Annotated in this window: 44 protein-coding genes and 2 tRNA genes; 34 read left to right on the forward strand and 12 right to left on the reverse strand. The window is 65.9% G+C overall.

Translation table 11 applies throughout. The annotated features are described in order from the left end of the window. The 7 genes from AB0F81_RS29635 to AB0F81_RS29665 all read left to right on the forward strand — a co-directional run. Window positions 1-374 (forward strand): ROK family protein (locus AB0F81_RS29635; RefSeq protein WP_360202491.1); only part of this gene is annotated, 374 nt, incomplete at its 5' end. After that, window positions 371-1,900 carry a sugar ABC transporter ATP-binding protein gene (locus AB0F81_RS29640; protein ID WP_360202493.1) on the forward strand — a complete coding sequence of 510 codons (1,530 nt, stop codon included), beginning with the start codon at window positions 371-373 and terminating at the stop codon, window positions 1,898-1,900. The genes AB0F81_RS29635 and AB0F81_RS29640, both read left to right, overlap by 4 nt. Window positions 1,901-1,937: 37 nt before the next feature. Beyond that, on the forward strand, window positions 1,938-2,948 hold the full coding sequence (locus AB0F81_RS29645; protein ID WP_360202494.1) for an ABC transporter permease: 1,011 nt from the start codon (window positions 1,938-1,940) through the stop codon (window positions 2,946-2,948). Window positions 2,949-2,964: 16 nt separating this feature from the next. After that, a complete protein-coding gene (locus AB0F81_RS29650; RefSeq protein ID WP_360202495.1) occupies window positions 2,965-4,002 on the forward strand; it encodes a substrate-binding domain-containing protein in 1,038 nt (345 codons plus the stop codon). A 9-nt stretch (window positions 4,003-4,011) separates the two neighbouring features. Continuing rightward, window positions 4,012-5,205, forward strand: coding sequence for a Gfo/Idh/MocA family oxidoreductase (locus AB0F81_RS29655; RefSeq protein ID WP_360202497.1), 1,194 nt, complete (start codon window positions 4,012-4,014; stop codon window positions 5,203-5,205). 525 nt (window positions 5,206-5,730) lie between these two features. Next, window positions 5,731-6,630 carry a hypothetical protein gene (locus AB0F81_RS29660; RefSeq protein ID WP_360202499.1) on the forward strand — a complete coding sequence of 300 codons (900 nt, stop codon included), beginning with the start codon at window positions 5,731-5,733 and terminating at the stop codon, window positions 6,628-6,630. A 185-nt stretch (window positions 6,631-6,815) separates the two neighbouring features. Then, complete coding sequence (locus tag AB0F81_RS29665; RefSeq protein WP_360202501.1) at window positions 6,816-7,823, forward strand: sugar phosphate isomerase/epimerase family protein; 1,008 nt, start codon at window positions 6,816-6,818, stop codon at window positions 7,821-7,823. Window positions 7,824-7,880: 57 nt separating this feature from the next. Here the strand turns inward: AB0F81_RS29665 and AB0F81_RS29670 are convergent, their stop codons facing one another. Further along, window positions 7,881-8,237, reverse strand: a complete 357-nt coding sequence (locus AB0F81_RS29670) for a hypothetical protein (protein ID WP_360202502.1) — start codon at window positions 8,235-8,237, stop codon at window positions 7,881-7,883. 208 nt (window positions 8,238-8,445) lie between these two features. On the opposite strand from AB0F81_RS29670, the gene AB0F81_RS29675 reads away from it, so the two are divergent. The 7 genes from AB0F81_RS29675 (at window position 8,446) to AB0F81_RS29705 (ending at window position 12,739) form a co-directional block, all read left to right on the forward strand. Beyond that, a tRNA-Asn gene (locus tag AB0F81_RS29675) sits at window positions 8,446-8,518 on the forward strand. 207 nt (window positions 8,519-8,725) lie between these two features. Continuing rightward, on the forward strand, window positions 8,726-9,988 hold the full coding sequence (locus AB0F81_RS29680; RefSeq protein ID WP_360202503.1) for an NAD(P)/FAD-dependent oxidoreductase: 1,263 nt from the start codon (window positions 8,726-8,728) through the stop codon (window positions 9,986-9,988). 19 nt (window positions 9,989-10,007) lie between these two features. Continuing rightward, entirely contained in the window at window positions 10,008-10,178 is a 171-nt protein-coding gene (locus AB0F81_RS29685; RefSeq protein ID WP_360202505.1) for a hypothetical protein, read from the forward strand. A gap of 50 nt (window positions 10,179-10,228) precedes the next feature. Next, window positions 10,229-10,305, forward strand: a tRNA-Ile gene (locus tag AB0F81_RS29690). Window positions 10,306-10,457: 152 nt separating this feature from the next. Next, the gene (locus tag AB0F81_RS29695; protein ID WP_360202507.1) at window positions 10,458-11,852 is read left to right on the forward strand and encodes a tyrosine-type recombinase/integrase; all 1,395 of its coding nucleotides are present in this window, start codon (window positions 10,458-10,460) and stop codon (window positions 11,850-11,852) included. Between the two features lie 88 nt (window positions 11,853-11,940). After that, on the forward strand, window positions 11,941-12,159 hold the full coding sequence (locus AB0F81_RS29700) for a winged helix-turn-helix domain-containing protein (RefSeq protein WP_360202509.1): 219 nt from the start codon (window positions 11,941-11,943) through the stop codon (window positions 12,157-12,159). A 10-nt stretch (window positions 12,160-12,169) separates the two neighbouring features. Then, on the forward strand, window positions 12,170-12,739 hold the full coding sequence (locus AB0F81_RS29705) for an NUDIX domain-containing protein (RefSeq protein ID WP_360202510.1): 570 nt from the start codon (window positions 12,170-12,172) through the stop codon (window positions 12,737-12,739). Here AB0F81_RS29705 and AB0F81_RS29710 read toward each other — a convergent pair. After that, window positions 12,723-13,847 carry a helix-turn-helix transcriptional regulator gene (locus AB0F81_RS29710; RefSeq protein ID WP_360202512.1) on the reverse strand — a complete coding sequence of 375 codons (1,125 nt, stop codon included), beginning with the start codon at window positions 13,845-13,847 and terminating at the stop codon, window positions 12,723-12,725. The two genes, AB0F81_RS29705 and AB0F81_RS29710, sit on opposite strands and share 17 nt — an antisense overlap. Before the next feature lie 365 nt (window positions 13,848-14,212). Between AB0F81_RS29710 and AB0F81_RS29715 the strand changes: the two genes are divergently transcribed. From AB0F81_RS29715 to AB0F81_RS29785, 15 genes are all read left to right on the forward strand, one after another. After that, window positions 14,213-14,473, forward strand: a complete 261-nt coding sequence (locus tag AB0F81_RS29715; protein WP_360202514.1) for a helix-turn-helix domain-containing protein — start codon at window positions 14,213-14,215, stop codon at window positions 14,471-14,473. Beyond that, window positions 14,473-14,649 (forward strand): hypothetical protein, encoded by a 177-nt coding sequence (locus tag AB0F81_RS29720; RefSeq protein WP_360202516.1) that lies wholly within the window; start codon window positions 14,473-14,475, stop codon window positions 14,647-14,649. The genes AB0F81_RS29715 and AB0F81_RS29720 overlap by 1 nt, the downstream gene beginning before the upstream one ends. A gap of 8 nt (window positions 14,650-14,657) precedes the next feature. Next, window positions 14,658-14,828 carry a hypothetical protein gene (locus AB0F81_RS29725; protein WP_360202517.1) on the forward strand — a complete coding sequence of 57 codons (171 nt, stop codon included), beginning with the start codon at window positions 14,658-14,660 and terminating at the stop codon, window positions 14,826-14,828. Next, window positions 14,825-15,034: a hypothetical protein gene (locus tag AB0F81_RS29730; RefSeq protein ID WP_360202518.1), complete on the forward strand. Its 210-nt coding sequence runs from the start codon at window positions 14,825-14,827 to the stop codon at window positions 15,032-15,034. The genes AB0F81_RS29725 and AB0F81_RS29730 overlap by 4 nt, the downstream gene beginning before the upstream one ends. A gap of 427 nt (window positions 15,035-15,461) precedes the next feature. Beyond that, window positions 15,462-15,707 (forward strand): hypothetical protein, encoded by a 246-nt coding sequence (locus tag AB0F81_RS29735; RefSeq protein ID WP_360202520.1) that lies wholly within the window; start codon window positions 15,462-15,464, stop codon window positions 15,705-15,707. Between the two features lie 100 nt (window positions 15,708-15,807). Then, window positions 15,808-15,939: a hypothetical protein gene (locus AB0F81_RS29740; protein ID WP_360202522.1), complete on the forward strand. Its 132-nt coding sequence runs from the start codon at window positions 15,808-15,810 to the stop codon at window positions 15,937-15,939. Further along, window positions 15,936-16,085 carry a hypothetical protein gene (locus AB0F81_RS29745; RefSeq protein WP_360202523.1) on the forward strand — a complete coding sequence of 50 codons (150 nt, stop codon included), beginning with the start codon at window positions 15,936-15,938 and terminating at the stop codon, window positions 16,083-16,085. Before AB0F81_RS29740 ends, AB0F81_RS29745 begins: the two co-directional genes overlap by 4 nt. Window positions 16,086-16,172: 87 nt before the next feature. Continuing rightward, the gene (locus tag AB0F81_RS29750; RefSeq protein ID WP_360202525.1) at window positions 16,173-16,313 is read left to right on the forward strand and encodes a hypothetical protein; all 141 of its coding nucleotides are present in this window, start codon (window positions 16,173-16,175) and stop codon (window positions 16,311-16,313) included. A 3-nt stretch (window positions 16,314-16,316) separates the two neighbouring features. Further along, a complete protein-coding gene (locus AB0F81_RS29755; RefSeq protein ID WP_360202527.1) occupies window positions 16,317-16,487 on the forward strand; it encodes a hypothetical protein in 171 nt (56 codons plus the stop codon). After that, window positions 16,484-16,858, forward strand: coding sequence for a hypothetical protein (locus AB0F81_RS29760; protein ID WP_360202528.1), 375 nt, complete (start codon window positions 16,484-16,486; stop codon window positions 16,856-16,858). The genes AB0F81_RS29755 and AB0F81_RS29760 overlap by 4 nt, the downstream gene beginning before the upstream one ends. 85 nt (window positions 16,859-16,943) lie before the next feature. Then, window positions 16,944-17,741, forward strand: coding sequence for a DUF2637 domain-containing protein (locus tag AB0F81_RS29765; protein ID WP_360202530.1), 798 nt, complete (start codon window positions 16,944-16,946; stop codon window positions 17,739-17,741). Beyond that, on the forward strand, window positions 17,738-18,652 hold the full coding sequence (locus AB0F81_RS29770; RefSeq protein ID WP_360202532.1) for a hypothetical protein: 915 nt from the start codon (window positions 17,738-17,740) through the stop codon (window positions 18,650-18,652). The genes AB0F81_RS29765 and AB0F81_RS29770 overlap by 4 nt, the downstream gene beginning before the upstream one ends. 244 nt (window positions 18,653-18,896) lie before the next feature. Next, complete coding sequence (locus tag AB0F81_RS29775; RefSeq protein WP_360202534.1) at window positions 18,897-20,780, forward strand: hypothetical protein; 1,884 nt, start codon at window positions 18,897-18,899, stop codon at window positions 20,778-20,780. A gap of 306 nt (window positions 20,781-21,086) precedes the next feature. Further along, window positions 21,087-21,818: a hypothetical protein gene (locus AB0F81_RS29780; protein ID WP_360202536.1), complete on the forward strand. Its 732-nt coding sequence runs from the start codon at window positions 21,087-21,089 to the stop codon at window positions 21,816-21,818. A gap of 1,159 nt (window positions 21,819-22,977) precedes the next feature. Continuing rightward, window positions 22,978-24,354 carry a hypothetical protein gene (locus AB0F81_RS29785; protein ID WP_360202538.1) on the forward strand — a complete coding sequence of 459 codons (1,377 nt, stop codon included), beginning with the start codon at window positions 22,978-22,980 and terminating at the stop codon, window positions 24,352-24,354. Window positions 24,355-24,501: 147 nt separating this feature from the next. On the opposite strand, the gene AB0F81_RS29790 is transcribed toward AB0F81_RS29785, so the two are convergent. Then, a complete protein-coding gene (locus tag AB0F81_RS29790; RefSeq protein WP_360202539.1) occupies window positions 24,502-24,807 on the reverse strand; it encodes a GNAT family N-acetyltransferase in 306 nt (101 codons plus the stop codon). Between the two features lie 825 nt (window positions 24,808-25,632). Here AB0F81_RS29790 and AB0F81_RS29795 point away from each other — a divergent pair. Continuing rightward, window positions 25,633-26,097 carry a hypothetical protein gene (locus AB0F81_RS29795; protein WP_360202541.1) on the forward strand — a complete coding sequence of 155 codons (465 nt, stop codon included), beginning with the start codon at window positions 25,633-25,635 and terminating at the stop codon, window positions 26,095-26,097. Window positions 26,098-26,593: 496 nt separating this feature from the next. Here AB0F81_RS29795 and AB0F81_RS29800 read toward each other — a convergent pair whose 3' ends face one another. The 6 genes from AB0F81_RS29800 to AB0F81_RS29825 all read right to left on the reverse strand — a co-directional run bounded on the left by AB0F81_RS29800 (window position 26,594) and on the right by AB0F81_RS29825 (window position 33,675). Beyond that, entirely contained in the window at window positions 26,594-28,189 is a 1,596-nt protein-coding gene (locus AB0F81_RS29800; RefSeq protein WP_360202543.1) for a tyrosine-type recombinase/integrase, read from the reverse strand. Window positions 28,190-28,470: 281 nt separating this feature from the next. Next, window positions 28,471-28,674, reverse strand: coding sequence for a helix-turn-helix domain-containing protein (locus AB0F81_RS29805; RefSeq protein WP_360202562.1), 204 nt, complete (start codon window positions 28,672-28,674; stop codon window positions 28,471-28,473). Next, the gene (locus AB0F81_RS29810) at window positions 28,671-30,035 is read right to left on the reverse strand and encodes a replication initiator (protein WP_360202544.1); all 1,365 of its coding nucleotides are present in this window, start codon (window positions 30,033-30,035) and stop codon (window positions 28,671-28,673) included. The genes AB0F81_RS29805 and AB0F81_RS29810 overlap by 4 nt, the downstream gene beginning before the upstream one ends. Before the next feature lie 134 nt (window positions 30,036-30,169). After that, window positions 30,170-31,570 (reverse strand): FtsK/SpoIIIE domain-containing protein, encoded by a 1,401-nt coding sequence (locus AB0F81_RS29815; protein WP_360202546.1) that lies wholly within the window; start codon window positions 31,568-31,570, stop codon window positions 30,170-30,172. Next, the gene (locus AB0F81_RS29820; RefSeq protein ID WP_360202547.1) at window positions 31,570-31,935 is read right to left on the reverse strand and encodes a hypothetical protein; all 366 of its coding nucleotides are present in this window, start codon (window positions 31,933-31,935) and stop codon (window positions 31,570-31,572) included. The genes AB0F81_RS29815 and AB0F81_RS29820 overlap by 1 nt, the downstream gene beginning before the upstream one ends. A gap of 1,239 nt (window positions 31,936-33,174) precedes the next feature. Then, on the reverse strand, window positions 33,175-33,675 hold the full coding sequence (locus AB0F81_RS29825) for a hypothetical protein (protein WP_360202549.1): 501 nt from the start codon (window positions 33,673-33,675) through the stop codon (window positions 33,175-33,177). 1,001 nt (window positions 33,676-34,676) lie between these two features. Between AB0F81_RS29825 and AB0F81_RS29830 the strand changes: the two genes are divergently transcribed. Next, a complete protein-coding gene (locus tag AB0F81_RS29830) occupies window positions 34,677-35,930 on the forward strand; it encodes a helix-turn-helix transcriptional regulator (RefSeq protein WP_360202551.1) in 1,254 nt (417 codons plus the stop codon). After that, window positions 35,930-36,412, forward strand: a complete 483-nt coding sequence (locus AB0F81_RS29835; RefSeq protein ID WP_360202552.1) for a hypothetical protein — start codon at window positions 35,930-35,932, stop codon at window positions 36,410-36,412. The genes AB0F81_RS29830 and AB0F81_RS29835 overlap by 1 nt, the downstream gene beginning before the upstream one ends. A gap of 124 nt (window positions 36,413-36,536) precedes the next feature. On the opposite strand, the gene AB0F81_RS29840 is transcribed toward AB0F81_RS29835, so the two are convergent. The 3 genes from AB0F81_RS29840 to AB0F81_RS29850 form a co-directional block, all read right to left on the reverse strand. Then, window positions 36,537-37,613 carry a hypothetical protein gene (locus AB0F81_RS29840; protein WP_360202553.1) on the reverse strand — a complete coding sequence of 359 codons (1,077 nt, stop codon included), beginning with the start codon at window positions 37,611-37,613 and terminating at the stop codon, window positions 36,537-36,539. Window positions 37,614-38,042: 429 nt separating this feature from the next. After that, window positions 38,043-38,663: a DUF4145 domain-containing protein gene (locus AB0F81_RS29845; RefSeq protein WP_360202555.1), complete on the reverse strand. Its 621-nt coding sequence runs from the start codon at window positions 38,661-38,663 to the stop codon at window positions 38,043-38,045. A gap of 22 nt (window positions 38,664-38,685) precedes the next feature. Continuing rightward, complete coding sequence (locus AB0F81_RS29850; RefSeq protein ID WP_360202557.1) at window positions 38,686-39,069, reverse strand: transposase; 384 nt, start codon at window positions 39,067-39,069, stop codon at window positions 38,686-38,688. Window positions 39,070-39,595: 526 nt separating this feature from the next. Here AB0F81_RS29850 and AB0F81_RS29855 point away from each other — a divergent pair. Further along, window positions 39,596-40,261: a hypothetical protein gene (locus AB0F81_RS29855; RefSeq protein WP_360202559.1), complete on the forward strand. Its 666-nt coding sequence runs from the start codon at window positions 39,596-39,598 to the stop codon at window positions 40,259-40,261. Window positions 40,262-40,313: 52 nt separating this feature from the next. Next, on the forward strand, window positions 40,314-42,449 hold the full coding sequence (locus AB0F81_RS29860) for a DUF262 domain-containing protein (RefSeq protein WP_360202560.1): 2,136 nt from the start codon (window positions 40,314-40,316) through the stop codon (window positions 42,447-42,449). Window positions 42,450-42,686: the final 237 nt, after the last annotated feature.

Below are 42,686 nucleotides of genomic sequence, written 5' to 3' on the forward strand. Positions count from 1 at the left end.
CCCGCTCCGGCGCCGGGCGGGCGGCCCGGGCCGGCAGTGACGGCGAGGCGGTCATCACCGCGCAAGACGTCGCCGACGGCGCCGCCGAGGGTGACATCACCTGCATCCGGTTGATCCGGGACGGCGGCCGGCGGGTCGGCGGTGTGCTCGCGACGCTGGTCTCCTTCGCCAATCCGTCGATGATCGTCATCGGGGGTGGGTTGGCGCAGCTCGGTCACGTCCTGCTGGCCGAGATCCGCAGTGTCGTCTACCGCCGGTCCCTGCCGCTGGCCACCGGGAACCTGCCGGTCGTGCTCTCCGAACTGGGCAGTCGCGCCGGTGTGACCGGGGCGGCCGTGCTGGCCAGTGACGCGGTCTTCGAGCAGGCGTCATGAGCACCGCGGCGGAGGGCGAGGTGGTGCTGCGGCTCACCGACGTGGTCAAGGTCTTCCCGGGTGTCCGCGCCCTCGACGGCGTGCAGCTCGAGGTGCGTGCCGGCGAGGTGCACTGCCTGCTCGGGCAGAACGGGGCCGGCAAGTCGACCCTGATCAAGGTGCTGGCCGGTGTGCACCACGCGGACGCCGGCGAGATCACCTGGCAGGGCGAGCCGTTCGCCCCGGCGACTCCGCAGGCCGCGATGCGGGCCGGGATCGCCACCATCTATCAGGAGCTCGACCTGGTCGATGACCTGTCGGTGGCGGAGAACGCGTTCCTCGGCCACGAGCCGAGCCGGTTCGGTTTCACCCGGCGGCGCGTCACCGCGTACGAGACGAAGTCGATTTTGACCCGCCTCGGCCATGCCGAGATCGCGCCGCGGCGCCTGGTCCGCACGCTGCCGGCCGCGGCCAAGCAGGTGGTGAGCATGGCTCGCGCGCTGTCGCACGAGGCCCGCCTGATCGTGATGGACGAGCCGAGCGCGGTGCTCGCGCACGACGAGGTGGCGAACCTGTTCCGGATCATCCGGGAGCTGACCGCGCAGGGGATCGCGGTCATCTACATCTCGCACCGGCTGGACGAGATCCGCGACATCGGTGACCGGGTGACCGTGCTGAAGGACGGCCGGACCACCGCGGCGAACCTGCCGGCCCGCACCACGCCGACCCGCGAGCTGGTGGGCAAGATGACCGGCCGCTCGATCGAGTACGTGTTCCCGCCGCGGAAGGAGACGACCGAGCAGCCGGAACCCCTGCTGGTCGTCGAGAACCTGACCCGGCACGGGGAGTTCGCCGAGGTGAACCTGACGGTCCGCCCCGGCGAGATCGTGGGGATCGCCGGGCTGGTCGGTTCCGGGCGGTCCGAGCTGCTGGAGACCGTCTTCGGTGCCCGCCGGCCGGACACCGGCACGGTGCGACTGGCCGGCCGGCCGATCCGCAGTGTCGAGGCCGCGGTGCGCAACGGGATGGGGATGGCCCCGGAGGAGCGCAAGAGCCAGGCGCTGCTGCTGGACGAGCCGATCTTCAAGAACATGACGCTGGCGTCGTTCGCCCGGTTCGCCCGCGCCGGTTTCACCGACACGGGCGGCGAGCGGGCGGCAGCGACGCGTACGGCGCAGTCGCTCGACCTGCGCCCTCCCGGGGTGACGCGCCCGGTGCGGACCCTGTCCGGCGGCAACCAGCAGAAGGTGGTGGTCGGCCGCTGGCTGCTCGGCGAGACCCGGCTGCTGCTGCTCGACGAGCCGACCCGGGGTGTGGACGTGGGTGCCCGGGCGGAGCTCTACCAGGTCATCCACGACCTGGCCGAGCGTGGGGTGGGCGTCCTGCTGGTCTCCAGCGAGGTGCCGGAGGTGCTCGGGCTGGCCGACCGGGTGCTGGTGATGCGGGAAGGCCACATGATCCACGAGGCGCCGGCCGCGGAGATCGACGAGGACACCGTTCTGAACCTCGTCATGGCGGGGTCGCTGCTGGAAGGGGAGCCGGCATGACCGGCCGCACCGTCAGGGCATGCCAAGGGAGCACAGAATGACAACTGAGACTCTGCGCGCCGACCAGCGGGAGCCACGGCGCCTCGACGAGGGGACGATCCGCAACCTTGGCCTCGTCGGCGTGCTCGTCGTCCTGGTCATCATCGGGATCATCACCCGGCCGGAGCTGTACAGCGATCCGACCTGGGTGCGCAACAACGTCCTGACGATCCTTCAGCAGGCCTCCGCGATCGGTGTCGTGACCGTCGGCATGACCTTTGTGATCATCGGCGGCGGCATCGACCTGTCGGTCGGCGCGATCATCGCGCTGGCCGGCGTCTGGTGCACCACAGTGGCCACACAGAGTTTCGGCGCGGCCGGCATGATCTTCACGGCGATCATGGTCGGGCTCGGGGTCGGGCTGGTCAACGGCGTGCTGATCGCGTACGGGAAACTCGTACCCTTCATCGCCACCCTCGCCATGCTGGTGGCCGCCCGCGGTCTCGCCGCGCAGATCTCCGACAAGCAGACGCAGATCTCGACGAACGAGACGATCAACGGGATCGCCACCACCCGGATCCTCGGCATCCCCCTGCTGGTGATCATTCTGGCGGCGGTGGCGGCGGCCGGCTGGGTGCTGCTGAACCGGACCACGTTCGGCCGCCGTACGGTCGCGGTCGGCGGCAACGAGGAAGCCGCCCGCCTGGCCGGCATCAACGTGAAGCGCCAGACCCTGCTGCTCTACATGCTGTCCGGTCTGTGCTGCGGCATCGCCGCGATCATGCTGACCTCACAGGCGACCAGCGCCCAGGCGGGCATGGCCAACCTCTACGAGCTGGACGCCATCGCTGCGGCGATCATCGGCGGCACGCTGCTCAGCGGTGGCCGCGGCACGATCGTCGGCGCCATCTTCGGTGTGCTGGTCTTCTCCACCATCACCAACCTGTTCGCGATCAACAACCTCGAGACCGAGGTCCAGAACATGGTCAAGGGCGGCATCATCGTCGCCGCCGTCTTGATCCAGCAGTTCCGCTATCAATCGCTCACGCAGTTGTTCAAGAAGAACTGAAGAGACGGGAGCAATAATGTCCTCATTGTCCCGTAGGCGCGTTCTGTTCGGCGGCGCTGCCGTCGGCGCCGGCGCCCTGCTCACGGCCTGCACCAGCAATGACACCTCCAACAACGCCCAGGTCAACACCAACAGCGGCAACGACAACGCGCAGCCCGGCCAGAAAGTGGTGATCGGGTTCTCCGCACCGGCCGCCGACCACGGCTGGATCGGCGCGATCACCAACAACGCCAAGGCTCAGGCCGGCGAGTACTCCGATGTGGAGCTTAAGCTGACCGAGGCCGGCGCGGACGCGGCCACCCAGCGGGCGGCCATCTCCACGCTGATCGCGGAGAAGCCCAGCATCATCGTGATGCTGCCGTACGACGGCAAGGAACTGAACGCGGCCGGCATCCAGGCGATGCAGGCCGGGATCCCGGTGGTCAACCTGGACCGGGCGTTCCCCTCGCCGAACGCGTACCGGCTGCAGATCAAGGGCGACAACTACGGCATGGGGCTGGCTGCCGGGACGTACATCGGCCAGCAGCTCAAGGCCAAGGGCGTCAGCAGCCCGGTGATCGGCGAGATCGCCGGCATCGACTCGCTCGAGCTGACCCAGGAGCGGTCGCAGGGCTTCAAAACCGCGCTCGCCTCGTTCGGCTTCAAGGTCGCCAACCGCCGGGCCGCCGACTTCACCGTCAACGGCGGGCAGCAGGCCGCGACCGACCTGTTGCAGGCGCTGCCCCAGATGGACGCGCTCTGGAACCACGACGACGACCAGGGCGTCGGCGTGCTGGCCGCGATCGATCAGGCCAACCGCAGCGAGTTCTTCATGGTCGGCGGCGCCGGCTCGAAGGCGGCGATCGACGCCATCGCCAAGGACGACGGCGTGCTCAAGGCCACCGTGACCTACAGCCCGTCGATGGCCTCCTCGGCGATCTCGCTGGCCCGCCTGATCGCCCAGGGCAAGGGAATGAGCGACCTGGTCGAGCTCCAGGTACCGAAGGAGATCATGCTCAGCTCCGAGACGATCACCAAGGAGAACGCCGCTCAGTACAGCAAGCTCGGCTTCTAAGGGGGCAGCATGTCGCAGGACCTGCGAGTCGGCATGGTCGGCTACGCGTTCATGGGGGCCGCGCACTCGCAGGCCTGGCGCACCGTCAATCATGCCTTCGACCTGCCAATGCGGGCACGGATGTCGATGGTGTGCGGGCGTTCCGCCGGCCAGGTGGCGGACGCGGCCACCAAGCTCGGCTGGGAGGGGCACACCACCGACTGGCGGGCGATCGTCGAGAGCGACGCGATCGACCTGGTGGACATCTGCACGCCGGGCGACACCCATGCCGAGATCGCGCTGGCCGCGCTCGCCGCCGGCAAGCACGTGCTCTGCGAGAAACCCCTGGCCAATTCGGTGGCCGAGGCACGCGAGATGGCCGCGGCCGCAGCCCGCGCCAAAACCCATGGGGTACGGGCGATGTGCGCCTACAACTACCGCCGGGTGCCGGCCGTCGCGTTGATGCGCGAGCTCGTGGCGGCCGGGCGGATCGGCACCATCCGGCACGTGCGAGCCGTCTACCTGCAGGACTGGATCGTCGATCCGCAGTTCCCGCTGGTCTGGCGGCTGCGCAAGGAGATCGCCGGATCCGGGGCGCTGGGTGACATCGGCGCGCACATCGTCGATCTCACGCAGTTCGTCACCGGTCAGTCGATCACCTCGGTGTCGGCGCTGACCGAGACGTTCGTACGGACCCGGCCGTTGCCGTCGGCGTCGTCCGGGCTCTCCGCGGCCGGCAACGGCGCCGCCCTGGGTGATGTCACGGTCGACGACGCGGCGCTGTTCCTGGCCCGGCTGGACGGGGGAGCGGTCGCCTCGTACGAGGCCACCCGCTTCGCCACCGGCCGCAAGAACGCCCTGCGGGTCGAGTTGAACGGCTCGCTCGGCACGCTGGCGTTCGACTTCGAGCGGATGAACGAGCTGGAGTTCTACGACGCCGCTCTGCCGGCCGCCGAGCAGGGCTTCAGCCGGATCCTGGTGACCGAGTCGGAGCATCCGTACATGTCCGCGTGGTGGCCGCCGGGCCACCTGATCGGGTACGAGCACTCCTTCACCCACGAGGTCCGCGACCTGATCGACGCGATCGCGACCGGGCAGGACCCGTCGCCGTCGTTCGCCGACGCGCTGCAGGTGCAGCTGGTCCTGGGCGCGGTCGAGCGGTCCGCCGCCTCGGGCAACTGGGCGGAGGTGGAGTCGGCCCTGCAGGCGAGCGCGGCCGGCTGATCCGGCCGATCGAGGAAGTCCGCCGGGATCGGTGAGGGACGGCGTGGTTGCGCCCCGCGCCGGCCGGTCCACGGTGGGTGACGCGGATGCGCGGGCGGGTCTGCCCGCGCATCCGCTTCGGCGTGCTTCAGCACGCGTCAGACGCACGGGCAGTCGATCATTGCGTGTCCATTTACGCACAGTCTGAAGGGCGGAACCAGGCGGAAAGGCCTTTCCCGATGGTTCCAGCGCAAGCTACTCGCTGGTCATCCCATTTCGAGACATTTATCAAAAGCGATATCTCCACGCCGTTCTGATCACATCCTGGCCGCTCACCGGTCGCACGCTAGGTACGCCGGTGATCCGGCTCACGCCGCACGCTCGTATCCGAGGGCAAGGCATTCCACGGATGGAGGCGGCGATGGGACCCCGGGCAGACGGCGTCGGTCGATCAAGGACCGGCGCCGAGATGGTCCATACTGGAGGCGTTAGCACGAGCGAATGCACGTGCACCTGCACGGGTGACCTCGTCCGGGGAGGATATTGATGCGGCTGCGACATCCCTCCGGCCGGATCGTGCACCTCAGTTGTGGCATCAGCCTAGACCAGGCGGAGTCGCTGTCCGCGGCCGTCGAGCGCCTGGACGCCGCCACCTCGGCGCTGCGCACCCGGTTCGGCAGCGGCACGCTCGGGGTCGCGCTCCGGCTGCCGTACCCACTTGCCGCCGCCCTCGCTGACGACGGGCGCGCTCGTACCCGGCTGCGTACCGAACTCGACGCCCGCGGCCTCGAGGTGGTCACGTTGAGCGGCGGGCCCGGCGCCGAGGGCGGCGGCCAGAGCACGGTCGACTGGAGCGAGCCGGCCCGGCTGCGGCAGACCCTCGACCTGGCCCGGATCCTCGTCGACCTACTGCCCGCCGAGGAGGTCCGCGGCGCCCTCGGCAGCTGCGGCCTCGGCCGCCGCGAGCAGTGGGACGGGGCGCGGCAGCAGGCCGGCGCCCGCCACCTGCGCCGCCTCTCCGGGGGCCTCGCCGACCTCGCCTGGCGGGTCGGCCGGGCGGTCCGGTGCGGCTTCCAGCCCGGCCCCGGCTCGGTGCTGGACAGCCCGGAGGAGACCGTCGCCGCGCTCACCCGGGTCGACAAGGACCGGCTCGGCGTCTATCTCGACCTGGCCACCGTGCTGCGCGACTGGCCCGACCCGGAAGCCGGCGTCGACCGGCTCACCGACGCCGGCCTCTCGGTCATCACGGTCCGGATCACCGACCCGGCCGGCGGCTGGCAGCCCGTCCTGCGGCACCTGCTCGCCGCCGACGCCGCCCGCACCGAATATGTCGACGTGGACACCCCCGGCGACTTCTCCCGGGCCGCGGACCACCTCGCACGCGTCCTGGAGGAGCTCACCGGCATCGGCCTGGTGCCGGAGCAGCAGCCCTGCACCGCGCCCTGATCCAGGTCTTTCGCCGCCCGCCCGTGCCGCCGTAGAGTCGCGGTGGGGCCACCGCCGCGACGGGCGGGCCGAGCGGGAGGCGCAAACCCGCACGGCCCAGTCGACACGTGCCGATTTCCGTGGTGACGCCTCGTGGGCCGGTTCCCCTCACCGGCCGGCCGACGCCAGCCACGAGGGAGGAAAGCATGGCACGACCCATCACGCTCTTCACCGGCCAGTGGGCCGACCTGCCGTTCGAAGAAGTTTGCCGGCTAGCGTCCGAATGGGGCTACGACGGACTGGAGATCGCCTGCTGGGGCGACCACTTCGAGGTCGACCGCGCGCTCGCCGAGAGCGACTACATCGAGCGCAAGCAGGAACAGCTCGCCAAGCACAACCTCAAGTGCTTCGCGATCTCCAACCACCTCGTCGGTCAGGCGGTCTGCGACCACCCGATCGACGAGCGCCATCGCGGCATTCTGCCGCCGGCCATCTGGGGCGACGGCGACCCCGAGGGGGTACGGGGGCGCGCGGCCGACCGGATGAAGGACACCGCACGGGCCGCCGCCAAGTTCGGCGTCTCGACGGTGGTGGGCTTCACCGGATCGTCCATCTGGCACACCGTCGCCATGTTCCCGCCGGTCCCGCCCGAGATGATCGACCGGGGATACGCCGACTTCGCCGACCGCTGGAACCCGATCCTGGACGTGTTCGACGAGGTCGGGGTGCGGTTCGCCCACGAGGTGCACCCCAGCGAGATCGCGTACGACTACTGGACCACCCGGCGGACCCTGGAGGCGATCGGCAACCGGGCGGCCTTCGGGCTGAACTGGGACCCGTCGCACTTCGTCTGGCAGGACCTCGACCCGGTCAACTTCATCCTCGAGTTCCGTGACCGGATCTATCACGTGGACTGCAAGGACGCGAAGGTGCGCACCGGCGACGGCCGGCGCGGGCGGCTCAGCTCCCACCTGGCCTGGGCCGACCTGCGCCGCGGCTGGGACTTCGTCTCCACCGGCCACGGCGACGTGCCCTGGGAGGACTGCTTCCGCGCGCTGAACAGCATCGGCTACTCAGGGCCGATTTCCATCGAGTGGGAGGACGCCGGGATGGACCGGCTCGTCGGCGCGCCCGAGGCCCTCCAGTTCGTCCGCCGGCTCGCCTTCGACGCCCCGGCGGCCGCGTTCGACGCCGCCTTCTCGTCCAGTTCCTGACCCACGGACGACGCAGGGCCGCCCCGTGCCGGGGGCGGCCCTGCGTGGTGTCCGGCGTCAGTACGTGGTGCCGGTGGTGGTGCTGCTGCTGCCGGTGCTGGTGCTCTTCGACCCGGCGAGCGTGTCACTGGGCGCCAGCAGTTCGTCCGTGGTGTCCGAGCTCTTGCTGCTGCTGCCGGTCGTGCCGGTGGTCTGCAGCTTCTCACCCAGCTTGGACGTCTGCAGCTTGTCCTTGCCCTCGGTGTACAGCTTGTTGGCCTGCGCCTGGGCGACGCCGGCGGCCTCCTGCACCGTCGGGTGCTGCCAGACCTTCTGAGCGTTGGCCCGGATCTCTTCGTACTTCTCCCGGCCGGCACGGCTGCCCAGGACGAAGCCCGCCGCGAGACCGGTGAGGAACATCAGCTTTCCGCGCATGATGGCGGCTCCTTCCGTTGATGACGCGCGTGCGTCTGCGGGGTGCATACCCATCCTGTCGGGCCCATACTCCCCGGATCTTGGATTCCTCCCCATGTCATCCGCACCGTGACCCGCCGAGGGGTATCCCGTTGGTGGGGCGGTCGGATGGTCATGTAGTCTGTTCTCCGTCGCCAGGGAAGCCCGGCGGCACAGGTAGTACGAGCAGTCCCCGATAGCTCAATTGGCAGAGCAGCCGGCTGTTAACCGGCAGGTTATTGGTTCGAGTCCAATTCGGGGAGCACATCGGATCCCAGGCCACCACGGCCTGGGATTTTCTGTTTTTCCGGCCGGCTCTACGGGAACCCCACGGGCACGTCGATGCGCTCCTCGCGTACCCCGAATGGTGTTGATCTTGCGGCCGACGGCCGCCTGGCCCCTTTCGCCTCCCAGGGTGCACATGCCCGGTTACGCTGAGTCCCGCGTCTATAGCAGTCTGTGAGGTGTTCATGTCGCAGCCGGTTGAGGTGGACGTCGTCATCGTCGGCGGCGGGCTCGCCGGGCTGTCCGCTGCCCGGCGGCTCGACCGCGCGGGTGTCGAATGGCTCCTCGTCGAGGGAGCCGACCGCGTCGGCGGCCGGGTCGCCACCGACGTCGTCGACGGATGGCGGATGGACCGTGGTTTCCAGGTCCTCAACACCGCCTACCCGCGGCTCCCGGCGCTCGTCGACATCGACGCGCTGGACATGCGCTACTTCACCTCCGGGGTGCTGGTGCGCCGCGGCGGCGGCCTGCACCGGCTGGAGAACCCGCTGCGCGACCCGCTCGCCACCCCGCAAACCCTGACCTCCGGCGTCGGCACCTTCGCCGACCGGCTGAAATTCGCGGCGCTCGCCACCCGGTGCGCCACGCTGCCGGTCTCGAAACTGCTCGACATGCCGGAAACCACCACGCAAGAGATGCTGCGCCACGCCGGCCTCTCCCACCGGATCATCGAAGAGGTGCTGCGGCCGTTCTTCTCCGGCGTCTTCGCCGACCGCACCCTCGACACCTCCAGCCACGTCGCCGCGATGGTGCTGCGCTCCTTCACCCGCGGCCGGATCGGCGTGCCGGCGGCCGGCATGGCCGCGCTGCCCGCCGCGATCGCCGGCCCGCTGCCGTTCCCGCAGCTGCTGATCGGCGCCCGCACCCTGTCCATCGGGCCGGGCATCGTCGTCACCGAAGGCGGCGAGATCCACTGCCGGGCCATCATCGTCGCCACCGACCCGCTCACCGCCGCCGCCCTGCTGCCGCGGCTGCCCCGCCCCGAAGTGCACGGCCTGACCACCTTCTACTTCGGCGCCGACCGGGCACCCATCGACGAACCCATCCTGCTGATCGACGGCGACCGGCGGGAGATCATCGCCAACACCGTCGTGATGAGCAACGCCGCCCCCGAGTACGCCCCCAGCGGCAAAAGCCTCATCGCGGCCAGCATCGTCGGGGTCTCGGCCCCGTCCAGCGCCTCCGAAGCGGTGATCCGGGTCGAACTGTCCCGCATCTACGGCGCGCCCACCGACGACTGGGACCTGCTCAACGTGGTCACCATCCCGCAGGCGCTGCCCGCGGCCCGCGCGCCCCAGGCCCGGCTGCGCAAGCCGGTCAACCTGGGCGACGGCCTCTTCGTAGCCGGCGACCACCGCGACAGCCCCTCCATCCAGGGCGCGCTCGCCGGCGGCTGGCGCGCAGCCGGAGCAGTCCTGGCGTCACTGGGCGCCCGGGCCGAGGTCTAATCAGATTCCAGGGGGCGACATGAGCGATCTCAACCCGGAGAATTACGCCGAATTCACCACACAAGACGGGCCGGAAGAGCCTTCGGTGGGAGACGAAGGCCTGCCGAGAGTGGAGGACCTGCAACCTCCCGACTTCGTCTCCGACCCCCGGCGACAGATCATCCTTCTACCGAAATCCCTGGTGCGCTGATAGATCGCTAGCTGCGGGAGCGGGGCACGGGATAGGATCGCCGCCGGTACGGGGCGGTAGCTCAGTGGGTTAGAGCAGGGGACTCATAATCCCTCGGTCGCGGGTTCGAGTCCCGCCCGCCCCACCAGCAGAACTGTCGCTTTAGCCCGCGTCCGAGCGTAGCTCGTGACGCGGGACGTGACGCAAGTCGGTGTTAGCGTTCCGAACATGACGCGACGGGCGATTCCCCGGCAGCGACAGCGGGGGACTATCGACACGCTCCCGAGCGGAGCCCTGCGGGTGCGCGTGTACGCGGGCGTCGACCCGCTGACGAAGCGCCGGCACGACCTGACCGAGGTCATTCCTCCCGGCCCACATGCCGCGCGTGAGGCGGAGAAGGCCAGAACCCGGCTGCTGAATCAAGTCGACGAGCGCCGCAACCCGAGGACCAGGGCGACGGTGAACCAGCTTCTGGACCGTTGGCTTGAGGTACTCAACGTGGAGCCATCGACCCGCCGGGGCTACGTCCTCAAGCTGGACAAGCACATCCGGCCCATGCTGGGCAGCGTGCAGGTCGCTCGGGTGGATGCCGAGCTGTTGGAGACGTTCTACGCGCGACTGCGGAAGTGCCGCGATCATTGCGACGGACGGCGATTTGTGCAGCACCGGACGCAGCGCCCGCACGAGTGTGATCACCGGTGTGGAAAACATGTGTGCAAGGGCTTAGCGGCTTCCACGATCCGCCAGATTCACTGGATCCTGAGTGGTGCGCTCGATCGGGCGGTGCGATGGAAGTGGATCGCTCTCAACCCGGCGGAGCAAGCCGAGAAGCCGGCGCTGCCGCATCCCGACCCTCAGCCGCCGACGGCCGCCGAGGCGTCCCGCATCGTCGCGGCAGCCTGGCGAGATCCCGACTGGGGGACGTTCATTTGGTGCGCCATGACGCTTGGCGCGCGGCGCGGCGAACTGTGCGCACTGCGGTGGCAGCACGTCGACCTAGTGAACAGCGTGGTCACGCTGCGCCGAGCGATTTCTGTTGGCGAGGACGGCAAACTGGTGGAGAAGGACACCAAGAGCCACCAGCAGCGACGCACAGTCATGGACCCCGATACGGCTGAGGTGCTTGCCGAACACAAACGTCGCTGGGAAGCTCGCGCACGGGCTCTAGGAATCGATCTACCGCCTGAGGCGTTCGTGTTCTCTCCGGCCCCGGACGGCAGCGCGTTCCCGGCGCCCGACACGATGACGCAGAGGTACGACCGCTTGGCGAAACGCCTCAGCATTGATAGCCACCTGCATACCCTGCGGCACTACTCGGCCACCGAGCTGATTGCGGCCGGGACTGATATTCGCACCGTGGCTGGCAGGCTCGGGCATGGCGGGGGAGGAGCGACCACGCTTCGCGTCTATGCCGCGTGGTTGAGCGAGGCGGACCAACGGGCGGCGTCGACTCTTTCCGGCCGAATGCCGGCACGTCCCACCGCTGCCGCCGATCACGATGCATCTGAGTCAGCTGTTCGCGCTCCGCGCCGGCCTCGCGCTCCGCGCGAGGCGAAGAGCATGGCCTTCGAATGGTGGCAGGCCGCGCGCCTCGCCGGAGCGGCGCCGACCGGCGCGGAGGTCGCAAAGGCCGCGGGCGTCGACCCGAGCGTTGGGCGGCGTTGGCGCCGTGAATGGCTCGCAGCAGAAGAGTAGTGATTGCCGCGTCTCTGTTCAGTGGCAGACGGCCTAGACTGGTGCGCACCTTTAGTGGACCAAGGAGTCGCAGTGCAGGGCGCAGCCAATGGGTGAGGTCACCGCGAACGTGGAGAACACCGTTCGTGGCTGGATCAGCAGTGGCGAGTACGGCCCTGGCTCGCGCCTGCCGTCAGAACGACAAATGGCCTCCACGCTAGGTGCTGGACGAACGACGATCCGGCTCGTACTCGCAAAGCTGGCCGCCGAAGGCTTGATCCGATCGGAGCACGGCCGGGGCTACTTCGTCTGTGAGCCATCCCGGTAACGTTCCGGACATGGGCGACGCGAGCGACCTGCAACCCTGGCGGATCCATGGCGAGCGGACGATCTATGACAACCAATGGGTACGGCTAACTTTGGCCGATGTCGAGCCGCCCGGGACTAAGCGCTTCGAACATCACGTCGTGCACCTTCAGCGAGTAGCAATTGCGGCGGTGATCGACGACCAGGACCGCGTGCTGATGATGTGGCGCTATCGCTTCGTCCCCGACCGCTGGGGGTGGGAGCTGCCCGGAGGCATCGTCGAAGCCGGCGAGGATTCCGCCGCCGCGGCGGCTCGTGAGGTCGAGGAAGAGACCGGGTGGAGGCCGACCTCCCTGACGCAGGTCATCGCGTTTGAGCCGATGATTGGCATGGTCGATTCGCCGCATGAGGTCTTTGTGGGTGCTGGAGCCACTTACGTAGGCGAGCCAACCGAGGTCGAGGAGGCTGGACGCGTGGAGTGGGTGCCGCTCGCCGAGGTGCGCAGCATGATGGAGCGTGGTGAGCTGGCCGGCTCGGGCACGCTGGTTGCCCTGCTGCACGTGCTTGCCTTCGGGAAGCCGAGCGTCACATCTGCTGCATGAGTCGTTCGACTCGTTGACGATGCCTGATGGAACCGGTCTGGGTCGCGAGCGAGCGTGCCTTCCGTAGCTCCGCGCGCGCCTGATCGAGTTCGCCTCTCACGAGGTGCGCCTGTGCAAGGTCGCAACGATGCCCCGCCTGAGCCCTGATGAAGGTGGCATCCATGGTTTCGAGGCCTGCTCGGAGATCAGCGATCGCATGCTCGTCTCCCAGTAGCGTGAGTGAGTGACCTCGCCAGCGCGTCAGATGTGCCTCGTTCAAGAAAACGCTGCGGAGGTCAGCGTCCCGATCTTCTGGTCCGTCAGGCAGCGCGAGGCATGCTAGATCGAGTGCCCGGCGGCAGTCGCCTGGCTTTCCGGCATGGGCGTAGAGTTCCGCCTGAGCAGCATATAACCAGGCGGTCAATCGGCGCGAGATCTGCCTGCCGCCGAGTCGTTGCGCCTCGCTGACAAGTTGGGCCGCGAGTTCAGGCCGGCCGGCATCAGCGAGTACGAAAGCCTGCTCGCCCATCGAATGCACGACATGAGCCGTGGATTCTGCCTCACGGGCTGCGCTCTTGGCGAGTTCGTAGTGTCGCCATGCTCGGTCGGCTGCGCCGACATCCAACGCCTGCCACGCTGCCATTGACGCAGCCTCGGCGAGCGCCAGAGCCAGTGGCTTCCTGGCGTCGGGCAGGACTGCGAACGCGAGTGCTTCTTGTAGATGGTCTAGGTGGGCGTGCACCTGGTCGACAAGGGCGGCGGCTCCAACCTGGCGGTCCATGGTGCGAAGCAGTTCGGTTTGCTGGATCACCGTCTGCACGATCGAGCCACCGACCGTCCGGGCAGACTCGATCCTCAGCAGGAGCTCCTCGTAGCCGTCGACCAGCGTGCTGGCCGCCGAACCCCCGTCCCCGGTCAGTTCCGCATCGGTCCATCCGAGCAATGCGCGAAGGATCGCGGCGTACTTTGAGGGGAGATCCCGCCGCCCGTTTTCCCAGTCGGAGACGTAGACGTGCAGGCTGGACTTCGAGGCGACATCGATGCCGTGGCGCCGCGCGTAGTCCTCGATCTCGTGGATCAGTCGCGCCTGGGACCACTGCTTCGCGTGTCGTGCTTCTCGAAGTCTCACCAGCCACCCGCCGTACCCGTCGATCGACCGCTGTCGACTCAAGCTTGCCCTGATGGCTTCTAGTTCTGAAGCCATCAGGGGTTAACTCCGCTGCGTTAACTCCTGTTGACTTCCGGCGCGGTACCGCTCGGCGTTCTGTTGGTGGCAGCAAGACAACACCAGCCTCCTGAAGCATCTGGCACCTGCCGAGCTTGACACTGGTGCGCACCAGTTCCCTAGACTGGTGCGCACCAGTTGAGTCTGGTGTGGAACGAGAGACGGCCGCCGGTGCTGCAACACCGAACGGCCGTCGAGATCGGCGCTAGAAGGCTGCAACCGCCTAACGCCAGGTACGCCAGTTGCCCTCAGGTCAAGGGAGTTGACGCATGTCCAGTCTAGGACGATCGCAATCCGGTCTTCCGAAGTTCCTCAGCGTGGCGGAGACGGCTCGTGCTCTCGGCATGTCCGAGATGACGTTGTATCGGGCCATCAGTGCCGGGCAGTTTCCGGCCGTCCGGATCCGTGGCCGCCTGATCGTTCCGTACCGCGTACTCGAACAGCTTGCTGAGGCCGCTGTCTCTGAAAACGGCGCCGTTGACGCCGGTTCCTGGGCTCCAGCTGCCGCGACCGCCGGAGGGGACGCCTGATGCGCGTGGTCGAATCCGCCGCCGGCGGGGTGGTGGCGTCTGTGGTGGCCGTTCTGGTTGCGAGCCGAATCGGAATCAGCATTGACCTGGTGATCGCGGGTGCGGTCGCGTTCCTGGTCGGCTTCCTCATGGTGATGTTGCGGCCGGATCAGCTCGTCGGCAGTCGTAAGAGGTGAGGGCGCCGATGATCTGGCGACTGTATGAGCGGTTGACGGCGAGGCCGTGGAAGGTGACCCGCAGCGTGGCGGTGGAGTTCGGGCCGCCGCCGGGTGCCCGCTACTACCGGCCGAGTCTGACGATGACCGCTGACATGCAGTACCTGGCGACCGTTAGGCATCGGGGGCCGTTGCGGTGATCGATCGTCTGTATGAGCTGGTCACCGGTACACCGTGGACGACGGTGCACAGTGCGGCTGCGGAGTTCGGCTGTCCGCCTGGGGCGTTGTACGCGGAGCAGTTGGCGCAGTACAGCGATGCGGAGCTGATTGCCTACGGGCCGCAGATTCTGGCCGAGATCAAGGCCGGTCGTGGGCGGCGTGCCCCGGAGTTGACCGTCTTCTAGGTCGAGGCCCGGACCGGGTAGCAGCCGGCCCGAACCTCGGAGTCTCATCGTCGCACGGGGCAGCGCATTGCAGGTTGCTCCAGGTGTGTGGCTGGTTGCTCTTGCCCCTCAAGGCCGGGGCCGGCCGAGAACTTCTTGTCGAAGCTGCCGCAAGCGGCAGCCGTCCCTTCCAGGGCTAGCGCCCTGGCTACACCGCCCCGTCTCCCGGTCAAGGGGTCCGAAGCTTCTTGGCCGCCCTTCGGGCCGCTGCGCTCGGCCAAGATCCTTCGGCCTGATCCCTTGACCGCGAGCCTCTCGGGGCGGTGGGGGCGCCAGTAAAGGCGGCGGGCGGTGCCGCCGCCTCGCCCGGGACGGGCGCTAGCAAACCCGCCGTTCTCTCTCGTTTTCGAGGAGGCAGACCGTGATCAAACGCCACGACATTCTCCGCATGGACACGACCGTCTGGCTGGAGCCGCGCACCCTCGCGTGCAACCAGATCTGTTACCAGCGGCCGACGGCCAAGGTCAAAGACACGAGCGGATGGCCGTTCGTGATGGTCGAGGTCGACGGGATCCGGCATCGGGTGCACGCGGACAACCTGTGCCAGAACGACCCCGCCGCCCGGCAGCCGGAACGCAAGACCACTTCGCGGCTGAGTCTGCCGCCCGGCTTCGAAGAGATGCCTCTCTTCTGATCGATGGTTTCAAACCCGGAGCGCGACCTGTGGCCTGGAAAACCTGGCCGCGCCCCGGTCTCCCCTTTCAGCTCTAACCCCTCAAGGAGAGACGCCCATCATGTCCGACAAGTGGCTGAACATCCAGCACACCGAGGTCAAGGACCGCAACCGGCAGCAGCGTCAGACGCAGATGCAGCAGGCGCAGCGCGGCGCCGACGAGCGCCGTAACCGGCAGGAGCGCCGGTCGTGACCCGCCGGCCGAAAGACGAGGCGACGGCACGGCTGATCGCCACGGTCGATTCCGAGTCACGGCCGTACACCGACCGGGCCGCGAAGTACACGACCGCCCGCCGCTACCAGCAGCAGCGCGAGGAGGGCGTGACCCGCAGGCGCTGACGGCGCCCGTGGCCGCCCGGCACTTCCCCGGCCGGGCGACTGCGGGAGCCGCCAGGACGGCGGCCGAGCGAGAGGAGATCCAGCGACATGGCAAGAAAGGTCGGGCAAGTCAACGAGGCGACCGGGCGGGTGGAGAGCCGCACCGTCCACCGGATCACTGAGGTCGAGTGGCCGGTGACCCGGGTGATGACTCGCCGGCAGCGCCTCGCGCGCAGTCTGTGGGGCTGACCGGTGGCGAAGAAGGACGAGATGCCGGACGACGGGTTCACTGATCGCGTCGCGGCGGAGCTGTTGCGGCCCGGTTCGGGGTGGCGCTCTGCGAACGGCCGGACCCGGGAGAACGCGGAACGCGTCGATTTCCGCCTGTGGGAGCGCGAAACGAAGGGCGGTGGCCGCCGATGAACCTGGAGGTCACGACCGGCGGCGACCAGCGGACAGCGCTGATCGACGGGTTGCGGGAACTGACCGCATTCCTGGAGCAGCATCCGCAGGTCCCGCTGCGGCCGCACGCAGAGTTCGCCTACTACGTGATCTGCGACGACGATGCCACCGGCATCGCCCAGGTGGCCGCGGTCGCACAAGCGCTGGGTGTCGCGATGACCGAGACCAGCGGTGCCGCCGTCACGGCCCAGACGACGCATTTCGTGGCACGCCGCGCGTTCGGGCCGATGGTCTACAAGGCCGTCTACGTCAGCCGCCGCGAGATGGCCGAATACCAAGCGCTGATGTCGTACGACGGCGCGATCCGCGCCGCAGCCACCGAAAACCAGTAGTGATCCGAAGGGCCGGGACGAGTAGCAGTCGCCCCGGCCCTCCCTCACCGATCGATCAACCAGCCACGTGGTGGGAGAAGACGACGTGAGTCAGCAGACAGCAATCGCAGAACAGGAAGCGGCAGCCGCCCGCAAGGCGCTGCCGATCGAGGAACGTCGGCAGGCCGCCCGGGTCATGTACGGCGAGTCGGTGACCGCCGGCATCCCGATGAGCGCCGACGAGCTTGGCCGGGCGTTCGCCCGCAGTGAGCGATGGGGACGCGACCGGATCACCGAAGTCCGCCAGCAAGCCGCCGAGCGCGTGGCCGATCTTGCCGAAACTGCCGAAGTTGCCGAGACAACGGAGGAGACCGCAACGGCAGCAGACGTGCAGGTCAGCGACGCTTATGAACCTCACGCTGCGGAGGATCAGCAGGCGATGGAGACCAAGCACGCTGCCGTATCTGGCAGCGGTGTGGCTGTCGCCGAGGCGACGCTCACGCAGCATCGGCGCGTCCGCTGGGCGGTGCGGGCGACCCTCGCCCTGGCCGTGGTCGCGTCGACAGTGGCGAACGTGCTGCACGCACACGACAACCCGATCAGCCAGACGATCGCGGCATGGCCGCCGCTGGCGCTGCTCGCGACGATCGAGCTGATCTCGCGGGTGCCGGTACACCGCCGGCAGCTGGCGGCGGTGCGATTCGCCGCCACCGTGCTGATCGCGAGCATCGCCGCGTGGGTGTCGTACTGGCACATGGCCGACGTGATCAGCCGCTACGGCGAGACCGGCGCAAGCCCCTATCTCATCCCGCTGACCGTCGATGGCCTTGTGGTGGTCGCGTCCGTGTGCCTGGTCGAGCTGGGCAGCCGAATCCGGGCGCTGACCGCGCAGGTGACGAGGTGACCAGCCTCGCCGAGATCGCGCACGTGACGACGCAGGAGGGCAACGTGTGGCGCGAGTGCACCGGATGTGGTGCGACCGCGGCGATGGCGCCGGAAGCCGACCGGTGCGACCGGTGCGCCACGCCGCAGACGTCGGCCAAACCGGCACGCCGACCCCGCGCGGACGCCGGACAGGTCCGGCTCACCGAGCGGGACCTCGCGGTGTTCCGCTGGCTGTCGGACATGAAAGCCATCTACGAGGACGACCTAGCCGCGCTGCTGGCCGCTATGCCCGGCACGGCGTGGAGCGCAGCCGGTCGCCGTCCTTCGGCGTCACGGGTACGGAACATGGTGGCGCGTTGGCAGCGCGGCGGCTACGCCGAGGTTCGCAGGCTCGCCAACGGCATACCGCGCATCGTTCGGCTTTCGCGGGCGGGCGCCGCGATCGTCGGTGTGGACGGCTTCCGGGAAACGTCATCCGTGACCGCCATGCACCAGTGCGAGGTAGCCCGGTTGCGGCTGGTGCTGCAGGGACGGCCTTCACCGTCGCTCGGCACACTGACGCACTGGGAATCGGAGCGCGCCTTCCGCTCCGATCTTGATGCGCTGGGTCTCGCGCGCCGAGGGCGGACCGACCGCGAGCGCGTGCACGTGCCGGACGGGGTGGCTACCTACGAGCGCGGAACCCGGGTTGCGATCGAGGTCGAACGCAGCGTGAAGGCTCCGGTCCGGCTGGCCCGGATCGTCGAGGAGCTGTTGACCAGCTACGAGGTGACGCTGTACGCGGTCGCAAACAACGAGGTCCGCAATGCGGTCGCGGCAGCGGACCGGACCGCGCGCAGGAACCTGACACATCGCCAGGTCAGCAACGACCGGATCGGCGCCCTCTCGATCATCGACCTGCCCCGGGACGCGGCGGGAGGCGACCGATGACCGAGTGGATCCCGGCGTCCGATCCGCCGACGCCGGACGACTCCCACACCTGGGCCAGGCCCTCATCGCCGCCATGCCCCGACTGCGGCTGCTGTTCCAAGGCTCTGTGCGAGCGCGCCATCGAGAAGAGCACGGCCTGCCACTGGGAGGGCAACGGCGCAGACTTCGACCTCAGCCGCTGCCCCTGTTGGCTGCCTGATTCGCCGGCGCGCCGCCGACTCGCCGGCGAGCCGGGAGTGGGGTGATGCGCGCGCTTCGCTGGACCTGCGGGGTGCTGTTCACGCTCGCGCTACCGGTCGGCGCCCTGATCACCGGGCTGGCGTATCTGGTCTTGCGACGCCGCTGGCCGGACCGGCTGGTCGCCGCCTTCCTGGCGACGGCCGGGGCGGCCGTGACGTGGTGGGCGATGGGCGCCGCGGACTATTGGACGGCGTGGTGGCACATCGCCGGGGACCTGTCGCGGCTGTCGGACCGAGAAGCGACCACGGGTGAGTGGCTGACGGTGGTCGGGTTGGGTGTGGCGCTGGGCCCGGCGGTCGGAGGGCCGTTGTGGTTGATCAGCCAGATGCGTCGGGAGCGGTCGCCGTTCAACGGCGCCGATGAGCGCGAGGACCGGATGCTGTGCGAGGAACGCCGCCGCCGGCTAGTCACCCATCTGGCACAGCGTGCCCGGCACACCGGAAGCCGCCCGGTCGCGATCGCCGTGCGATCTCTTTCCGTAGACCTCGGCGACGAGCAAGGGCCGATCGTCGGACGGCGCCAGCGTGGTGACCTGGGCAAGCCGTGGCGCACGCACGGCAGGATCCGGCTGCCCATGCAGCATCCGGACAACCGGCACCTGTTGATCCTGGGCGCAACCGGACTGGGCAAGACCGAGACCGCGCTGACGATCGCCGAGTGGGGCGCCGAACACGGCTACCAGGTCATCTATCTGACCTGCAAGGAGCCGCCGTCGGCCCGCAAGTCCGCCGCGCCGCGGCTGGCCGCGATCGCCGACAAGCACGACTTGCAGTTCCGGACGCTGATGGCACGATCGGCGCCCTACGACCCGATGCGCGGCGAGCTGGCCGAGGTCCGCGACCGGCTGATCCGCATCGAGGAGTGGGGCGACCGGTACTGGGCAGCAGTCGCGAACACCCTCGTCGCGCTGGCCCTGGAGTTGAACGCCGAGCAGGGCAAGACGATCGACGCGTTGCCGGATCTCGTGTATTCGCTGGTCCGCGGCCGGTTGGCGACCCTGGCGAAGAAGTCCTCCGATCCGCGCGTGGGCGAGCTGGTGGACGCGTTCAACTACAGCGATCTCGGTGGAGCGTTGATGCGGTACGCGTCGATGGCGATCCACCTGCGGGGCTGGATCGGCCCGGCCTCGGCGGGCGGCTGGTCGTTCGAGGACACTGACATCGCCTGCATCGAACTGCCCACGGTCAGCCGGCCAGAAGCCGCGACCGCGTTGATGCGGCTGATCCTGCGTGACTTCGGCTCCTACCTGGTCGATCCGCGCCGCCGCCAAGTCGGCCCGGACGGCCGACCGCGCAAAGTGTTGATCGTGATCGAGGAAGCCGGGGCGGTCTCCGGTGATCCAGTGATCGGCCGGGAGTTCGTGAACCAGGTCGAGCGCAACCGCGACGCCGACGCATACAGCGTTCTGACCGCGCAGGACCCGACCGGGTTCGGCGGTGGGCACACCTGGTCGGCGCTGTCCACCAACGCCGTGGTGCTGACCTACCGGCAGAGCGAGCAGGCCGAGCCAGTGGCGAAACTCGCCGGCACCGAGCGGGTCACCGAGGGCGGCGCCGACTACGACAGCGACAACACGCTGAAGCTGCAGGGTGTGGCCCGCAGACAGCACGCGTTCAAGGTGAACCCGCAGATGTTGCGCACCCTCGGCGTGGGCGAGTTCGTGCTGATCAGCGCGGGCCGGTACGCGAAGGTCGCCGCCGCGTTGCCGCGGCTGTCGTTCGGCCTGCCCGACGTGGACGCGGTGAGTTCCGTGATCGCGGCCATCGAGTCAGTGCGGGTAGCAGCCGCAATGCCAAGCCCTGCCAAGCGAGCGGAGCAGGGCGAGCAGACCGAGGACCAGACCGACGCCGAGGCGCCGCCCCCTGGCCGGGGACCGGTCCTGTTCTAGGAAGGGAGAAGGTCATGGGGTTCCGTCGTAGGCCGGTCCAGGCGATCGAGATTCCGGTGTCCGCGCTGTCCGATCCGATGGGGCTGGTCACGGCACTGTCGGCCGCCCCCGTCTGGCGGCCGGCATGCGGGTGTCCTACTGGGACCATGACTAGGTAGACCAGCAACTGTGCGCCGCCGATCTACTGTTGCGTGCCCTCGATCTCGACGAGGTGAGCAACCGGATCGCCACACCTGAAATCAGGAGTGGGTCGCAGTGAGGTTCTCAGGTGGGCGTCTTGTCGTACGTCGGAGTTACCGTGCGCACATGGACAGCTACTCTGATGCTTCTGTTTCCCAGGCAGAGCGCGACGCATCGATGGCCCGCGGGGCCGCAATCGGCTTGGAGGATGCGACCCCCGAGCGGTTCGAGGCGACGATGAAGGTGGTGCTCCTTAGCTACTACGGCGGCGATGCATCCCGCATCGCCGCCGCAGCGGCGGTGTGTCGAGCGAATCATGAAGAGTGCGACACAGCCGGCTGGGACGAGGCCGCCGCTCTTCTCGAACAAGCGCTACAGCGCCTGCATAGCGCCGGCGCGGACGTCGGCGAGGCGGAAAGGACAGCGTTCGTCGCTCGGCTCCGGGAGGAGATGTTCCCCGAGCCGGAGCCGTTCACCTGGCCGGACCGCACGGCCCCCGAACGTGGCCGGCTGCGTCGAGCCTGGGTTCATGCCCGAGTTCGGATGCAACGACAGGCACCGAGGCGCCTTAGTGGCGACGAGGTGCTGCTGCTGCGGCTCGGCCGTGTAATTGTGGGCAAGCTGGTCTACCAGGTGTGCGACCAATGCCGGCGCGGGTACGTGCGTGAGCTGAACGTCTACGAGCCTTACAAAGGTCTGGGACTCGGCTCACGAGTCCTCCGCGTCGCGCGGCGAGGCCGCGCCGGGTACGTATGGCAGACCTCGCCGCAATATCCCACCGCGGGCACCTTTTGGACCGCCGTCGGATACGACGCTGCCGAATCGAAGGGTGTCTGTCCCCACATGGGTAACCCATGACAGCGGTTTGCTAGCGCCCGTTGGGGCGGTGCTGTAGAGGTGATCTCCTCGCGCGGGCAGGCTCCGCCATGCCGCGCCGGACACCCGGCTGCAAGGGGTCGCTTGCGACCGCGCGGAGCGCGGCTTGCCCCTTGCAGCCGGGTGACCGGTGTGGCATCCCTCCGGGTGCCCGCACGAGGAGATCACCGTGACCCGTGGTCGTCTTGCCGATCTCCGAGCCGGGCCGGGGCCTGGGGCGGAGCCCCAGGGTCTTACCGATGAGACGGGCGACCGAAAGAACCCGGCTAGAACCCGGCTAGATCCCGGCGCGCTTGCGCGCCTTTTAGACCGAGTTATTGAGTGGGTTTTGAACCATGTTGTGGCTGCTCACCCGCCCTGCCCAGGGCAGCCCACACCAAACCCCAACCACAATCAAGCTTCGCTATTTGATCGTGGTTGGGGTTTGGTGTGGGCAGGGCAGGGCGGGTGAGCAGTGGGTGGGTGGTGTGGGTGTGGGTGGGTGGTTGAGGTGGGTGGGTTAGTTGCGGTGGGTGGGTGGTTGCGGTTGGGCGACGACGCTTCGCGCGTCGCCAAGATCGGATCGAGCTGCGCTCGATTCAAGGTCAACACCAGGTGGTGGCTGGTGTTTGGTGTGACCTTTCCGTCTCCGTCGACTTGTCCGTTGGTCTTCGACGACGACCGCAAGCGAGCCTGAGGGGGCGGGCTTCTCCACGTTTGATGAGATGTTGTGCGGCTCGTCGGGTTGGTGGGGGTGGTCCCGGTGGTTGATGTCCTGGCTTCCTTTTCGGCCCTGGCCTGCCTGTGTGGCAGTGGCAGTGCGAGCACCCCTGGACGACGCAGAGACATAGTGCTGTCGGGCGGGGACAAGCCCCGCACACCGGTCCTATTTCCCACAGACGCCACCTGTTTGAGTGGCTGGTCCGCTTGAGGCGTGGTGGGTGCGCGCCCCTTCGTTCTTGATCGCCGAGGTGCCGTCTGACGTTGAGCTTGGGCGCGAGGCTCAGCAGAGCCCGCCTATCCAAGCCCGAGGGCACACCGCCGGACGACTAGCTGATTCGCCGTTGCAGGCGACGCGGCATGTTCGACCCCCGACGTTGCGTTCTGTAACATTTCCGACGATACGATGTTCTATGTGTAGCTAAGTGGCTACCCTGCGTGCGTGAACATATTAAGCCAAATTGTTCCCGGACTGCGAGATGCTCGTACACCCTTTACCGTCGGAGTCTTGTGGGCATTGGCCGGCTGGATTGCATGCCAGCTACTTCCGGCTTCAGTTTGGCAGAATGACGAAATTAAAGCGATATCGAAACAATTATCGGCAGTTCCCACTGAATTCCTAATTGGGATCATTCTCACGATAGTGTATATGATTGGCGTGTTTTTGGAAATCCTCGGGCGAACCTTTCGCCGCCTAGTATTTTTTGGGCTAATTGCCGCCATTCTTATCTTCGGAATCTACTCTGTATCGGTAATTACACAACTGCTTTCACGCATCATTCCCCTGCTGTTTCTCATCTTGATCGTTGTGGCGTGCGCCGCGCTTGCCCGCAAGTGGAGATCGGCACCAGATGTCAGCTATCGAGACGCCTTAAACGATACGTTCACCGGGCTTGCGGAAGCTCTTGAGCGGCGCTTCACAGGGTGGAAGCGTGATGCTCAGCAGGCACTAGAAACCGATGGCGAGATTCTCGATGATCTTGTCAGGCTCGACCTGCAGAAGTTCTTTAGGAGCCACGACGCTTTCTTGAGCGAAGCAGTTGAACAGCTCGACTCCGGGCAGACATATGCGGCGGCAAAAGCGTGCGGTGTCACTGTAGATGATGTCAGACGGCAGGCTGGATCTGACAGTGATGTAGTTCCACCTCGTATCAAAACAATTGATGACCTACGACTTTACAGATGGCGCGATGTTCACGTAGCGCCATCCGACCTGAAGCAAATCCTGTCTGAGCGGCTAGCAGAAGACACTGAGTGTCGTGTGGCGTTCGCCGATGCAGTGCTCGACTACTCAAATCTGCGTAGGATTTTGCGGCGGCGAATGGAGACGGCGGACATAGCTTTCCGGGCAGGAGCGCCGGAACTGTACTTGGAATACGACAGGATCAAGGCAGAAGGCGAATTTCGCAAAGCTGTCGGAACACCTTTAGCGGCCGTACTAGCTCTGGCGGCATATAAGTGGCACTTAGTGTTCAATGCGCAGAATGAATTAGTGGTATTTTGGTGGATGTGCGGAGCGGCTGTTGCCGTAGCCGTATTCGTGACTATAGCCGGAACCGAGAGGGAGGTGAAGGCGAGGCGACTGCTGCATGCTGCTGTCGCCGATGAAGTTTTCCCACTGAAGCGTGACGACTATCTGTCCACTGACGTATTCGTATTCCGAAAAGTGGCCGATCCGCCAAAGGTTCAAACATTGCGTCATCGCGCTACGGAAAGTTCTAGGCGGCAACTTAAGGACTGGCTAAATACGCGCCGAAAAAGGCCTCATGGTGTTCCAGAACCTAGCAGGGCTGATGCGGAGGAAAGTGCAGTGCCCTAATCTGGCAGAGCCCAGACTGTTACACCGCATAGGTCCGTGGTCATGGCCGTTCCTAACCCCGTGCGTCGCACCTCCGATTCCTTCCACGAGCACGTCCAAAAGGTACTGGTAAGTGATGCGTGCGATCAAGGTTTCGGATGCCGCATATCACTGCCATCGCACGAAGAGGCGATCCTGCGGTCTCGTATAGATTCTCAACGGGAAGCCGAGAAGTGGGCCGAGGTTGAGGTCTTCGCCGCTGCCTAAGACCTCGAAGCCACGCGCTGAGTAGTAGCTTTCAAGTCCGCGAGCGGCATCAAATTGACCATAGACGACGTGCCAGCCCAGTTGGCGGTATAGCTGAACACACCGCTTGATCATCGCACTACCGATGCCCGTACCTCGGGCGGCTGGACTGACCGCCAAGCCTTTCAGTTTCACTACAGTCTGTGCCGCGACAAGGACGTTCAGCATGTTTACGCCTTTGTCGAGGGCGCCGTGGAGCACCCGAGCCGGCGGTAGTGCAAGGAGCGAAGCTTGGATTTTCTGGTCTTCGTCAACGGCACTAAAAGTATCGATAGGGAAAGAAAGGCTCCGCGAGTGCCGTCTTCCCGCAGGGCCTGCATGGTTTCACGAAGTACACCGTCGCTAGCGTTGTTTAGGCCGCTCAGGAGGGCCTTAGCCATCCAAGGACTACAACCGAGTATCTCGGCTTCCTGGTCCAAGGTGGGTTCGGCGAGTGTGAGGAGGCGCGCGGCGGCTGGCACGTCCGCTACCTGGGCTAGCCCGATCCGACATCGGTTTGGTGCTGGCAGCCCACGCAACAACGCCGCCGCCGTGATCGGAGGGCGTCAGGCGCGCGTTGCCAGACGGCTTGCGAGATCTGCTCTTCGGCACGTCGCTGCCTCCCGACCCTTATCGCCAACTTTGCCCATAGTGACGTTGTGACTACCTTCTGTCTATCGGCATTCGGACTTCCGTCGCGCCGGGACATCGGCCAGCTAGTGTCGATCGGCCACGCGACCAGCGGCGGGTAGCGGAGCGTTGAACCGCGCGGCGTTGTGGCACATGTCGTGGCACGAAATGCTGGAACATGGAGTCCTTAGAGCCTGTGGAGCCACGCGGAGGATGGCTATAGCTCCAGGTGGACGACGTAGGCCACTCCGTCATGGCGAAGGTACTGGCACAGCTGGCAGCGGTGCACCTGGCCGCCGCGGGAGCGCTGGCGACCTAGCGCGTGCGCGCGCCGGACGCGGAGGCCGGTAGGCCTCCCCGCCTCACATTCGTACGCTTAGGTTCATGGCCGCAGCCGCGTCGTTCGTCGTCAGCCTCGTTGCGTTGGTAGTCAGTCTCGCCAGTCTCGGGGTGACCCTGTACAACAATCGGCGAGCCGATCCCCTCATTAGCGTTGAACTGTCTTCGGTCGGACTTGCGGGAGCTGGTCCCGCGATCCAGGTCAGAGTGATCAATAAAGGTCGGGCGGCTGCACGGGTGGACTACTGGGGGATCACCGACCTGCGGTCCGGCCATCAGATCTCGTGGGCGTTTTTCATCGACCCCAGCCTGATAGCCGCCGGCGATCCGGATCAGGTACCCGGGGCGCCCACGGTTATCCCAGCGCATGACAGTCGTCCGTTCTTCATGCCAAAGCAGAAGCTCCGCGAGGCATTGGACGCGATGGGTAGCCCAAACCCGCGAATCCAAGGACGAGTCTCGATGAGTACCGGGCGATGGCATCTGAGCCGGAACGTCATCGACCTGTGACTCCTGCCCGAATGGGCCGATCAGACCTCCACGCTGCCCTAGTCCGTGGAGCCACGTGTGGAGCGAACTACCGGCTAACTGTGACTCCTAAGCCCGTGAAGCGACGTCGCTTACGTCTATAGCCGCTGGTAGACGGCGTGGAACTCAGCGTAAAAGCCCCTTCTAATCCGTTGGTCAGACCTTAAGCGCAGCGGTGCGACACTCGGGATCCGTCATTCGGCAACCGACGAGGCCGACAATGAAGTACCTAGTAGATGGGCCAGGCGTCGCCATCATGGCCCTTCCTGGCCCGTTGGTCACACTCGCCCGCCGGTGTCCGCTGTGGGCGAGGGGCGCCATGACACGAGTCATGACGCGAAGCTGTGTTGGCCGCTGAGGGCGATTCGGCTCAAGTCAGCGCCGATGATGGCGTAGTCGCACGTAGAGGCTGTAGGCGACCGGGAAGCGTACGCTCATAATCCCTCGGTCGCGGGTTCGAGTCCCGCCCGCCCCACGTTCAAGACGCGGCTTTGGCCTGCGGCTTCTTGGCGGTTCGGGGATTGCTGTGCGTGTTCGCCGATGCTGTCCCGGCGGTTTGTGAGCCCGAGGTGAGCCCGGCGGTGCGTTTGCCCTTCTGGCGAGGGATCAAGCGGGCCGCCGCCTCAGCCGCTTCCCGCGCCACTTCCGGCAGGACGCTGGTGTAGGTGTCCGAGGTCAGCATGAGCGTGGAGTGGCCGAGCATCTCTTGGACCACCTTCATATCCGTGCCGGCCGCCAAGGCGACTGTCGCTGCGCCGTGCCGCAGGTCGTGAAGCCGGATCGGTGGCAGGCTGCTCAGTCGCACCAGGCGGTCGAAGTGATCGGACAGCCAGTCGGGCTGTAGCCATTCACCCGTGGCTTTCGTGAACACCCGGCCGCTGTCCACCCATACATCGCCGGCTGCCAGCTGCGCTTTCTTCTGTCGGGCACGATGCTTCCGGAGAACCGTGCTTGTCTCCGCGTCGAGGGCGACGACCCGGTGCCCGGCGTCGCTCTTCGGCTCGCTTTCCATGACCCCGCCGCCGTTCTCTTCGACGAGCTGAGTTGCGATCGTGACGGTTCCCGACTTTAGGTCGACGTCCTCCCACCGGAGCCCGCATGCCTCGCCACGGCGAAGGCCGCGTAGTGAGACGAGATGGAACAGGGCGTACAGCTCGTCTTCCGCGACGAAGTCGAGGAACTCGCCGACCTGAGCCGGGGTCCAGACCATCACGGGCGACGGCTTCTCGCCGGTCCGGGCGAAGCGGGCCAGACGCTCCTCGGTCCACACGAGGGCCTTGGGCCGGCGTACGGGGTCCAGCTCCACATGGGCGGCCGGGTTGAACGTGATGATCTCCTGCGTGATCGCCGCATTCAGCGCGGCCCGCAGCGTCGCCCGGATGTGCATTCGCGTCGTCGGCCCGGTGACGCGCCGGAAGGGCGGCATCTCCGCCAGCGCGGTCCGCACGGCTGCGCGAGGTGCCCTGCCCCGTGTCGTCTTCAACTCCGCGACAGCGGCATGGCGGAGCGCGTTCGCTTCCTCAATCTCGATGTTGCGTTCGGCGATCGCGTTGAACATTTCGGTCAGGTCCGCCACGCGTAGGCGGTCGAGCCGGATGTGGCCGATGCTCGGTTTCAAGTGCAGTCGGATGTCTCGCGCGTATCGGTTGATCGTGCTGCGCCGGATCTTGCGACCAGCTATCCAGGTGTCCAGCCACTCGCCGACGGTGATCCGCGCGGTCAGCGATTGGCCGCTCCGGAACTTGCGGCGTGTCTCCTCCGGGTCGGGCAGTAGCTCGCGGGACGAGTTCAGGTGCTCCAGGAGGTCGCCCATGCGCTGACGGCCGACTTCGTCGTCAGCGTCAGGGATGGCGAGCAACGTGCGGATCCGGTCGAGGTCGGCTTGCGCCTCGGTCGAGGTGGGATAGCCGGAACGACGGAAAGTGCGTCGCTCGCCGTCCGCACGCGGCGGGAGTTCTTGCCGGACACTCCACGTGCCGTGCCGACGTTGATTGAGCTTCGGGCAGGACCGCCCGAGTTGCTTGCCGGTGCCTTGATCGCGGCAGGCACAGCGGCGGAATACTGATCCCCTCAAGATATGTACCTCCGATTCGAGGAAGTGGTACCAATAAAGGTACCGCTTCCCGGGCCTGGGATGGACGGATGACAACGAGGCGACGACGTGTGGTTGAGGCGGCTCAAGGATTGCCGCCCCTGCCCGGTGATGAGAAGCGAGACCAGCAGGTGAAGATCAGGCTCTTGGCGAGCGAAGTAGACCGGCTGAAGGCGATGCGGCCCGATCTCACACCTGCCGGGATCGTTGCTCTCGTGGTCGATGACGTCCTGGCCGGCCGCTACCGACCGGCCTGGGCTGTTTCAGATACCGAGTAGTTCCCGCAGGGCGGATACGGGCACGACGTAGCTGCGTCCGACACGGATGACTCGCACCGGGAAGTCACCGTTCTTGGCGAGGGCGTAGGCCTTGCTGCGGCCGACGTTCAAGATGGACGCCGCTGTTTCGATATCGGTGGTGAGCCCCAGCTCGCGGACAGCCTCCGCGGTCCAGCGCGTTCGCCTCAGGACGCCTCACCGCCATCCGCGACACGGCGGGCTCGCAGGTCGTCGGCGATGCCGTCGGCGAACATCGCCTGTCCTGCGGTATGGCCGGAGTGGCTGTAACTCCAGTGCTTCTCGGTGACGGCGTCCTCGGCGTGCGGCGGCTCGCCGTGGTGGAGGCGGCGATGGTCGGCGCGGGCCGCGCGGAGTGCGGTGTAGGTGGTGGAGTAGCGGCGACTCTTGGTCGCGGTGTGACCCCGGTAGCCGAGCTGGTGTGCCCAGCGGCGGAGGTTCATCGGCTGGTGTTCCTGCCGGCCGCCGAGGATCCAGCAGGTGCGGATCATGGTGCGGGTGTGTTCGGTGACCGGCAGGATCGCGATCGTGGCGAGGTCGCGGACGGGCCGGTCCACGGTGACGCCGGTGACTTCGGGTTTGCTTACGTACTTGGCGATGTAGGAGCCGACGGCGCGTTCGGTGAGGTCGTCGCCGGTGTGGCCGGGTGTGATGGGCCGGATGTCGAGCTGGGTGCCGAAGCGCAGCACCGTCGTGGTGCCCGGCACGGTGAACGAGACCCGCCGGGTGGCGGTCCGGATCGTGCGGATGAGCAGCCCGGTCGAGGCCCACGCCGGTGGCGGGTCAGCGTGGCCGTCCGGTCCGTCGAACCGGATCACGGCATGGAAGTGGATCGTGCCGCGTCGCTGCCACTCGGCGACCTTGGCGTAAGAGACGCGCACGCTGCGGCGGATAACGCTGCGGGGGACGCCGAGTGTGCTGGCCAGGTCCTCGTAGAGGTTGCGGTTGAGGCGTTGCCACAGGTCGCGGGTGTGGGCGTTGAACAGCACCGCGGCCTCGTAGTGGTAGCAGTCCGGGCACAGCGGTGAGCCGATGATGGGATCGCTGTCGCCGTGCAGGTCCGTGCAGGCCAAAGACCGGCCGTGTGGACAGATCGGGGCGTTTTTGCGGTGACGGCAGAGTCCGCCGCTGATGTGGCGGTGGACGGCGCCGAAGCTGGGGGCGGTGAAGGTGGCGAAGGCGCGCGGGTGGGTGCGGACGGTGTCGGGGACGTTCTTGCCGCCGGCCAGGCCAGAAGCGATGAGGTGGTAGGTGTCGCCCTGGTGGAGGCGGGCGCAGGGTTCGCAGCGGGAGAGGCGTGAGTTGCCGCAGGCGATGGTGAGGCGCTGGTGGGGTTGGGTTTCGGAGGTCAGCGCCGCCAGCAGTCTGCCGGTGCTGGCTTCGATGACGTGGGTGTGGCCGGTGAGGTGGATCGGGTGCTGGCAGCCGCCGATGTGCTCGATGCGGGCCAGCCATGCCCGAAAGTCAGGGTGGGTGGCGGTGGTCAGGACTTCGCGGTCGGTGAACGACAGAGCGTCGTGGTTGCTGTACATATTTAGACCTCCTTGTTCGGACCCGGCCCGGCCGAGTGATCGATGTGGCCGGGCGGGTCTCGCGGGCATTGGTGAACATGGGGTCCTCCTTTCTCCTGTCGGGGTTGGCGTCCGGGCTCAGTTGAGCCGGTTCGTCAGAGCAGGGCGGGGTGGTCGATGCCGGGCAGGCTGGGTGCGAGGTGTGCGGTTGCCTCGATCGCGGCGTCGAGGGCTTCGGGTGGGAAGTTGATCGATCGGGCGCGGATCCAGCCGAAGACGTCGGCGGTGGTGATGGCCACGCCTTTCTCGTGGGGGCTGATGTGTTGGACGGCTTCGACGGCGTCGGGGTAGAGGTCGCCGAGGGTCATGACGGCGGTTTCCTTGTCGTTGACCGCGAGGCAGATCCGGCCGCCGAGTTGGGCGCGTAGCGCGGTCACGCCGTTGCCGAAGTCGGAGCCGACCCGTTGGCCGGCGATGACGAGGTGGATGCCGAGGGCAGCGCCGAGCTGGGCCAGGCGTAGGAGGTTCGCGGTCGCGTTGTGGGCGAGCTCTTTGTCTTCGCGTGAGGCGACGAGGTAGAGCTCGGCGAGTTCGTCGACGATGATGATCACCGGGGCGGGGCGTAGCGCTTTGGGGAGTAGCCAGATGCTGCGTTGCCGGTGCTGTCGGCACAGCTGCATCCGGCGGGTGGCCTCGTCGCGCAGCCGCTCCAGCAGGATCGCGGCTTGGCGACGGTCGGTGGCGAGGGCGGACAGGCGGGGTGCGTGGGGGCCGAGTTCCATGCCGCCTTTGCAGTCGATGCCGACCAAGGCGATCGGCCGGGTCGCCCACTGCGAAACCGCGGTGTTGATGAGGGTGGACTTGCCGGACTGGGTGGCTCCGGTGATCAGCCAGTGCGGGAAGGTGCCGAGATCGATGGTCCAGGGATCGCCGTCCTCGCGGTTGCCGACCGTGGCGACCAGGTCGTCCATGGTCGCAGCCTCGCCGGGCTGCTGGAGTGCGGCGCGGTGCAAGTAGTGGCCGAGGCTTTCCGGGATTCCCCTCAGCGGGTCGTCGTTGATGATGGTCACCGCGACCCGGCCGCGTCCGGACGCGTTGATGCGGACCGCGTGGACGCGCCAAGCGTGCGCCATCGCGTCGGCGGCGTCGATGAACTGCTGTGGTCGCTGTCCGGCGTTGAAGGAGATCAGCGCGGTCGCGCCGTTGCGGCGTGGCCGGACTCGGAACAGCAGGGGCAGGATCGGCCGGCCGTTGGGGCCGTATCGGGGTCGGGCAGGCGTGGTGGTAGGCCGGTCGAGGGCGGTCAGGTTCGCGTTCAGGCACAGTCGCTGCCAGGACCGGGCCATGCGCAGCCGCAGGAACCAGAACCCGTACAGGTACCACCACGCTGGTGGCGCTGTCCGGGCCAGGGCGATCCCGGCGATGGCCCAGGCGGTCAGCAGGCTGGCGGCGAGGATGGCGTACGGGATCAAGATGTAGCCGAGGTCGGCGAGGTGTTCGAGCTGAAACTCAGGGACGGTGCCCGGCCCTGCGGAAGGCGATGGGGTAGGGGCCATCAAGCCTCCGTCTTGACGCCGCGGGACGGCTTGGCGGTCTCGGACGGTCGGGGGTAGATCGACGCGGCGCGGTAGGACAGGCCGTGGCGGCCCTCGATCTCCCACAGCGACACGTCGAGTTCGGTGAGGCCGACCATGGCGCCTTCGGTGACACCGGTCGGCTCGGCGGCGGTCTGGACGTCGATGACGGACGCCTTGCGAGTACCGGCACGCCGCAGCGCTATACCGGTCACCCACAGGGTGTTGCCGTCACGGTCTTTGCGGACCTGGCCGTCCATGTCGGTGCGCTGTTCCGGGGCGGAGACGCACATCAGGCCGGTCAGGCGGGTCAGGCGGGTCAGGTCGATCGGGATGTTGCTCTGCATGAACATCAACTCCTGGGTTTGACGGATTCGCCGTTCGCGCGGATGCGAAGACGGCGATGGTGCACCACAACGAGCGGGGGTAATCACCGACCGCGGCTGTGGCCGGGCCGCGGTCGGGGCCTCGGCGTCCGGGTCTCCGAAAGGCGCTGATCAGCAGGCCGGGGAAGCGCCTGGCTGGATCGCGGGAGACAGATCGGGGCCGATGGCGTGCGTACAACTTTCCCTACTTGGTCAAGAAGGGCAGACCGGGAGCAGGGAAGAGGGACGGGGCGGGGAGGGGGCTGCGGCCTGCGGCCGGTCCCCCTCCCGCCCGCAGGAGCGGGACGCAGGGCGGACCGACGGCGACAAGCACGGCAGACCCCGGCTGATCGATCTCGGGAGAACGGACTCGGACCCGATCAGGGCCGGTCTGCTGCGGCGGTGACTCCACCACTGGTGGCGGCCGCAGCCGGCTACGTCCTCGCGCGCCGAACGATCAACCTGGAGACGGCATCCTCGAAGACGAAGATCACCGCCTCCCTTGAGCAGGGGAAGGCCTCGCTTTTCACCACGAACTTGATCAGGTGGGATCGAGTGCTATGAGGCGTCGCTACCCAGCAACATTCGAAGCCTCCTCTCTCGCGACGCTCCGACCCATCGAAGTGGGCCGTTGTATCGCTGCCCTAACAGAGTACGAATTCCCGGCCGCTCCGCAACCGGATGAACGGGAAGCCGTCCCGCCAAGTCTGGCCCACCTACCCAACTGAGTGCCCGAGCGTGATGATCCGTGTTGACCAGTCCGCGCCCGTGCTGCCGAATCCGCCGAGAGGCAGCTCAGAAAAGAATGGGCCATTTGATGAAGTGCCCAACACGGGTAACTGGCGCAAATCTGACTGGATCGGGACAGGCGATCCCTCCCGGCGGCGGGGAGCGACCGGACCGGAATTGAGGTGCTGCCGCGCCGGACAAGCCGGCTTGCCACCGATGATCGTGCCGAGGTGAATCCGCTACACCGTCGTTCAGCGGCGCGCCCATCCCATGAACCGGTCATACAGATCCGACGACGTCGCAGAGTCGGTGCGGTGCAGGTCCTCGATCGCCTCGACCATCAAGTCGGCCAGATACATCAGCAGGCCGATCCTGTCGGCCGGGAACTCGTGGGGCAGAGCCGCCCTACGCTGCGGACACGGCCACGGCGCGGCGCAGTCCACACATGCCCAGCTCGGTCGTGCTGGTCGATGGGTTTCCGCTGTCGCCTCGTTATCCAAGGCCGAGCCGGTCGCTTCTGAGTTGCGGTACCGAAGCCTCGCGGCGGCGATAGGTGCAGACCTCGCCGTGTCTGCGAGGGCCGGCCTTGTTGAGATCGCTGTTTGCAGGGCTCAATAGCTCGTTGAGCGCCCACCTTCGCATCGCCGAGGTAGTGCTGGTCTGCATCACCGACCACAGCACTCCTGCCTCGTCCTGACGCCCGCACCACCTCAGCAGCCGGATGCACATGATCGCGGCCACGACACGACCACCACGCCGTCCGATGCTCGCCCCGTCCCAGGCCCGACCGAGCACCTCCACGGCGTCATCACAGCGGCCCAGACGGTGCAGACACAGCGCCCAGCGCAGCCGAGCCCGATCAGCTTGCGCCCACTGATGTCGCTGCTCAGCTCCGCGCACCGCGACCTCCCACGCGGCAGCTGCCTGCGCCATCGCCAGCAGCGTCGGCCGATCCCCACCGACAGCCGCCGAGCCATCTACCAGGTCGGTCATCTCCGCTGCTCCTCCCTCGCCGTCTCAGACGGAGACCGCTGCGCCGGCCCGACGTTCAGCTGTCGCGGCGGCTCGCCTGTCATCTGAACGGGCCGCAGCCCGGCAACCTGCACCCAAATCGATCGCCGCTCTATGGCGTTGCGATCCGCGCCGAGGACGTACACGTCAAGCCACACGAAGCCCGCATAGGTGGTCCGCGGGTCTACTCGAATCACCCGCACCGTGATCGCCGGGTCGCCGGAGAACTGCACACTCGCCGCCGAACCCACGAAAAACACGTCTCCCGGTTGCGGCAACATCAGAGGCCTACCGCTAGCCGGCCAACAGACCTGGAGCGCGCGACCCGAGTCGCACCGATCAATTCGGGGCGCGTCGCACCGGGCTGACGAGTCGGTAGCCGCAGCGTGCGAGAAAAGATCACCACCGCGTTCTCCCGACGCCAGCACGGACCGAGGGAATCGCAGGCTAGACAACGCCCTGTCGCGCTCGACGTCACATGCTCATCGAGCGTCGCCTGAGCCGCACGCAGCTGATTCTCAGCCGATGCTGCGAAGTACATCGATCCGGTACTCGGTGCTAGATCGCTGTCATTGGGCAGCAACACGTTCGCCTCGCCTCCCGTCAGCAGCGCGTGCTGTCGGTGGGGTCGAACACCACGACCGCGCGCAGCCACCAGTCAGCCGCCGATGGCGGTTCGATTGGAAACCCGCAGTGGGCATGGGCCACTGCGCTCGTCACCGGAGAGCGCCTCTAGCGGCACGGTGCCTGACGTTCAATGCCAGGAGGATTCCGGTGACAATACGAAGGGTGCAGAGTGCCGGCCGCCGGAGCTACACGGACGTGCATAGGCGGAGATCGCTATACATCAGCGTATGAGACGTGGCGGAAGTGAGGGCATAGTGGAAAGCGAGAAAAGCCCGGGTCGCCCTCAGGTTAGGAGCTGCTTCGCGGCCGGTGATACGGATGCCCCTGTTGTTTCTGCACGTCGAAGGTCATGATCAGTGATCACGACACCGCCGGAGATATTGGAGAGGCCGGAATTCCGGCGTGCTCTCCGGTCAGGTGACTGGTCAACCGTCCTCCAGGTTCTCTCCCAGGAGACGGGAGCGTCGCAGACTGATATCGCGGTAGCGGTTGGCATCTCGCAGCCGCACGTATCACGGCTGATGAACGGCCACAGCAGGGAGCCGGGCATCCGCACGGTGCGAGCACTATGCGACGGCTTGGGCATCCCAAGGTCGCTCGCCGGCTTGCTTGATGACCAGGAGGATGACACGAACCGCCGCCAGTTCCTTGCAGGCACCGCAGGTGCCTCGGGGCTCGCGTTGATCGGCACTGTCGAAGGTGACGTGCTTGTCGAGACCCACGATGAGGAACGCCTTCTGACGATCCCGTCCGCCACTTATCGCCGGTTGGAGCAGCGTCTGCCCTCGCGGAACCTCACCGCACCGGTGACGGCTCACCTCGGCTTGGTCCGCCAACTAGCGACCCGCAACGGACTTTCACCCGCCCATACCCGCCGCCGCTTCGCCGTCCTCAGCGAGACAGCCGGACTCGCCGCCTGGCTGCACCTCGACATCGAGGACCGCGCTGGCGCACGACGCCTCTACCAACTCGCCGTTCGTGCTGCCGAGCGCTCCGGACATCCGCTGCTGCCCGCATACATGCAGGCCAGCATGAGCCAGTTCGCAGCCAACTGCGGGGATGCGGCCGAAAGCGTGCGGCTTGTAGCCGACGCGCGCCAGCGTTTGCCTCGTTCCGCGCCGCTCATCGCCGGCATTTGGATTGACGCGATCGAGTCGCTCGCTCTTGCCCAGGTCCGGGACCGCAACGCACTGACGAAGCTGGATCAAGCCGAAGCTAGGTTGACCCATGCTGCTAACGACGAACCGGTGTGGCCGTGGATCTTCCGCTTCGACGAGCGAAAACTCGCCGGATTCCGAGCCCAGGTCGCCGCCAAGCTCGGCAGGCACGGGCTCGCAGCGAAGGCCTTGCAGCTCGCCCATGATTCCCACCAGGCGCCCAAGCCCCGAGCCGTCATGGACGTGCTCCACGCCGATGTCCTCGCGCGCTCAGGCAAGGTGGACGAAGCATGCGCTGTCGCAGTCATGGCCTTCGATGTCGGGCAGACTTACGACTCGGAACGCGTGATTAGAGCGGTGGCCGGCTTCCGCAACTCCCTCGGCTCTCGTGCAGGTCGCGCAACCGCCGAACTCGACGAGCGTCTCTACGGAACCTACCGAGAGGAACTTTGATGCGTGTAGCGGTCAGTGGCCACCGCGGCCTGACACCCGAGATCGAGGCTTACGTCACGGATGGCATCACGAGGGAACTGCAGCGGTTGCAAGCCGAAGGCCATGAACTGACCGGACTCTCCTGCCTCGCTGACGGAGCGGACCAGCTATTCGCCCGTGCCGTGCTGAACGTCGGAGGCACCTTGGAAGCCGTCATCCCAGCCGACGAATACCGCGACAACCTTCCGAACGAGGCCAAGTCCGAGTACGACGACCTACTGAGCCGGGCAGTTGCCGTCAACCGCTGTCGGCATCGCGCATCAACGTCTGAGGCCCATATGGACGCCAGCCGCCTCATGATCGACGAAGCCGATCGGCTGGTGGCGGTGTGGGACGGACAGCCCGCACGCTCGTTCGGCGGCACGGCAGACGTCGTGGATTACGCCCAGACGAGGGGCATTCCAGTCGTGGTGATTTGGCCAGCCGGTGCCAACCGAGAATGACGGCTGTCACCGGCTGGGCTAGCCGGTGACGTGCTGTCAGCGGGGCTGGGCCAAGAGCATCTAGTTCGCCGATGGACTGAAATTGCCTGTGCTGATCCGGCCGACACGGGCGTGCTTGGTGGAGCTACTTCTTCGCCACTTCAATGATCGTTCGATGAATTAGCTCGGGCAGAGTTACCATCGATTCTTGCAGTAACCTTTCTACAGCTACCGCCGAAGGGCTCGAGTCGACAGAGATGACGCTCGCCCAAAGCATCGGTGAATACCTAGCGAGCTTCGATAGTGCGTATAAGACCGCCCACCAAATAAGTAAAGGGTGCGGAGCTTGGGGGGCGGTTCCGATACTTGGAAAGGCGAGATTCTCGCTTCTGTATCCTGTGGTGTAGTGCGCGAGAGCAGATTTGTCGTCTTCGGTTTCAGCTTTGCTCCATTCTATTAGTATCTCGGCAATCTCATCGTTCATCGCACGGACCTCGGCAGGCTGACCCTCGGGTGTCGTGAATCGCCACTCGCCAAGCGATGGGAAGCGGCTGAGATATTTGCGAACTGCGTGGCGTTGCCGATCGTATTCGGCTGTCATGTCAGCGGTCTCGTCGAGGGGGACTTCAGGTGTGATCAACTTTTTTGGGATCCATACGCTGCCCTGGAGGAGCGCATCATTCCGGATACCGTGGCGGGCGGGGGAAATGGTCAGAGGGCGCGCATTGCCCATGCCTGGGAGCGGAAACTTCGCCGACTCGGGCAACAGGCACCAAAGCTCGCCTAGCGTTACAGGTGTAGGTAGAGATGCGGCTCCCAATATCTCGGCAAGCCGTGTAAAGGAGCCGCCTCTGCGTTGATTGAGGAGTTGCAGGCTCGCTATTGATCCTGGCGTGATGAGTTCTTCATTGCCGTTTGTGATCCCGTGTCCGACGAGTTTCCAGCCATTCGCATTTTCTCGGCCGGAAGCGGCCGCCGCGATTGCCCGACCGGCTTGCGAGAGGCCGTAAAAGATGAGTAGAGGACTTGTGGCAGGCCCAACTGAGCGGGCGGCAAGGAAGAGTTGCTCTGCCTGCTCCAGGGATGCGCTGAACGTTCTCCCTCTTTCGCTTCCCGGCCGATGTGCAGCTCCAGGCGGCGCACTGCGGAGGCTGCGGATCATCTGCCAGGAGGTGGCAGAGGGCGTAGCGCTGATGTCATACCAAGTCTGGCCGTAGCTCACGATGTCACTTGTCTCACGAGTAGCCAGATGTAGCAAGTGGGTTTGTTGATGCTTTCCATCGGAGCAGGCGCCCCGATGCTTCCCTCTCCAGATCCGTTTGGGGTTCCGTGACGGCTGGCCTTAATAATGGCTGGTTTAGCGCTGTGGCCTGCTGTCTTGACTGAAGTGATGTCAGTCGATGGCGTCGGCGGTTCATCGGTCGGTTTGATGATCAGGGCCAAAGACTTCGTCGGAGTTTCTTGACGGTGATCGCGAGCAGAGCGCCCCGGCTAGCGTTTGCTGGCGGCGGTCGCAGCGGCGTGAAGGCTTCGGTGGCGATCACGCGGATAGTCCAGCGGCGTTGATGCCTTCCGGTGGCGGTGCTGATGCTGCTCGAGGCGGCATCATCTTGATTGCCGCGACGCCCATCTAGCAAGTTTGCGTGTATCTCTATTGCGATGGCGGCAATGCCCGACGGGCCTTGAATGCATTATACCTAGCGTCCAAAACATAGACATAGCTCAAAAGGGCCTCCGCCAATTCGAGGGCATCTTGTGCATCGGCGGCGCTAATAAAGACAGCCGTGTCATGGGCTGCTTCGTTCCCCAAGGCGCGGAGGTCGTGGGACCAATCGTGCAGTTTACCCTCGATTACTTTCAGGTTCTTAAGTTCGTTAAGCTTCGCGTGAAGGCTGCCGCCGCTCGCCCCCTTGTCGGTGCAGACAGCCTCGAGCGTCCTTCGCACCATCAACGCGGCAGCGGTGAACTGGCCTGCGTGATGGCAAGCGCGCGCCTCCTCAAACGACTTGCGCGCAGGCTCTGGAATCTCGGCGCTGAGGGGAGCGTCCCGTACTGGCCAAAGTACGACTGGGGCACCGCTAGAGATCATCTCGCGCCCGTTCCAGTCGCTGTGTTCCCGAATTACCATAAGTCGATGGCAGTGGGAACATTCAATTAGCGCATACCCGATCGTCGGGTCGTCGTCCTCGCCGATCCAACCTGCGGGAGTTGACGATGTCGCGTTACGGCAGGATGTGCAGACCACGCCGACAGGTTTGAAAGCGTCACTCACGGGTCATGACCTTACTCGACGCCTATCTCTGAACTCTGCATGAGAATCTTTTACCTGCGTGCGTGGCGCACTCGTGAGCGGCGTTTTCGCCTGGTGCGAGTAGGGATGTCGCCTGGGGCCGCAGACCCGGCGTGCGCAAGGCGACCACGGCGATGCTGTGAGCGTCGACCTGGTCGGTCTTGCGGCCCTGACCGGTGGCGAATACCCGAGCCCGCGCGGACAGCTTCGCTGGCACGTCCACGACGGTCTCACCATCGGCGAGCAGCCGCTGGGCTACATGCCGGCCGATGCCGTTGCAGCCCTCGACCGCCCAAGTCCGGTCGGTGTGCTTACGGCCGGCGGCGAGCATCGCCTGGTGTCCGTCGTGGTCGGTGCCGAACCGACCTTGTCCAAGGACGCATTGCATCGGTCGATGACCTCGATGGTGCTGATCGTTTGTGCGGGTCCACTCCGATGATGACGCCGGGCATCTGTCCCTGTCCCTTCCCGCTGCGACTTGGTGTCGGCGGGAGGGCAGCGCTACTTTGAGCTGGGCATAACCCTCTGGAGCCTCTCTGCGCCGCGGTGACCGACAGGGCGCATGCCACTGAGCCACACCAGCTTGCTGTGGGCAGCCGAATTGAGAGCGTCTTCGCCGGTCACCTCGACCATGCCTGGCAGGGCAGCGATCGTGCCACCAGTAAATAAGTAGCCGAGTTGAGTGCGCATGATCATGCGCCGGTGCGTGACTAGTCCCGTTTCGCGTCAGTCAGGAGCGCGGACAGACGTGAACCTGCGGCCGGAACTGTGTCGATGCCCTACATCGCGGATCATCGATATCATCAATTCGGATTGATCGGAACGGATGGCGGCTGTCGCAGAGCTTACAGCCAAGTTCTATACCGGTGTGATTATCATCCGAACATACGAACTAGGGCTGAGGGACGGTAGGTGTGGACTCAGAGATCCTCGTCAGGAAGTTCGAGAACGATCCAGGTTCCGCATTCGTCGACATCATCCGCCTGTCAACCACGCCGATTCCTGCACGGGACATCAAGCAACACCTGATCGACGCGGGCATGAAGAAGGGTGACATCGACCGGCACTGGCGACGAGCCCAACCCCTGATCAAACTGCATCCGCAGATCACCATGACAGACCATAAATACGAGTGGTTGACCGAACGGCGGCCAGCGCGGATTTCTCTCGATCTGCTGGCAGGGCGCGCCAGCTCGAGACTGCCGGAGTGGTTAACCGCGTCGTCGGTGGAGAACGTGGCACACGCCTTAGATCAGACCGGGATCACCGAGGCCAGCTGGACAGAACACCAGTTCCAGCAGGCGAGGCTTGTTGCTGACCTGGCCGTGGCCGTCGAGGTGATTCAGAATGGCGGTGGCACCGTTGCCGAGGTCGCCGAACTCTTCGCCGAGGAGACGAAACGGAAACGCCTGTGGCAGCTCGGCAAACCAGGCAAAACCGTCCCGTTCGATCCCAATGCGCATGAGGCCGAAGTGGCGGCACCCGATCCCGGAGTGCCTGTACGGGTGGTTCGTTCCGGCTACATGTGGCGCGGCGGCGGTGACCCCATTGTGGCAACCAAAGCCGTCGTAGCCGTCTAATCGCAGGCTCATGGCTAGGCGAAGCAAGGCCCGCAGAGGTGAGACGAAAGAATTGGTCAAAGCCCGCGGCCAATCTATCGAGGCGGCATTCAATAATAAGTGGTTCGATCTTGACTTCTACCAGCGCGACTATGTTTGGGAAGAGTCCCAGGTTGAGCGACTCGCAAGTGACCTGTCTCGAAGGTTCCTTGGTCAATGGAATCCCGAGCACTCGCTGAATGAAGTCCAGTCGTACGTTCCTTACTTCCTCGGTCCGTACATCATGCATGCCGAGGAGGACCAGGCATACCTGGTTGACGGCCAGCAGCGAATCATCACACTTATGCTCCTGATGATCTATTTGCAGCGGCAGCTGGCGCAGATGCCGAGGGCCGCCGGCAAGGCGGCCCAGCTCCGCACGTTGATCGTGAAGGAGCGGTTCGGCAAAAAAACATTTCGCGTGGTTGTTGACGAGTACGCGGACTGCTTCGACGCCTTATTGAACGGACGCAACCCAAGCTTCGATAACTCCCCTGCTGCGATCCATCGCATTTGGCGGGCGTATCAGGTCGTCGAAATCCACCTGATGGAAAAACTCCGCGGTGATGCGCTGATCTTATTTACTGAATGGCTGCTCAATCGGGTATCGCTGGTTGAGATTGACGCGCGGGATCGCGTCCGTGCCGAGGAGATGTACCAGTCGATCAATGACACAGGTCTTCGCCTTTCACCCATGGACCACCTCAAGCGTTTCCTTCTCAGCGACGCTGAAGACGGACCTCGTGCCATTGAGGGGACATGGAACAAGATGGTGACTACGCTGGAAAAGGTCGAGCGGGGTGCCGCCTTCGCCTACCTGAGAGCTGTCTTCCGGGCCAGATTTCCCGAAGTCGTGCAAATGTCGGGGCCGAGTCTGAACGACGCGACCTCCGAATGGGTACGGGTGCACGAGACCGATATCTGGCCTAACGGCAAAATCGGCGACCGGGCTCGACTGGTCACCGACGTTCTTTATCCTTTCCATGAGGTATACAGTGCCCTCCTGAAGGCGCGATATAAGCTCAACCCGCAGCTGCGTGCGGTCCGATACAACGCCTTCAACGGCATTGTCGAACAGTTCGACTTGACCATCGCCGCCCTGCGCCCGGGCGACGAGAAGACGGCGGCATGGCAGCAGAAAGCCTGCATGATCGCCAACTTCCTAGACCTGTTCTACGTGACGCAAACACTCCACGACGAACGGGTCGAGCAGAATCGTATTGATGAACTAGTCTCGACGGTCATGCCACGGGTGCAGCAGACCGACTCGGTGAACGAGCTGAGTCGCGTCCTTGGGGAATACGCGACCGACTGGCCCGCCCGGCTGGGCAGAATTCCGGAACTCAGTTACGAGTCTCACCGGAGGTTCGTGAACTATGTATTGGCACGCATCACGGCGTGGGTTGAGATAGGCGCCACCAACGACGAGGCGGATCCAACTGAGCGGTTCCTCATGCGTCGAACCGCGGATCGCGACTTCGAGATCGAACACTTGTTCACCAAAACGGCGTCGGCATATGCTCATAAGGTGCCAAACGCCCAGCTCTACCGGCATCTGCGTAATCGCATCGGCGCGCTGTTACTTCTCGAAGGCCGGGAGAACGGGAAATACGGCGGGATGCTTCTCGAAGACAAACTAGTACGGTATCGCAAAGATACCCGGCTGGCCGGAATGCTGAACCCAGACTTCTTCCGCCGCAGCAACGGCACTCTGGAGAAATTCCTTCGCGCTAAGGGAATTTTTCAGATGAATGTGACCTACGACGCGAACACCCCGCTCGAACCGTTCATCGAAGCTCGTGGGCAGTTCTACCTTGAAATCGCTAAACATATCTGGAGTCTGAACGAGCTCGAGCTGACAGCTCCGGCCGCGGCCGCAACCACCAGTCGCACGCGCTACGGTGTCCGATTCCAAGAACTGGTCGAAGCCGGCCTCATCAATGTCGGCGATCGCCTCATTGGTCGCCGGCGTGGCAAGATGCACTACGCCCACGTCCGCCCGGGGGGAACCATCCAAACCGAGGAAGGCTCCGTTGCGACCTCACTTACCAAGGCCATGGAGTACGTCGTCGGGTCAGCGCGAGACCCCTGGGGCTTCTGGCGGGTCGAGGACACGGGCGATCAACTCGACACTATCCGACAACGCTACCTTGATCGTTTCGGACGGTAGGGATTCGTCGCGAGTCCATTACCTATACACCACCGGCGGCCGACATCGCCCGTCCATGAAGGAAGTTTAGCGCTGGCAATTTTCACGTGGACTTAGCTTAAATATTTGATTCGGGCCGGTTTGTTTCAATAGCCTGCGCTCTCATGGCGCCCCTCTGTGTCAAGAGGCGGTGAGGAGCGGTGTTCTATGGTGGTCTTCAGCGGGTCCGGGAAGTGACTTCTCCGAAGTGTCGGCCTG

Source organism: Actinoplanes sp. NPDC024001, from assembly GCF_040638955.1.
Classification (GTDB): domain Bacteria; phylum Actinomycetota; class Actinomycetes; order Mycobacteriales; family Micromonosporaceae; genus Actinoplanes.

Bases quoted from the DNA above. Each gene is read 5' to 3' on its own strand.
- AB0F81_RS29640 (WP_360202493.1), top strand. From the start codon at position 371: ATGAGCACCGCGGCGGAGGGCGAGGTGGTGCTGCGGCTCACCGACGTG.
- AB0F81_RS29645 (WP_360202494.1), top strand. From the start codon at position 1,938: ATGACAACTGAGACTCTGCGCGCCGACCAGCGGGAGCCACGGCGCCTC.
- AB0F81_RS29650 (WP_360202495.1), top strand. From the start codon at position 2,965: ATGTCCTCATTGTCCCGTAGGCGCGTTCTGTTCGGCGGCGCTGCCGTC.
- AB0F81_RS29655 (WP_360202497.1), top strand. From the start codon at position 4,012: ATGTCGCAGGACCTGCGAGTCGGCATGGTCGGCTACGCGTTCATGGGG.
- AB0F81_RS29660 (WP_360202499.1), top strand. From the start codon at position 5,731: ATGCGGCTGCGACATCCCTCCGGCCGGATCGTGCACCTCAGTTGTGGC.
- AB0F81_RS29665 (WP_360202501.1), top strand. From the start codon at position 6,816: ATGGCACGACCCATCACGCTCTTCACCGGCCAGTGGGCCGACCTGCCG.
- AB0F81_RS29670 (WP_360202502.1), bottom strand. From the start codon at position 8,237: ATGCGCGGAAAGCTGATGTTCCTCACCGGTCTCGCGGCGGGCTTCGTC.
- AB0F81_RS29680 (WP_360202503.1), top strand. From the start codon at position 8,726: ATGTCGCAGCCGGTTGAGGTGGACGTCGTCATCGTCGGCGGCGGGCTC.
- AB0F81_RS29685 (WP_360202505.1), top strand. From the start codon at position 10,008: ATGAGCGATCTCAACCCGGAGAATTACGCCGAATTCACCACACAAGAC.
- AB0F81_RS29700 (WP_360202509.1), top strand. From the start codon at position 11,941: ATGGGTGAGGTCACCGCGAACGTGGAGAACACCGTTCGTGGCTGGATC.
- AB0F81_RS29705 (WP_360202510.1), top strand. From the start codon at position 12,170: ATGGGCGACGCGAGCGACCTGCAACCCTGGCGGATCCATGGCGAGCGG.
- AB0F81_RS29715 (WP_360202514.1), top strand. From the start codon at position 14,213: ATGTCCAGTCTAGGACGATCGCAATCCGGTCTTCCGAAGTTCCTCAGC.
- AB0F81_RS29720 (WP_360202516.1), top strand. From the start codon at position 14,473: ATGCGCGTGGTCGAATCCGCCGCCGGCGGGGTGGTGGCGTCTGTGGTG.
- AB0F81_RS29725 (WP_360202517.1), top strand. From the start codon at position 14,658: ATGATCTGGCGACTGTATGAGCGGTTGACGGCGAGGCCGTGGAAGGTG.
- AB0F81_RS29735 (WP_360202520.1), top strand. From the start codon at position 15,462: ATGGACACGACCGTCTGGCTGGAGCCGCGCACCCTCGCGTGCAACCAG.
- AB0F81_RS29740 (WP_360202522.1), top strand. From the start codon at position 15,808: ATGTCCGACAAGTGGCTGAACATCCAGCACACCGAGGTCAAGGACCGC.
- AB0F81_RS29750 (WP_360202525.1), top strand. From the start codon at position 16,173: ATGGCAAGAAAGGTCGGGCAAGTCAACGAGGCGACCGGGCGGGTGGAG.
- AB0F81_RS29760 (WP_360202528.1), top strand. From the start codon at position 16,484: ATGAACCTGGAGGTCACGACCGGCGGCGACCAGCGGACAGCGCTGATC.
- AB0F81_RS29775 (WP_360202534.1), top strand. From the start codon at position 18,897: ATGCGCGCGCTTCGCTGGACCTGCGGGGTGCTGTTCACGCTCGCGCTA.
- AB0F81_RS29780 (WP_360202536.1), top strand. From the start codon at position 21,087: ATGGACAGCTACTCTGATGCTTCTGTTTCCCAGGCAGAGCGCGACGCA.
- AB0F81_RS29790 (WP_360202539.1), bottom strand. From the start codon at position 24,807: ATGCTGAACGTCCTTGTCGCGGCACAGACTGTAGTGAAACTGAAAGGC.
- AB0F81_RS29795 (WP_360202541.1), top strand. From the start codon at position 25,633: ATGGCCGCAGCCGCGTCGTTCGTCGTCAGCCTCGTTGCGTTGGTAGTC.
- AB0F81_RS29810 (WP_360202544.1), bottom strand. From the start codon at position 30,035: ATGTACAGCAACCACGACGCTCTGTCGTTCACCGACCGCGAAGTCCTG.
- AB0F81_RS29815 (WP_360202546.1), bottom strand. From the start codon at position 31,570: ATGGCCCCTACCCCATCGCCTTCCGCAGGGCCGGGCACCGTCCCTGAG.
- AB0F81_RS29820 (WP_360202547.1), bottom strand. From the start codon at position 31,935: ATGCAGAGCAACATCCCGATCGACCTGACCCGCCTGACCCGCCTGACC.
- AB0F81_RS29825 (WP_360202549.1), bottom strand. From the start codon at position 33,675: ATGACCGACCTGGTAGATGGCTCGGCGGCTGTCGGTGGGGATCGGCCG.
- AB0F81_RS29835 (WP_360202552.1), top strand. From the start codon at position 35,930: ATGCGTGTAGCGGTCAGTGGCCACCGCGGCCTGACACCCGAGATCGAG.
- AB0F81_RS29850 (WP_360202557.1), bottom strand. From the start codon at position 39,069: ATGCAATGCGTCCTTGGACAAGGTCGGTTCGGCACCGACCACGACGGA.